Annotated in this window: 49 protein-coding genes and 4 pseudogenes (2 of these 53 cut by a window edge); 35 read left to right on the top strand and 18 right to left on the bottom strand. The window is 53.3% G+C overall.

What is annotated here, in order from left to right:
- The 12 genes and pseudogenes from A1830_RS14025 to A1830_RS22680 form a co-directional block, all read left to right on the top strand.
- On the top strand, positions 1-717 hold the 3' portion of the coding sequence (locus A1830_RS14025; protein WP_067707198.1) for an acetoin dehydrogenase dihydrolipoyllysine-residue acetyltransferase subunit. It extends 399 nt beyond the left edge of the window; the window shows 717 of its 1116 coding nt (coding positions 400-1116); its start codon lies off the left edge, out of view; it ends in the stop codon at positions 715-717.
- Positions 718-725: 8 nt separating this feature from the next.
- Complete coding sequence (locus A1830_RS14020; RefSeq protein ID WP_067707194.1) at positions 726-1496, top strand: lipoyl protein ligase domain-containing protein; 771 nt, start codon at positions 726-728, stop codon at positions 1494-1496.
- A gap of 119 nt (positions 1497-1615) precedes the next feature.
- Complete coding sequence (locus tag A1830_RS14015) at positions 1616-2149, top strand: GNAT family N-acetyltransferase (RefSeq protein WP_067707191.1); 534 nt, start codon at positions 1616-1618, stop codon at positions 2147-2149.
- Positions 2150-2191: 42 nt separating this feature from the next.
- Positions 2192-3805, top strand: coding sequence for an ABC transporter substrate-binding protein (locus tag A1830_RS14010; protein WP_067707187.1), 1614 nt, complete (start codon positions 2192-2194; stop codon positions 3803-3805).
- Positions 3806-3820: 15 nt separating this feature from the next.
- Positions 3821-4810, top strand: coding sequence for an ABC transporter permease (locus tag A1830_RS14005; protein ID WP_067707183.1), 990 nt, complete (start codon positions 3821-3823; stop codon positions 4808-4810).
- Complete coding sequence (locus tag A1830_RS14000; protein WP_067707437.1) at positions 4810-5643, top strand: ABC transporter permease subunit; 834 nt, start codon at positions 4810-4812, stop codon at positions 5641-5643. The genes A1830_RS14005 and A1830_RS14000 overlap by 1 nt, the downstream gene beginning before the upstream one ends.
- Positions 5640-7347: pseudogene (locus tag A1830_RS13995) on the top strand (dipeptide ABC transporter ATP-binding protein). The gene A1830_RS14000 and the pseudogene A1830_RS13995 overlap by 4 nt, the downstream one beginning before the upstream one ends.
- A gap of 10 nt (positions 7348-7357) precedes the next feature.
- Positions 7358-8692 (top strand): LLM class flavin-dependent oxidoreductase, encoded by a 1335-nt coding sequence (locus A1830_RS13990; RefSeq protein ID WP_067707179.1) that lies wholly within the window; start codon positions 7358-7360, stop codon positions 8690-8692.
- On the top strand, positions 8692-9879 hold the full coding sequence (locus tag A1830_RS13985; RefSeq protein WP_067707176.1) for an SfnB family sulfur acquisition oxidoreductase: 1188 nt from the start codon (positions 8692-8694) through the stop codon (positions 9877-9879). Before A1830_RS13990 ends, A1830_RS13985 begins: the two co-directional genes overlap by 1 nt.
- 10 nt (positions 9880-9889) lie before the next feature.
- Entirely contained in the window at positions 9890-11098 is a 1209-nt protein-coding gene (locus tag A1830_RS13980) for an SfnB family sulfur acquisition oxidoreductase (protein ID WP_067707172.1), read from the top strand.
- On the top strand, positions 11095-12462 hold the full coding sequence (locus A1830_RS13975; RefSeq protein WP_255362082.1) for an LLM class flavin-dependent oxidoreductase: 1368 nt from the start codon (positions 11095-11097) through the stop codon (positions 12460-12462). The genes A1830_RS13980 and A1830_RS13975 overlap by 4 nt, the downstream gene beginning before the upstream one ends.
- 26 nt (positions 12463-12488) lie before the next feature.
- Positions 12489-12659 (top strand): hypothetical protein, encoded by a 171-nt coding sequence (locus A1830_RS22680; RefSeq protein ID WP_156485010.1) that lies wholly within the window; start codon positions 12489-12491, stop codon positions 12657-12659.
- A 133-nt stretch (positions 12660-12792) separates the two neighbouring features.
- On the opposite strand, the gene A1830_RS13970 is transcribed toward A1830_RS22680, so the two are convergent.
- From A1830_RS13970 to A1830_RS13950, 5 genes and pseudogenes are all read right to left on the bottom strand, one after another.
- Complete coding sequence (locus A1830_RS13970) at positions 12793-13467, bottom strand: DUF2931 family protein (RefSeq protein ID WP_067707168.1); 675 nt, start codon at positions 13465-13467, stop codon at positions 12793-12795.
- Complete coding sequence (locus A1830_RS13965) at positions 13464-15218, bottom strand: phospholipase effector Tle1 domain-containing protein (protein WP_369815711.1); 1755 nt, start codon at positions 15216-15218, stop codon at positions 13464-13466. Before A1830_RS13965 ends, A1830_RS13970 begins: the two co-directional genes overlap by 4 nt.
- A 111-nt stretch (positions 15219-15329) precedes the next feature.
- Positions 15330-15812: a PAAR domain-containing protein gene (locus A1830_RS13960; RefSeq protein WP_067707164.1), complete on the bottom strand. Its 483-nt coding sequence runs from the start codon at positions 15810-15812 to the stop codon at positions 15330-15332.
- A 78-nt stretch (positions 15813-15890) separates the two neighbouring features.
- Positions 15891-16169, bottom strand: a pseudogene (locus A1830_RS13955) (helix-turn-helix domain-containing protein); the annotation flags it as partial.
- Between the two features lie 51 nt (positions 16170-16220).
- The gene (locus A1830_RS13950) at positions 16221-16748 is read right to left on the bottom strand and encodes a DDE-type integrase/transposase/recombinase (protein ID WP_231877631.1); all 528 of its coding nucleotides are present in this window, start codon (positions 16746-16748) and stop codon (positions 16221-16223) included.
- Positions 16749-16909: 161 nt separating this feature from the next.
- Between A1830_RS13950 and A1830_RS13945 the strand changes: the two are divergent.
- The 5 genes and pseudogenes from A1830_RS13945 to A1830_RS13925 all read left to right on the top strand — a co-directional run.
- A pseudogene (locus tag A1830_RS13945) lies at positions 16910-17218 on the top strand (Tn3 family transposase); the annotation flags it as partial.
- A gap of 34 nt (positions 17219-17252) precedes the next feature.
- Positions 17253-17723: pseudogene (locus A1830_RS13940) on the top strand (MetQ/NlpA family ABC transporter substrate-binding protein); the annotation flags it as partial.
- A gap of 2 nt (positions 17724-17725) precedes the next feature.
- Positions 17726-18049, top strand: coding sequence for an ATP-binding cassette domain-containing protein (locus A1830_RS23390; protein WP_067707158.1), 324 nt, complete (start codon positions 17726-17728; stop codon positions 18047-18049).
- 17 nt (positions 18050-18066) lie between these two features.
- Positions 18067-18492 (top strand): ATP-binding cassette domain-containing protein, encoded by a 426-nt coding sequence (locus tag A1830_RS23380; RefSeq protein WP_304439243.1) that lies wholly within the window; start codon positions 18067-18069, stop codon positions 18490-18492.
- Positions 18479-19126 carry a methionine ABC transporter permease gene (locus A1830_RS13925; RefSeq protein WP_067707151.1) on the top strand — a complete coding sequence of 216 codons (648 nt, stop codon included), beginning with the start codon at positions 18479-18481 and terminating at the stop codon, positions 19124-19126. Before A1830_RS23380 ends, A1830_RS13925 begins: the two co-directional genes overlap by 14 nt.
- Before the next feature lie 11 nt (positions 19127-19137).
- Here A1830_RS13925 and A1830_RS13920 read toward each other — a convergent pair whose 3' ends face one another.
- A complete protein-coding gene (locus A1830_RS13920; RefSeq protein ID WP_197473339.1) occupies positions 19138-20226 on the bottom strand; it encodes an SMP-30/gluconolactonase/LRE family protein in 1089 nt (362 codons plus the stop codon).
- Between the two features lie 252 nt (positions 20227-20478).
- Between A1830_RS13920 and A1830_RS13915 the strand changes: the two genes are divergently transcribed.
- The 12 genes from A1830_RS13915 to benD all read left to right on the top strand — a co-directional run bounded on the left by A1830_RS13915 (position 20479) and on the right by benD (position 31012).
- Positions 20479-21315: an IclR family transcriptional regulator domain-containing protein gene (locus tag A1830_RS13915; RefSeq protein WP_067707147.1), complete on the top strand. Its 837-nt coding sequence runs from the start codon at positions 20479-20481 to the stop codon at positions 21313-21315.
- Positions 21316-21599: 284 nt separating this feature from the next.
- Positions 21600-22295 carry a 3-oxoacid CoA-transferase subunit A gene (locus A1830_RS13910; protein ID WP_067707144.1) on the top strand — a complete coding sequence of 232 codons (696 nt, stop codon included), beginning with the start codon at positions 21600-21602 and terminating at the stop codon, positions 22293-22295.
- A complete protein-coding gene (locus tag A1830_RS13905) occupies positions 22296-22961 on the top strand; it encodes a 3-oxoacid CoA-transferase subunit B (RefSeq protein WP_067707141.1) in 666 nt (221 codons plus the stop codon).
- Positions 22954-24159 (top strand): 3-oxoadipyl-CoA thiolase, encoded by a 1206-nt coding sequence (gene pcaF, locus A1830_RS13900; protein WP_067707137.1) that lies wholly within the window; start codon positions 22954-22956, stop codon positions 24157-24159. The genes A1830_RS13905 and pcaF overlap by 8 nt, the downstream gene beginning before the upstream one ends.
- A gap of 9 nt (positions 24160-24168) precedes the next feature.
- Positions 24169-24948 (top strand): 3-oxoadipate enol-lactonase, encoded by a 780-nt coding sequence (pcaD, locus tag A1830_RS13895; protein WP_197473338.1) that lies wholly within the window; start codon positions 24169-24171, stop codon positions 24946-24948.
- Complete coding sequence (locus A1830_RS13890) at positions 24932-26047, top strand: muconate cycloisomerase family protein (RefSeq protein WP_067707129.1); 1116 nt, start codon at positions 24932-24934, stop codon at positions 26045-26047. Before pcaD ends, A1830_RS13890 begins: the two co-directional genes overlap by 17 nt.
- Positions 26048-26057: 10 nt before the next feature.
- A complete protein-coding gene (catC, locus tag A1830_RS13885; RefSeq protein WP_067707127.1) occupies positions 26058-26348 on the top strand; it encodes a muconolactone Delta-isomerase in 291 nt (96 codons plus the stop codon).
- 29 nt (positions 26349-26377) lie between these two features.
- The gene (catA, locus tag A1830_RS13880; RefSeq protein WP_156485008.1) at positions 26378-27304 is read left to right on the top strand and encodes a catechol 1,2-dioxygenase; all 927 of its coding nucleotides are present in this window, start codon (positions 26378-26380) and stop codon (positions 27302-27304) included.
- Positions 27305-27357: 53 nt separating this feature from the next.
- Entirely contained in the window at positions 27358-28716 is a 1359-nt protein-coding gene (locus A1830_RS13875; RefSeq protein ID WP_067707121.1) for a Rieske 2Fe-2S domain-containing protein, read from the top strand.
- Complete coding sequence (gene benB, locus A1830_RS13870) at positions 28713-29201, top strand: benzoate 1,2-dioxygenase small subunit (RefSeq protein WP_067707118.1); 489 nt, start codon at positions 28713-28715, stop codon at positions 29199-29201. Before A1830_RS13875 ends, benB begins: the two co-directional genes overlap by 4 nt.
- Positions 29202-29210: 9 nt before the next feature.
- A complete protein-coding gene (gene benC, locus A1830_RS13865; RefSeq protein ID WP_067707115.1) occupies positions 29211-30233 on the top strand; it encodes a benzoate 1,2-dioxygenase electron transfer component BenC in 1023 nt (340 codons plus the stop codon).
- 5 nt (positions 30234-30238) lie between these two features.
- Positions 30239-31012 (top strand): benzoate diol dehydrogenase BenD, encoded by a 774-nt coding sequence (gene benD, locus A1830_RS13860; protein WP_231877638.1) that lies wholly within the window; start codon positions 30239-30241, stop codon positions 31010-31012.
- Between the two features lie 251 nt (positions 31013-31263).
- On the opposite strand, the gene A1830_RS13855 is transcribed toward benD, so the two are convergent.
- The 3 genes from A1830_RS13855 to A1830_RS13845 all read right to left on the bottom strand — a co-directional run bounded on the left by A1830_RS13855 (position 31264) and on the right by A1830_RS13845 (position 34501).
- Positions 31264-32295, bottom strand: coding sequence for a methionine synthase (locus A1830_RS13855; protein WP_067707108.1), 1032 nt, complete (start codon positions 32293-32295; stop codon positions 31264-31266).
- A 26-nt stretch (positions 32296-32321) separates the two neighbouring features.
- Positions 32322-33302, bottom strand: a complete 981-nt coding sequence (locus A1830_RS13850; protein WP_067707105.1) for a DUF1852 domain-containing protein — start codon at positions 33300-33302, stop codon at positions 32322-32324.
- A gap of 473 nt (positions 33303-33775) precedes the next feature.
- Entirely contained in the window at positions 33776-34501 is a 726-nt protein-coding gene (locus A1830_RS13845; protein WP_067707102.1) for a DJ-1/PfpI family protein, read from the bottom strand.
- 236 nt (positions 34502-34737) lie between these two features.
- Between A1830_RS13845 and A1830_RS13840 the strand changes: the two genes are divergently transcribed.
- On the top strand, positions 34738-35214 hold the full coding sequence (locus tag A1830_RS13840; RefSeq protein WP_067707099.1) for a cold-shock protein: 477 nt from the start codon (positions 34738-34740) through the stop codon (positions 35212-35214).
- Positions 35215-35518: 304 nt separating this feature from the next.
- Here A1830_RS13840 and A1830_RS13835 read toward each other — a convergent pair whose 3' ends face one another.
- The 9 genes from A1830_RS13835 to A1830_RS13795 form a co-directional block, all read right to left on the bottom strand.
- Complete coding sequence (locus A1830_RS13835) at positions 35519-35932, bottom strand: hypothetical protein (protein ID WP_156485007.1); 414 nt, start codon at positions 35930-35932, stop codon at positions 35519-35521.
- A 457-nt stretch (positions 35933-36389) separates the two neighbouring features.
- The gene (locus tag A1830_RS13830) at positions 36390-37811 is read right to left on the bottom strand and encodes a hypothetical protein (protein WP_067707093.1); all 1422 of its coding nucleotides are present in this window, start codon (positions 37809-37811) and stop codon (positions 36390-36392) included.
- The gene (locus A1830_RS13825) at positions 37795-39714 is read right to left on the bottom strand and encodes a prenyltransferase/squalene oxidase repeat-containing protein (RefSeq protein WP_067707090.1); all 1920 of its coding nucleotides are present in this window, start codon (positions 39712-39714) and stop codon (positions 37795-37797) included. The genes A1830_RS13830 and A1830_RS13825 overlap by 17 nt, the downstream gene beginning before the upstream one ends.
- A gap of 10 nt (positions 39715-39724) precedes the next feature.
- On the bottom strand, positions 39725-41386 hold the full coding sequence (locus A1830_RS13820; protein WP_067707087.1) for a hypothetical protein: 1662 nt from the start codon (positions 41384-41386) through the stop codon (positions 39725-39727).
- A gap of 9 nt (positions 41387-41395) precedes the next feature.
- A complete protein-coding gene (locus tag A1830_RS13815) occupies positions 41396-43228 on the bottom strand; it encodes a hypothetical protein (RefSeq protein WP_067707082.1) in 1833 nt (610 codons plus the stop codon).
- 65 nt (positions 43229-43293) lie between these two features.
- Positions 43294-45444: a hypothetical protein gene (locus tag A1830_RS13810; RefSeq protein WP_067707078.1), complete on the bottom strand. Its 2151-nt coding sequence runs from the start codon at positions 45442-45444 to the stop codon at positions 43294-43296.
- 21 nt (positions 45445-45465) lie between these two features.
- Positions 45466-46908 carry a hypothetical protein gene (locus tag A1830_RS13805; protein WP_067707073.1) on the bottom strand — a complete coding sequence of 481 codons (1443 nt, stop codon included), beginning with the start codon at positions 46906-46908 and terminating at the stop codon, positions 45466-45468.
- Positions 46905-48656, bottom strand: coding sequence for a hypothetical protein (locus A1830_RS13800; RefSeq protein ID WP_067707069.1), 1752 nt, complete (start codon positions 48654-48656; stop codon positions 46905-46907). Before A1830_RS13800 ends, A1830_RS13805 begins: the two co-directional genes overlap by 4 nt.
- A 4-nt stretch (positions 48657-48660) precedes the next feature.
- Positions 48661-50250 (bottom strand): Hint domain-containing protein, encoded by a 1590-nt coding sequence (locus A1830_RS13795; RefSeq protein ID WP_067707065.1) that lies wholly within the window; start codon positions 50248-50250, stop codon positions 48661-48663.
- 1579 nt (positions 50251-51829) lie between these two features.
- Between A1830_RS13795 and A1830_RS13790 the strand changes: the two genes are divergently transcribed.
- The 5 genes from A1830_RS13790 to A1830_RS13770 form a co-directional block, all read left to right on the top strand.
- Complete coding sequence (locus A1830_RS13790) at positions 51830-52315, top strand: GNAT family N-acetyltransferase (protein WP_067707061.1); 486 nt, start codon at positions 51830-51832, stop codon at positions 52313-52315.
- Position 52316: 1 nt separating this feature from the next.
- Entirely contained in the window at positions 52317-53309 is a 993-nt protein-coding gene (gene sbnA / locus A1830_RS13785) for a 2,3-diaminopropionate biosynthesis protein SbnA (protein WP_067707057.1), read from the top strand.
- A complete protein-coding gene (sbnB, locus tag A1830_RS13780; protein ID WP_067707053.1) occupies positions 53306-54319 on the top strand; it encodes a 2,3-diaminopropionate biosynthesis protein SbnB in 1014 nt (337 codons plus the stop codon). The genes sbnA and sbnB overlap by 4 nt, the downstream gene beginning before the upstream one ends.
- Positions 54320-54381: 62 nt before the next feature.
- A complete protein-coding gene (locus A1830_RS13775) occupies positions 54382-56802 on the top strand; it encodes a penicillin acylase family protein (protein ID WP_082804177.1) in 2421 nt (806 codons plus the stop codon).
- 10 nt (positions 56803-56812) lie between these two features.
- Positions 56813-57671, top strand: partial view of a cyclic peptide export ABC transporter gene (locus A1830_RS13770; protein ID WP_067707044.1) — the 5' portion only. The gene runs 800 nt beyond the window's last position; only the first 859 of its 1659 coding nucleotides appear in the window; the start codon lies at positions 56813-56815; the stop codon falls past the right edge of the window.

Raw genomic sequence — 57671 nt, 5'->3', positions numbered from 1 at the left:
GTGGTGCTGTTTATCCACGGCTTTGGCGGCGATCTGGATAACTGGCTGTTTAATCTGGATGCCTTTCCCGCCTCGACGGTTATCGCGCTGGATCTGCCCGCGCACGGCCAGTCGCAAACCCGGCTGGCGGGCAGTGGACTGGACGAGCTGGCAGATTTTATTGCGGCGTTTATGGATGCGCTGGCGCTGCCCGCCGCGCATCTGGTGGGGCATTCGCTGGGCGGGGCCATTGCTGCCCGGCTGGCGCTGGATGCGCCCCAGCGCGTGCGTACGCTGTCGCTGATCGGCAGCGCCGGGTTTGGGCCGCAGATTAATCAGGCTTACACTCAGGGCTTTATTGATGCGGAGTCGCGGCGTGAGCTGAAACCGGTGATTGAACTGCTTTTCGCCGATCGCAGCCTGGTGAGTCGCCAGATGCTGGATGATTTGCTTAAATATAAGCGGCTGGACGGCGTGACGGAGAGCCTGAACGCGCTTCATCAGGGCCTGTTTGCCGCGGGTCAGCAGTCTGCTCTGCCCGGGCGCGAGCTGGATGGCCGCTCGCCACCGCTGCTGGTTATCTGGGGGGAGGAGGATGCAATTATCCCTGCCGGTGACGCGCAGCATGCGCCTTCCGGCAGTCAGGTCGAGATCCTCAGCGCCGCAGGGCATATGCCACAGATGGAAAAATCTCAGCAGGTTAACCGGCTGCTCCAGCAGCATATCGGGGCCGGATAAGGAACGGAATGGAAAATGATGTCATGGCCGCCGCTCAGGGCGGCCAGTTTTCGCTGCGGCCCCCGCAGTTAGGGTTTTATGCCGATCCGACGCTGGCGGAAGCCGGGCTGTTTCAACCCGCCGCTGCGGGCCAGCCGGTGGCACAGGTCTGGCAGGGGCCACAGTCGCTGGTGGTGCCCGCCAGCTACAAACGCTATGCCTCGCTGGCCCCGGTACGTGAGCAATTTGCGGCGGCGGGCTGCCCGGTATTTATGCGCAAATCGGGCGGCGGGCTGGTGCCCCAGGGACCGGGGATCCTCAACCTCAGCCTGGCCTGGTCCACGGATCGCACCCTGGGCGAAGCGGCAGAGGGCGTTTATCACCAACTGTGCGGCGTGCTCAGTGGGGCGCTGGCCGATTCAGGCGTGGCAACCCATTTTCAGGCCGTAGAAGGCTCCTTCTGCGACGGACGCTTTAACCTTGCCTGTGGCGAGGGTGAGCAGGCGCGAAAAATCGCCGGTACCGCCCAGTACTGGCAGGCGATCCCTGGCCAGCCGGTCGGAGAGCCGCGCCGCCACGTGGTGCTGGCGCATGCGGTACTGCTGGTCGACTGCGATCTGGATGCTGTGCATCGCCTCGCCAATCAGTTTGAGGCGGCGATCGGCAGCGGACGCCTGTATCAGGCAGCGAAAACGGTCAGCGTTGCGCAAATGCTGACCCGGCGAAATGACCGTCTGGTCGATAATATCGCCAGGGCATTATTGCGCGCCGTCGCAGCCAGCGGGGTAGATGCCGCCTGACCGGTCCCGGTCAGGCGTTTATTCCCATATTCAACAAAACGATTGTCATTATTGTCGGTTTACATTCATTTCGCCGAATTCTAATAATTTAGCGGTGATGAATTAAGGAAGCGGCAGCTATGAGTCAATCTGTTCAGGTGGCAAAACCCGACGACGCGGAAGAAATATTCGCTTTATTACAACGCGCCTATGCATCACTCCTGCGTGAGAATATCCATTTCACCATTACGCAGGGGACGGTGGCCGAGGTACGCGCCACCATCGAGCAGGAGACGGTGCTGGTATTGCGCAAATGGCAGCGCGCGGTCGCCACCGTAACCGTGCGCCTGCCCTGGGCGCAGGACGCCAGCGCGCCTGCGGCACTGCCGTTTATTCACTGGTTTGCCGTCGACCCGGATTATAAAGGTCAGGGCTATGGCCGAAAAATAATTGACTGGGCCGAACGCCGTTTATTGCAGGAGACGCTAAAAGCTCCGGGCGTCTATTTAGCCACGGCCATTAAGCATCCCTGGCTTAGCGAACTTTATTTACGTCGTGGCTACCAGCCTTTCTGTTATCGCACCAATAAATTAGGCGAGGAACTGGTTTTTCTGAAAAAAGAGTTTATCGCCATTGCGCCCCCAGAGGTCGCTGAAATTATACAGCCTGCCTGATTCAGGGCCTTAAAAATAACACCTGCAACGACCGGGAATAATATGAAAGTGAATTCGCTCGCCCTTGCGCTGAGTTTTACCTGCCTGCTGGGCAGTGTCTCTGCCCTTGCCGCCGCACAGCCTCACCGTGGCGGCAGCCTGACCTGGGGCGTCGAGACCGAGCCCGTTCCGTTTAACCCGCAGCTTAACGGCCAGTCGAAGGCGGAAGTGGTGCTGCGCAACGTCTGGGAATCGCTGCTGGCGCGCCGCCCGGACGGCAGCTACGTTCCCTGGCTGGCACAGGGCTATCAGGCCTCGCCGGACGGCAAAAGCTTCACCTTCACCCTGCGCCCCGACGTCACCTTTTCCAACGGCGAGAAGCTGACCGCCGGCGCGGTAGCTGAAAATTTCCGCCATTTGCAGGATGCACAATACTGTGCCGGCAGCAGCCTGTGCGCGATGGGTGTGCGCATTGCCCGCATCGACACGCCGGATGACCACAGCGTGACCATTACGCTGAAACAGGGCTTTGCCCCGTTCCTCGCCTTCGCCGCGAAATTACCGATCCTGGCCCCCGCCAGCTGGCATTCATCGCAGCTCAGGTCGGGAGGTACGGAGATTGCCGGCACCGGGCCATTTATCCTCGAAAGCTATGAGAAAGGCCAGCAGGCAACCTTCGTGCGCAACCCGAACTATCACTGGGCACCGGCCACTGCACAGCATCAGGGACCAGCCTATCTCGACAGCGTGACCTATCGCTTTCTGCCGGAGTCTTCGGTGCGCACCGGCGCGCTGCTTTCGGGACAGGTCGACGTGATAGAAGGGATATCCGGCAACGATGCCGGGGAATTTAAGGACAACGCCGACTTTACCTATCAGCATGCGCTTAACACCGGAACCCCTTACTCGCTGTTCCTGAACGTCGACTACGGCCCGACCCGCGAGCTGAAAGTGCGCCAGGCGCTGCTACAGGGACTGGATATCGATCCGATCCTGAAATCGGTCTATCGCGGCGAGCGCACCCGCGCCTGGGGCATCACCTCACCCGTTGATCCGCTCTATAACAAGGATCTGGAGGGCAAATATGGCAACCAGCCCGCGCTCGCTAACTCCCTGCTGGATGAGGCAGGCTGGACCACGCGCGACAGCCAGGGGTTTCGCAGCAAAAACGGTCAGCGGCTGAGCATCGAGGTGATCCAGGCCCAGGCGACGGTGCGCGATCAGCGCGACGTGCTGCTCCAGGCGCTTCAGGCTCAGGCGCGGCAGCGTCTTGGCGTGGAGCTTAAGCTGCGCTACGTCGACGCAGGCACCTACGTTGAGGTACGCAACAGCGGAAAATTTGGCTCGATAGCCAACTCGAACACCGATACCGACGGCATTGATATTGAAAATCACTATCGCCCGGTCAATGCGGGCGGGGCAATCAACTACAGCCGCGTCAACAGCCCGGAGATTAATGGCTGGCTGGACCGCGCGGCGGCGACGCTCGATGCGGCGCAGCAGCGGCAGAACTACAGCGATCTTCAGCAATACGCACTCATTAAGCAGGCGCTGGCGGTGCCGCTCTATGAGCCGGAAGATCAGATTGCGGCGGCCAGCTATGTCCACGGCGTCGGTTTCCGCAGCTTTAAGCAGATGCCGGAAAATAGCTACGACATCTGGCTGAGCGAACACTAACCGGGAGAGGCGAGCATGAGTCTTGAGAGCATCTTAACCCATCCGCCGCGCGCGCCGCGTCCCGCGCTGTGGCGCAGCCTGCTGGTGCGTCGTATCGCCGGGCGTCTCTCCGGCGGCGTGCTGGTGCTGTGGGCGGCGGTGACGCTGGCGTTTCTTGGCATCCATCTGGCACCGGGCGATACGGTCAGCCTGCTGATTGGTGAACAGGCGCGCACGCCGGCCATTGAGGCGGCTATCCGCAGTGAATGGGGGCTGAATGAGCCGCTGGCGTGGCAGTATCTGCACTATCTGTGGCGCGCGGTGCACGGCGATTTTGGCCGCTCTTACGTCCTGAATACCGAAGTAAGCCAGCTGCTGACCACTCAGCTGTGGCCGACGCTGAAGCTGGCCGCGGCGGCGCTGCTGGTCAGCATCCTCTTCGCCGTGGTAATGGCAGTCGCGACGGCAAACCGCCGCTGGGGTCGCCGCGTGGCAGGCGGGCTGGAGCTGTTGCTGGCTTCCACGCCGTCGTTCTGGCTGGGCATCGTGCTGCTGTTTATCTTCAGCTTTAGCCTGCGCTGGTTCCCGGTGGCGGGCGACCGGCATCTCTCTTCGCTGGTGCTGCCCGCGCTGTCGCTTGGGCTGGCCCAGGGCGCGGTGCTGGCACAGGTGCTGCGGCGCGAGCTGGAAAGCGCGCTGGCGGCACCCTTTACCCTGACGCTGCGCGCGTGGGGCGTGGGCGAAACCACGATTCGCCTGCGTCACGCTCTGCGCCACGCCGCACTGCCGGTCGTCACCCTGACCGGCTGGCTGGTGGGCGGTCTGCTGAGCGGGGCGGTGATCACCGAGCAGGTGTTTGGCCGTCCGGGTCTGGGCAAGCTGACGGTGGATGCGGTGCTGGCGAAGGATCTGCCGGTGGTGCTGGCGGTAGCGATCCTTTCGGCGCTGATCTACGTGGTGATGAGCACGCTGGTGGATATTCTGGCGCTGTGGCTCGACCCACGCCTGAGGGAGGAGAGCCGATGATGAAAGCTCTCTCCGCACGTTTCTCCCCGACGCTGCCCGCCTCCGTCTGGAGCGCCAGCCTGTTTCTGCTGCTGGTCGCGCTGGCCGTGGTGGCGCCTGAGTGGCTGACGCACGGCGATCCGCTACTGGCCGATCCGGTTAACGCCCAGCTACCCCCTTCGGCGCAGCACTGGCTGGGGACCGATCAGCTGGGGCGCGACCTGCTGACGCGGATTATCTATGGCAGCCGCTACTCGCTGCTGATAAGCGTGGCGGCGATGGCGCTGGCGGTGATCTTCGGCACGCTGCTGGGTCTGAGCGCGGCGCTGGCGCGCGGCGTGGTCGATGAGCTGCTGAGCCGCGCGGTAGACGTTATCTCGGCGTTTCCCGACCTGCTGCTGGCGCTGATGCTGATCGCCTTTACCGGTCCCGGCACCGCTAACCTGATTATTGCGCTGGGCGTGGCGTCGGTGCCGCGCTTTGCCCGCGTGGTGCGGGTGCAGACGCGCAGCGTGATGACCTCCGGCTACGTTGAACAGGCCCGCACCTTTGGCCTGTCGCGCTTCCGGCTAACGGTGCGGCATATTCTGCCCCACGCGATGGCGCAGGTTCCGGCGCTGGCGACGCTCGGGCTGGGCACCGTGATTATCGGCACCGCCGGGCTGAGCTTTCTCGGCATGGGGCCGCAGCCGCCTACCGCCGAATGGGGGCTGATGCTGGCGGAAGGGCGTAACTACCTGCGCAACGCCTGGTGGATCGCCGCCTGGCCGGGGGTGTTTATCACCCTGACGGTAGTGGCGGTGAGCACGCTGGGCCGCTACTGGCAGACGCGCTTTGCCGGGAGGTCGCAATGAGTCAGCCGGTAATTGATATTCGCAACCTATCCATCCGCTTTGGCCCTCAGCAGGTGGTAAAAAACCTCAGTCTACAGGTGTGGCCGGGCGAATCCGTGGCGCTGGTTGGCGAGTCCGGCTCCGGCAAAACCCTTACGGCGCGCAGCCTGCTGGGGCTGCTGCCGGAGGGGGCCACCTTCAGTGCCGATCGCTTTGTTATCGACGGGTGCGACATGTTGCAGGCCAGCCGTCGCGACTGGCAGGCGCTGCGCGGGCGTCGCATCGGCTATGTGCTACAGGATGCGCTGGTCTCGCTCGATCCGCTGCGGCGCATTGGGCAGCAGCTGGCCGATGCGCTAACCGCCTCCGGCTACCGGCCGGGCGCCCCGCTGCGGGAGAAAAGCGTGGCGCTGCTCCAGGCGGCGGGCATTGACGATGCCGAAAGCCGCCTCGATCGCTACCCCCATCAGCTTTCCGGCGGCCAGCGCCAGCGCGCGCTGATTGCCACCGCCCTGGCGGGCAGTCCGGCGCTGCTGATCGCCGATGAGCCGACCACGGCGCTGGATATGACGGTACAGCGGCAAATCCTCCAGCTGCTGGCGCAGCGACGGCGCGACGGCCAGGCGCTGCTGCTGATCAGTCACGATCTGGCGGTGGTCTCGGCGCTGGCGGATCGCGTGCTGGTGATGCGCGATGGCGAAGTAGTGGAGCAGGGCCACTGCGGGCCGCTGCTCAGCCAGCCGCAGCATGCCTGGACGCAGCGGCTGCTGCGTGCGGTGCCGACACCCGCCACGCGCGGTCTGCGCCTCAGTTCAGCCGAACCGGTGCCTCTGCCGACGCGACCCCAGCCTGGCGGGGCGCCGCTGCTGGAGGCGATCGGGCTGCATAAGGCTTACGGTGAGCGGCAGGTGCTGAATAACATCAACTTTACCCTGCACGCCGGGGAAACTCTCGGCGTGGTGGGGGAGTCCGGCTCCGGCAAAACCTCGCTGGTCAAACTGGTNGCTGAATAACATCAACTTTACCCTGCACGCCGGGGAAACTCTCGGCGTGGTGGGGGAGTCCGGCTCCGGCAAAACCTCGCTGGTCAAACTGGTGATGGGCATCAGCGAGCCGGACAGCGGTACGCTGCTGCTGGAGGGGAGCCGCTGGGATCGCCTCCCGGAGAAAGCACGCCGCGAACGACGGGCGCGTTTACAGCTGATCGCCCAGGACCCGTACAGCTCTTTTGATCCGCGCTACACGGTGGAAAAAATCATTGGTGAAAGCCTGGACTGCGTCGGTATTTACGGCGACGCACGTCGCCAGCGGGTACGCCAGCTGCTGGACGAGGTGCAGCTCGGCGACCGCTTCCTTAACCGCTACCCGCAGCAACTCTCAGGCGGTCAGCGCCAGCGCGTCGCTATCGCCCGCGCCTTTGCACCCAATCCGGCGCTGCTGGTGGCCGATGAGCCGGTCAGCGCACTCGACGTCTCGGTGCAGGCGCAGGTGCTCGATCTGCTGGCCGATATGCAGGCCGCGCACGGCACTGCGCTGCTGTTTATCTCGCACGATCTTGGCGTGATCCAGCATCTCGCCGACCGCGTACTGGTAATGCAAAACGGTCAGGTGGTGGAGAGCGGCGAACTGCGCCAGGTCTTTACCGCACCGCAGCACCCGTGGACGCAAAAACTGTTACAGGCGCTGCCAGTCCTTCCCGGTCTGCGCCCCACAATCGCACAGTAAGGAGTACAGAATGAGTCAGACACAACGCCAGCTGCGGCTGGGCGCGATTATCCAGGGCGTTTCCGGCAATATGTCAGCATGGCGCCACCCGGATGCGGTCGCGGATGCCAGCATCAACGTGGACTATGTCATCGAACTGGCGCGCAGGGCGGAACAGGCGAAAATCGACTTTCTTTTTGTCGCCGATGGCCTGTACATCACGCCGCAGTCGATTCCGCACTTTCTGAACCGCTTTGAACCTGTCACGCTGCTCTCTGCGCTGGCGCTGGTCACCCGGAACATCGGCCTGGTGGGGACGCTTTCAACCTCTTACAGCGAGCCGTTTACCGTGGCGCGACAGTTCGCCAGCCTGGACCACCTGAGCGGCGGTCGGGGAGGCTGGAACGTGGTGACCTCGCCGCTGGAGGGCTCCGCGAAAAACTTCTCGCGCGCCGCGCACCCGGAACATGATGAGCGCTACCGCGTCGCCAGTGAATATCTGCGCGTGGTAACCGGGCTGTGGGACTCCTGGGAGAAAGACGCGTTCGTGCGCGACAAGGCCAGCGGTGAATTCTTCGCTGCCGATAAGCTGCATACCCTCAACCATAAAGGGCAGTACTTCTCGGTGCAGGGACCGCTTAACGTGGGGCGTTCGCCGCAGGGCAGGCCGGTTATCTTCCAGGCGGGCGCATCGGAAGCGGGTAAAGCCTTCGCCGCCGAAGCGGCCGATGCCATCTACACCCGGCATAACAGTCTGGAGCAGGCGAGAGCATTTCGCGAAGACGTTCGCCGCCGCCTGGAAGCGCGCGGACGCAATGCCGACGATATTCGCGTTTTCCAGGGCATCAGCGTGATTATCGGCAATACCCCAGAAGAGGCTGAACGCCGCTATCAGCAGACCGCCGAACTGGTCACCATCGACAAGGCGCTGGAGTACCTTGGCCGCTACTTTGAACACCATGATTTCAGCCAGTACGTGCTGGATGATCCCTTCCCGCAGATTGGCGAGCTGGGGGAAAACAGCTTCCGCAGCACCACTGACAATATCAAGCGCTACGCCCGCGAGCGGGGCCTGACGCTGCGTCAGGTGGCGCTGGAGGAGGCAACGCCGCGGCCCAGCTTTATCGGCACTGCCGCAGAGGTGGCGGACGGCCTGGCGCAGTGGTTCCTCGACGGGGCCGCCGACGGCTTTATCGTGCGCGGCGGCACGCCAACTGCCTTTGAAGACTTTGTGGATCAGGTGATCCCGCTGCTTCAGGCGCGCGGCCTCTACCGTCAGGAGTACGAAGGGAAGACCCTGCGTGAAAACCTCGGGCTGGCTGAGCCGGAGAATCAGTTTGCCCAGCGCCGCCAGCAGGTCGCGTAATGTGTCGCGCAGCTAAGGTGATTTTCAGTGAGCAGCAGGCCCTGGCCGCCGCGCGTGCAGTGGCCGCACTGGCGGTAAGCGATGCGGCAACCCGCGATCGCGATCGTCTCTACCCGCTTGAGGCGCTGTCGCTGTTCAGCCGCTCCGGTCTGGGGAGCATATCAATACCCACGGCCTGCGGCGGTGGCGGCCTGCCCTGGCGTACGGTGGCAGAGGTGTTTCGCCTGATCTCGGCGGCCGACCCGTCGCTGGGGCAGATCCCGCAGAACCACTTCGGCATTATTCAGTTTGTGCGGGATGAGGGTACCCCGGCACAGCAGCGCGCGCTGTTCAGCGCGGTGGTCGCGGGCCAGCGGCTGGGAAACGGTGGCCCGGAGAAAAACAGTCGGCACACCCGCGACGTGCAGGCCCGCCTGCGCCAGCGCGAGGGCGGTCTGTGGCTGACGGGGGAGAAGTTCTACTCCACCGGGGCGCTGTTTGCACACATTGTGGTGACCACCGCCATCACCGATGAGGGTCAGGCGGTCATGGCATTTATTCCGCGCCCGGCCGACGGGCTGGAGGTGATTGATGACTGGTCGGGAATGGGCCAGCGCACCACCGCCAGCGGCACCGTGCGGCTGGAGAATGTTGCGGTTGCGCCGGACCGGGTGATCCCCCTGCCATCGGCAGATAAGCCCACGCTGCGCGGACCGGTGTCGCAGCTGATTCAGGCGGCCATTGACGCGGGCATTGCGCGCGGGGCCTTTGATGAAGCCTGCGAGTTTACCCGTCGCCACGCCCGTCCGTGGATAGATGCGGGCGTGGATCGCCAGGCTGATGACCCCCATTTGCAGGCCGACGTCGGGCGCGTTTATATCGAGCTGCTGGCGGCAGAGGCCCTGCTGCGTAAAGCCGCCCGGGTGCTGGATGAGATTGACCCGGCGGCGCTGAGCGCTGAGCAGGCCGCGCGCGCATCCATTGCGGTGGCTGAGGCCAAGGTTCTTACCACCCAGGTGGCGCTTAAAGCCAGCGAAAAGCTGCTGGAGTGGGGCGGCAGCCGGGCAACGCTGGCCGAACACGGGCTTGACCGGCACTGGCGTAATGCCCGAACCCACACGCTTCACGACCCGGTGCGCTGGAAATATCATGCGATCGGCAACTATTACCTCAACGGCATCTTCCCGGCGCGCCATGCCTGGATTTAAGGAGGCCAGCATGACCCTGAGCCAGGTTTCCGCCAAAAGAGCGGCCACGATTATTCACTCCCCCCAGCAGGCCCTAAGCGTCGCCCGCGAGCTGGCGCAGACGTTCCGCGCCGAAGCGGCCCGGCGCGACCGCCTGCGCGAACTGCCGTTTGAGCCGCTGGCCTCGCTATTCGCCTCCGGCCTGGGAGCGATAACCGTACCGGCCGCCTTTGGCGGGGCAGACGTTTCCACGCCGGTGCTGGCAGAGGTTATCAGCCTGCTCAGCGAGGCGGATGCGGCGATAGGGCAGATCCCGCAGAACCACTTCTATGCGCTACACGTGCTGCGGGTCAACGGCAACGAGGCGCAGCAGCGGCGTTTCTTTCAGGAGGTGCTGGAAGGGGTGCATCTGGGTAACGCGCTGGCTGAATTCGGCTCCTCCGCCGCGCATCATCGCACCACCTCGCTGCTGCCCGACGGCGAGGGCCTGGTGCTGACGGGCCAGAAATTTTACGCCACCGGCGCGCTGTACGCTGACCGCATTCCCACCGCCGCGCGTGATGCTGAGGGCCGCGAGCAGCTGGTGTTCGTGCCGCGCCATCAGGCAGGCGTCAGCGTGATTGACGACTGGACCGGCTTCGGCCAGCGCACCACCGGCAGCGGCACGGTTATCTTTAACGCGGTGAAGGTGGCGGCGGACGATATCGTGCCGTTTCAAAGCGCCTTTGAGCGCCCGACCACCCTCGGTCCTTTTGCGCAAATAATGCACGCTGCCATTGACCAGGGGATCGCGCGTGCGGCCTTCAGCGACATGCTGGCGTTTATCAACCAGCGCGCACGGCCCTGGCCTGATTCAGGCGTGGAGCGGGCGAATGAGGATCCGCTGATCCTCGATCGGGTGGGGCAGATAGCGGCGCGGCTGGCGGCGGGCGACGCCCTGCTGAGCGAGGCAGGCGAAGCCATAGATGCCGCCGGGCATCACCCTGATGCGGAGGGGGTCGCTGCCGCCTCGGTACAGGTAGCCTGCGCCCGCGCGTGGACCACCGAACTGGCGCTGGAGGCGTCCAGCCTGTTGTTTGAGCTGTCCGGCACCCGCTCGGCGCTGCGGGAGCATAATCTGGATCGCCACTGGCGCAACGCCCGCACCCATACCCTGCATGATCCGGTTCGCTGGAAATATCCGGTTATCGGTAACTACGTGTTGAACGGCGTTCTGCCACCGAGAAGGGGAACGCTGTGAAACCTGCAAAGACGATCCTGCTTAACGCTTTCAATATGAACTGCGTCGGCCATATTCATCACGGTATGTGGACCCATCCCGACGATCGCTCAATCGAGTTTAACCGCCTGGGTTACTGGCTGGATCTGGCGCGAACGCTGGAGCGCGGGTTGTTTGATGGCCTGTTTATCGCCGATATCCTTGGCGTGTATGACGTCTATCAGCAGGGGATTGGCCTCACGGCCAGCGAAGCCATCCAGCTGCCGGTCAACGATCCACTGATGCTGGTCTCGGCGATGGCCAGCGTGACGGAGCATCTGGGCTTTGGTCTGACCGCTAACCTCAGCTATGAGGCGCCTTATCCCTTTGCCCGCCGCTTCTCCACGCTCGATCATCTCACCGGGGGCCGGGTGGGGTGGAACGTTGTTACCGGCTATCTGGACAGCGCCGCCCGGGCGATGGGTCAGACGGAACTCTCCGGCCATGATCGCCGTTACGATCGGGCCGATGAATTTCTCGACGTCAGCTATCAGCTATGGGAAGGGAGCTGGGAAGAGGATGCGGTGCTGGCCGACCGCCAGCGGCGTATCTACGCCGACGCCAGCAAAATTCACCCCATCCGCCACCAGGGCGAATTCTATCAGCTGGAAGGGGTGCATCTCTCTTCACCTTCCCCCCAGCGCACGCCGCTGCTGTTCCAGGCGGGCAGCTCCGCGCGGGGCATCCGCTTTGCCGCACGCCATGCGGAATGCACCTTTGTGAATGGCAGTACGCCGCAGGCCATGCGGGCGCAGGTGGACAAGCTGCGCCAGGCCGCGCGTGAAGCCGGGCGCGCACCGGAGGATCTGAAAATATTGATGGGCGTGTCGGTGATTGTCGCGGCAACCGAAAAAGAGGCCAGAGAAAAGCATCAGGCCTATCTGCGCTACGCCAGCCCGGAGGCGGGGATTGCTCACTTCTCCAGCTCCACCGGTATTGACCTGTCGCAGTTCGGCCTCGATGAGCCGATCCATACCGGCAGCACCCGGGCGATAGAGTCCGTAACGCAGGCCTACAGCGGCTGGACCCGCCGCCAGCTTCTGGAGCAGCATGCCCTCGGCGGACGCTACGCGCTGATCGTCGGTTCCCCGTCGCAGGTGGCGGAGGCGCTGATCGCCTGGGTGGACGAAGCCGGTATAGATGGCTTTAACCTCACCCGGATCCTGAACCCGCAAAGCTACATCGACTTTATCGACTGGGTGGTGCCGGAGCTACAGCAGCGCGGACGTTATAAAACCGCCTATCAGCCGGGCACGCTCCGGAAAAAACTGTTTAACCATGACCGGCTCCCGTCGCGGCATCCGGCAGCCCGCTGGCGCGTTCAGGGCGCCGATGCGGCACCCTAACAACGCTGAAACCTTAAGGAACTCGCATGCATTTGACGCACCCTTTTAAACATCTGCTGCTGGCCGGGGCGCTGGCGCTTTCCGCTGCCGCTACGGCGGCAGACTACACAGGACCGCTGAAGGTGGGCACCACCTCCGCGTTCGCGCCACCGCTGGAAACGGGGTTTGAGGGCCAATGGAACGAAAGCGTACGCTAAGAAGCTAATCCATTGTTAATATTGATTTTAATAGCTAGAACTTAGCGAAATGAAAATTCACGCTATTGGCTCCTGATGATGCAATTATAAAAAAGGATCCACATGGGATCCTTTTTTTACCGCTGCCAATACCCTACCAACTGCCGTACGGATAATTTTTTCCTTTGATAAAATCCTTTATGTCCTGATCATAACCATCCGGAATGCTGTAGTTAAAGTCAATGCGCGAAGGCACGTCTTTGCAGGCATCCAGTTTATCCCCGGACAGCGTGGTAATTTTTACTGGTTCAACCGGCAGGTTGTCGCCTCCCGCGCTGTTCTGGAGCCAGATGCGCACTTTACCCTCTGGCGCCAGTCCAAATAGTAATGTTTTATACCAGGCCGTATGACCTCTTCTGTCCCTGCCGGTCGGAACCGACATTTTTTCCCGAAGGGCCGATGAGAAGGTGATGCGCGTCTCGTAAGTCTTTTTATCGATGACAGAATCCCAACAAAACAGCATCTGTGCCGGTGGATGCCGGACCTTGTTGAACTGGATCCCTCCGTCATACGTTCTGCTGTTCCAGGTACCTACTACATCGGGATCACTCTGCGTACTGTCCAGCGTCCGGAAGGTGGAGACCACCTTTTCGTTGTCTATAATCAGCGCTTTCGTCACTACCGCCGGTAATGCCTGGGGGGTAAAAAATGCAAAACCGACCTCCCCGTAGGGCATTTCACCGGTGTCTTCCGGCGTCTGCGCTTCGCCTGCACGACAGCCGCTGATCATGACCAGCATCAGCAGGGGAAAAAGGGCTTTCAGCTTCATACCTTTTTCCCGTCCATGCTGTAGACCGAGCGTTTCCACTGTTCATCCGGCCGGTTGATAAAGCCAATCAGCTCTGAGGGCGATGCGCCCCCGTGAATGAAGCCGTCCGTATTGACCACGATGGCATTCCAGTTGGCCGAACAGTGAATATACTTCTCTGCAATCACGTCCAGCTCATCCTGACTGAATGCCTGCGGCGTCGGACCGCTGCGGACTGCTTTACCCATCGCCAGCGCTTTATCCCAGAGAGGTGCCAGATCATCCGGAATGGCGAGTTCTTTGTCTTTACTCAGTATAGGGTCAAACACCACCCCGGCTTCCTGCGCAGCCTCAAGCATCACCCTCAGCGCCACGCGGGACCAGTCGTTTCCGACGGTCCGTCCCCGCAGGGTCAGCGCCGCATAGCTGCGCTTCTGCATCTGGCCGTACCGATCCGGGGGGAGCCTGTCGTCGTACCAGGTTTCTGCCGATATTTCATTTGTCCGCAGCAGCGGGGCCAGGCAGGGCGATTTATCCAGCGTCTGCAACTGCGCCACGGCCTGGCGGTAGGCCTGCGTCTTTTCTCCCGGCTGACTGTAAGGCACCGTCTCCGTAGCCGGACGGGTCAGAAACAGGTCCTCTTTCGTAACGGGCAGATACCCGCCGCCGATATCGGAATGGACGCCGGGCAGCGCCAGTTCCGGCCATGCCGGTTTCACGCTGTTCAGCGCAAAGTTAAAGCGACATTCGTTCGCGGCGGTGATATGAAACACCTTTTCCGCCACGCCGGGGCGCAGGGTGAGCTTCACGTCACCGGTATCCGCGCTGTGCGGATTCAGACCGTTAACCGGCGTACCGATGGCGGCAACGGTGTCGAAAATGCCGATAAAACGGGTCCTTCCGGCAGGAGAACCATTGAAGGTCTTACCTGTCATTGCCTGCCGGATGGCGCTGATAATGGCCGGGTCTTCAGACTGGATGCGATTGGCAAAATGCCGGGCGGCGGCTGCGCCCCGACTGAAGCCGAAAATATCGAACTGCAGTGACCTGATGATGAACGTGTAGTCAGTCTGTTTATTACTGACCGCGTCCAGCGCAGCCTGAATGCTGTCAGCAAGCATAGATACCGCTTTATCCGTTTTGGCAACGACACCGGTATCAGAGATACCAAACCCCTGGCCTAGCTTGCTATCAGGTTTTCCCGCGTCAGTGCCAATACCGTCAATATAAATAGCTCGCTGAACATCGGGGCTGTCTTCATTAAAGCGACGGCTGTAGAGCGTACTCAGCCAGTGTATATTGGTGTAGTACCCGGTATAGCTGGTTGCACCGCTGCCCGACACACCAAAATTTTCACGGGCGCATTTTGCCAGAATGGACTCGGCTTCCGGGTCGTCCAGGTTGTAATGACCTGCGGTACAGGCCTTCAGCATGTTCTGCGTATTAACGGCATTGTGGCCGGTACCGTCGAAGAACACGCCTATCGTCAGCGTGATCTCCCGTTTCTTTTTCTTCGCCGCCTGCGCATGTTGTTCCGGCTCCGGAGCGACTACCGGGGCCATCCTGGCTTTTGCCTCTGAAAGCTGTGGGATCGTACCCGGGGCAATCAGAAAATTGGTCCCCTGCGGACACCCGCAACGGATCTCCGCGCCGTCCACCGCAACAGCGGCACTGTTTGAGCACCGGTGATCGCCGTCCACAATGACCCCCACTTCCCCACACTTCGGGCAGGGGGTAGTCTTGTCACCGATATAGAGCTTCAGCAGCCCCATAACCGACATGCCGGGACGGGCCGCGATACATTGTGCTCCCGAAGAGGTTTTATCTCCGTGTAATCCGACATTCTTGCCGTGAATGCTACACCCTCTCATGATGGACATAATTCAGCCCTCTGCCGGTAAAAAATCAGCATCCATCGGCAAACCTTTCAGCTCATTCAGCGTACATCCCGCCTGCGGGGTGCTGATAATCACATCACCGTTGCTCAGCCTGCTGCCAACCAGCGCGATACTCTGCCCACTTTTCTGAAGTTTCGACCCGCTGCCGGTAACAATACGGGCAGTGGTTCCGTCAGGGTAAACCACCTCATCCCCGACCAGCGCAATATTGACCTTCTGCCCGCCATCAGGCTCGATTTCAGCGCCATTCCACGCAGCCCGAACCACCCCGCCGCGCTGGGTTAGCGCCCCGTCAACCGCGATCCGGTAAATCGCCACCACCGGATGTTCACGCATGAAAGCCTCCTGCTCTTCGACAGTCTGACGGGCACCTTCAGACATCCCGGCCTTTTTCTCCGCCGAAAAGGGCGGACGCGCCAGTGAGGCGGCTAATTCCGGGGTCAGTTCGTTGGTATATTGCTGTTCCATATCAAATCCCTCTTTTTCCTGTGGGTTAAGTGTCTATAGTAACCAGATGGGTCACTTAACCAAAATTTAATGCCGCCATCAGCCTGGCTGAGCTGTCTTCTCATCATCAAGTATTTTGTAAACCGTGGAACGGGCAATACCGAGCAGGCGGGCGATATCCGTTGCGCCAGTCCCTTTACTGTGGAGTGCAAGCACGCTGTTCCTGTCGATGGTACGCCTGCGGCCAAACCGGATGTCTTTCAGTTTCGCTTCCTGTCTGCCTTCATTGGTGCGTTCCAGTATCCTACGCCGTTCAGCCTGCGCGACGGCAGACAGGATGGTAACTACCATCTGACCCACGTCGCCGTCAGTACATAGGCACTGTTGCAAAGTTCACGATGAGGTGGCCTTTTGTATTATTGAAAGACCTTACATTTCTAAGACCCGGCTCACCAGACGCATCTCGCCCAGGGGAGCACCATAATAAAATGTTGAGGCCTGACCTTTACGCAGTGCACGCATAACCTCAATACCTTTGATTGTGGCGTAAGCCGTCTTCATGGATTTAAATCCCAGCATGGCGCTGATTATTCTTTTCAGCTTCCCGCGATCGCATTCAATGACGTTATTCCGGTACTTAATCTGTCGGTGTTCAACGTCAGGCGGACACCGGCCTTCACGTTTAAGCAGAGCGAGGGCCCGGCCATAGGTAGGCGGCTTTGCTGTTACGCCGTGGTGAAAGATAAAAATCGATGGTGCGCCCCTGCTGTCGACGGCCCGGTAAATATAAGCCCAGCGGCCATTGACTTTTACGTACGTTTCATCAATGTGCCACGGGTTGAGATCGGAAGGGTTACGCCAGTACCAGCGCAGTCGTTTTTCCATTTCAGGCGCATAACGCTGAACCCAGCGGTAAATAGTGGAGTGATCGACATTCACACCACGCTCAGCCAGCATCTCCTGCAGCTCAGGGTAGCTGATGCCTTATTTGCAGTACCAGCGTACCGCCCACAGAATGATGTCACGCTGAAAATGCCGGCCTTTGAATGGGTTCATGCGCTGCTCCGTCAGCAAAAGGTGGCCATAATTTTATCACCTTCAGATTTTTGCAACAGTGCTCAATTTGCTACGGGCAGCGCGGTGAGATCAGAAAACGCTATCGTGAGGGGCAGGAAGATCAACTGGGCGCACTGGGGCTGGTCACTAACGCGGTGGTACTGTGGAACACGCTTTATATGCAGGAAGCACTGAGCTGGATGCGCAGTAATGGAGAAGAAACTAAGGAAGAGAATGTCGCCCGGTTATCCCCACTGATGCACGGGCATATCAATATGCTGGGGCATTATACGTTCACGTTATCGGATGATATTTTAAATGGTGATCTGAGAGCATTAAATTTCAATTTAAACAATGAATTATCTCCTTAACGTACGTTTTCGTTCCTTTGGCTCTCAAACCCCTTCTAAAAAACATACCCGCCTGGATCAGATCCCCCAGGGCGGCACCGTCGCCATTGCCAATGACCCGATCAACGGCGCGCGGGGGCTGCTGCTGCTGCAAAAGGCCGGGCTGATAAAGCTGAAACCCGACACCGGTCTGAAATCGACCGTTGAGGACATCGTGGATAACCCGAAAAAGCTGAAGATTATTGAGGTAGAGGCCGTGCAGCTCTCCCGATCGCTGGAAGAGGTCGACCTGGCGGAGGGGTATCCCCACTATTTGCGCCTGTCCGGGGTGATTGATCCGAATAACGCCCTGCTGTTCGACGGGCTGGAGCATCCTGAGTATGTGATTCAGTTTGTGATCCGCGATGGCCATCAGGACGATCCGCGTTTGAATAAATTTGTCGATATCTATCAGCATTCGCCGGTGGTGCGGGCCAGCCTGGATAAATTCTACGGCAAGCTGTATCAGCCCGGCTGGCGTCAGTAAGCATGGTGACGCTCGCCTGGCCTGAACAGGAAACATCACCCGCCGCCGGAACGCTACCCGAGGCCGCCGCGCTGCACATCGTTATTTCCGGGCTGGCCAAACGCTATCCGGGGCAGCAGAGCGACGCGCTGCACAACGTCGGGTTGCAGATCGAGCGGGGGGCCATTTTTGGCATTATTGGCCGCAGCGGTGCCGGTAAATCGTCCCTGATCCGCAACTGCTGCTGTGCGATGAGGCCACCTCGGCGCTGGATCCGGAAACCACGCGCGCCATCCTCGACCTGCTACGCGATATCAACCGGCAGAAGGGCATTACCATTGTGCTGATCACGCATGAGATGAATGTGATCCATGATCTGTGCCATCAGGTGGCCGTGCTGGAGCGGGGAAGGGTGATTGAATCCGGCCCGGTCTGGCAGGTGTATGGCGACCCACAGCAGGCCACCAGCCGCGTGCTGCTCAGGCCCGATCCTGACGGGCTGCCAGCGCGTCTGACGGACCGGCTGCGCGCCCATCCGCTCTCTGCTCAGTCACGGCCGCTGCTGGCACTCAGCTATACCGGCAGAACGGAGGTGCCGCCGCTGACGACCTTAATCCGCCAGCTGGGCGATGAGGTGCAGCTGCTACAGAGTACGCTGGAATGGGTTCAGGGGCGGCAAATTGGTCAACTGCTGCTGCTGGCGGCTGCCCGTCGGCTGCCCTTTCGCGTGGAGAAGATGCCAGCAGGTCTGGCTGACCGGGTGGAGGTGAGAGGCTATGTTACCGATTGATCGACTCTGGCAGGGGCTGCTGGACACGCTCATGATGGTGGGCTGCTCTTCGCTGGCCGCGCTGCTGCTGGGGCTGCCGCTGGCTGTGGTCCTGGTGATCACCGATGGTGAGAATCTGTTTGCCAGCCCGCTGCTTAACCGCGTACTGGGCTGGCTGGTTAACCTGTTCCGGTCGATCCCCTTTTTGATCCTGATGGTGGCGCTGATCCCTTTTACCCGGCTGATCGTTGGCACCACCTATGGCGTCTGGGCCGCCGTGGTGCCGCTGACGCTGGCGGCCACGCCGTTCTTCGCCCGCATTGCCGAGGTGAGCCTGCGCGAGGTGGATAAGGGGGTGGTGGAGGCCGCCCAGGCAATGGGATTTCATCGGCGGCATATTATCTGGCACGTCCTGCTGCCCGAGGCGCGTCCCGGCATTGTCAGTGGCTTCACCATTACCCTGGTCACCATGATCAACGCCTCGGCGATGGCCGGTGCCATCGGGGCGGGTGGGCTGGGGGATCTGGCCTACCGCTACGGCTATCAGCGCTTCGATACCCAGGTGATGCTTACGGTGATAGTGGTGCTGATCGCGCTGGTAACGCTGCTTCAGCTATTTGGCGACAGGCTGTCCCGCCGCCTGAATCATCGCTAGCGCGTCAGCCTTTAGGGCAGCGGAAATTTATAGATAAACCAGGGCGCGGCGGTTTTGTTGACGCCCTGATTCGAGGAGGGGAGATATTCAAGCTGCGGCGCGGGAATATAGATATTCCGGCTGCGGTCAATAAACAGCGCGTCGGCAGAGATCAGGCGGTCATCCTGAATTAACACCTGGCGTTTGCCGCCGGGCAGCAGCCGCTCGACCGAACGGCTTTCGGTGTTGGAGAGATAAAAGTTACCCTGGCTATCCATCGCGGTGCCGCCGATTGAGGGGATATCCGCGTACTTTTCAATGTGCCCCTGCAAGGTCGCGTCATCCAGCGCATCATCCAGCAGGTAGCGCGTGGCAATGCGGCGCATCGGGCCGGTGGGGGTAGAGAAATAGAGCCATTTGCCATCGGGGCTGACCTCCAGCATATCGCTCTCGACCTCGGGCCGTTTGCCCTTTTCGTCGCTCAGGATGCGGCCGCCAAACCCCTTTTGCGCCAGCTTCGGCGGCTTTTTCAGCTCGGGCAGAGCGGAAAGTTTTCTTTTGGTTACCCCGGTTTTCAGGTTATGGATGATGATGCCGCCCAGGCCCGAATCGGTGACAAATATCAGGTCGCCATACAGCCGCAAATCGTTGGGCGCACCGCCCGGCGGCAGGCTTTGTGCATCAAAGCGTACGATTTTGCTGACGCGCCCGGTGGCGATTTCAAAGGCGACCAGCTTCGCCGCGCCCGGCGCGGGAGTGCCATCCTCAGGTGCCCCCTGATCAACCACCCATACCAGGTCATCATTGAATATATGCACCGCATTAATATTCACCAGCTGGTCCACGCCGCTGTCGCCCGCCCGCCACTGGTTCCAGGCGTTACCGGGGAAGGGCACCGGGCCGTTTAATGTGACCTTCGCCAGCGCAGGGGAGTTTTCATGGCCTTTAAAACGCGGCAGGTTAATAAATATTGTTCCCTGCGAGGAGACCGCCGCGCCGTTGGTCAGCCAGGGGGAGGTAACCGCGACCTCAAGTGGAGAGGCTGACTTCACTGCCGCCAGGCTTTGACGCGCCAGCGCCGCCGCAGCGAGCCCGCTAATAATAAAATTTCTTCTGTTCAACAGCGACTCCTTAATACCGGGATATAAAACAGAGGGGGTAAAGCAAATTAATGCTCAGCCTGAGTGAAGCGCATTGATTTTCTGGGTATTATTAACTAAACCTTTATTAGGTTTAGATGAATTATTACAGAGTGACAAAAAATATTTCACTGGTCACTTTGCGTTATTAATTAATTCAGACCCGTAATAAACAGGAGAAAAGAATGAGCGGCGAAAGCTATACCTTCCGTGCCGTCCAGGAATTATCATGCGATGAAAGATAACCGTCCGGACTATTTCGATGCCGAATTCTCCCGCCTGCCCGAGGTTAGCCTGCTGGCAAATGAAAAATATAAGGGCGACCCTAATTTTATGACCTCGCTGGCCAGGGGACTGGAAGTGCTACAGACATTCAGGCCGGAGCATCCCAGGCAAACGGTGGCGCGCATCAGTGAAATAACTCACCTTCACCGCGCCGTGGTCAGACGCTGCCTCTATACGCTTGCAGCCCTGGGTTTTGTTTATTCAGATGATAACCGGCATTATCAGCTGCTCCCGCGCGTGTTAACCATCGGTCATGCCTATTTACATTCATCAGGGCTGGCGAAGCAGGCGCAGATTGCCCTCGACTACCTTAGTCAGCAGATCAATCACTCCTGTTCCGTCGCCACGCTGGATGGTGACAGCATCCTCTATATCGCCCGCGCGTCCGTTAGCCGGATTATGAAAATTGATCTTGGCCGCGGCAGCCGTTTGCCCGCGTACGCAACGTCAATGGGGTTAGTCTTGCTCAGCGAACTGCCTGACGCCGAGCTTGAGGCGTACCTGAATCGGGTGCAGCTCAGTGCGTTCACGCCCCATACCCTTACCGACAAAGCGTTGCTACGCGAGGAACTGATAAAGATCAAATCCCAGGGCTATGCCATTAACGACCAGCAGCTGGAGATTGGGCTGCGATCAATGGCAGTCCCCATGCATTCGGCCAGGGGAAAGGTTGTGGCTGCAATGAATGTCGGCACGCACGTGTCGCAAACATCCTCCGCCGAGTTGAAAGAGGTGTTTCTGCCGAAACTTCAGCGCGCTGCCATGGAGCTTTCGCTGTTGTTGTAAATGGCCGCTGGCAATGAAGAGGGATCGCTATCTGTTTTCGATCCCCTCTCCTGCCTTAAACCTATTAATTTTATTAAACCATTAATTCCATGATGATTTTATAAAAAATTGCATTTTTATGCGGTTGTAACGACGGAAGTGGCGTTTTTCAACCTGGCTCACAAAAATGATGCGGAATTGTTAATTGTTACGATAATCGCACAACATATCGTTATTCGCACTTGTTACGCTTTTCTCCCTCACCTAAGTTGAACCCAAGCCGATTCAACGAAGTGAGGAAGCAAATGGTCAACAAAGAGATAAGCAGTGCCGATGAGGCCGTCTCTAATGTTCAGGACGACGCCGTCATTATGGTCGGGGGATTCGGCCCGGCCGGGCAGCCTACCGAGCTGATTAATGCACTGATGCGCCGCAGGCCGCGTGGTCTGACGCTGATCAGCAACAATGCCGGTAACGGCGATGATGGATTAGCCGCCCTGATGAAATCGGGCTGCGTACGAAAAATCATCTGTTCATTTCCTCGCCAGAGTGACTCCTGGGTTTTTGACGAACTCTATCGTCAAAAAAAGATTGAACTGGAGCTGGTCCCGCAGGGCAACCTGGTGGCGCGTATCCAGGCCGGCGGGTCAGGGCTGGGGGCGATTTTCACCCCAACTGGCTATGGCACACAGCTGACGGAAGGCAAAGAGACGCGCCTTATTGACGGACGTCACTATGTGCTGGAAACGCCGCTTACCGCACACTTCTCGCTGATTAAAGCGCAGCGTGCCGATCGCTGGGGCAACCTGACGTTTAACAAGGCCGGACGCAATTTCGGCCCGATTATGGCCCCGGCCAGCCGCTGCACTATTGTGGAGGTCAGTGAAATGGCCGGGCTGGGGGAGCTGGATCCTGAAGCGATCGTCACCCCCGGTATTTACGTCTCGCGCGTGGTACACGTGCCCGCCGTTCAAACCCACTTCCTTGCTCAGGGGGCCTGAATGAGACCCCTGACGCATCAGCAGCTCGCCCAGCGCATTGCACAGGATATTCCTGATGGTGCCTACGTAAACCTGGGGATCGGCCAGCCGACGCTGATTGCTGACTATCTTCCGGCAGACAAAGAGATATTCCTGCACAGTGAAAACGGCATTTTGGGAATGGGGCCGACGCCTGAGGCGAATGCCATTGACCCGGAGTTGATCAACGCTGGAAAACAGCCGGTGACGCTGCTGCCGGGCGGCTGCTTTTTTCACCATGGTGATTCCTTCGCCATGATGCGCGGCGGTCATCTGGATATCTGCGTATTAGGCGCTTACCAGGTTTCGCAGCGCGGGGATCTGGCTAACTGGAGCACCGGCTCGCCGGACGCCATTCCTGCGGTGGGAGGTGCGATGGATCTGGCCATCGGGGCGCGAAAGGTCTTTGTGATGACCAGCCATCTGACTAAAAACGGCGAGTGCAAAATCGTTGAAACGTGCAGCTATCCGCTGACCGGCATCGCCTGTATTTCACGGATATATACCGATATGGCGGTGATGGATATTACGGGATCCGGCGTGGTGGTGCGTGAACTCTTTGGTGAGGTCACCGCCGGGTATCTGCAAGACATTACTCCCGTCCCGCTGCAATTTTCACTGCTCAAGCCGGAGGCCGCCCATGTCTGAAGCCTATATCTGCGGCGGGGTAAGAACGCCGTTTGGCCGCCTCAATGGCAGCCTGTCCGGGATCCGGGCTGACGATTTGGCAGCGATCCCGCTGCGTGAACTGCTCCAGCGTCATCCGGCGCTGGATCCTGCGGCAATTGATGATGTTCTGCTGGGCTGCGCCAATCAGGCCGGGGAGGATAACCGCAATGTGGCGCGGATGGCTGCGCTGCTGGCGGGGCTGCCCACCAGCGTACCGGGCGGTACCCTGAACCGGCTGTGCGGTTCCAGCCTTGATGCGGTTGCTACCGCCGCGCGGGCGATCAAGAGCGGCGAAAACGACATGGTTATCGCAGGCGGTGTGGAGAGCATGACGCGGGCACCCTGGGTAATGGGTAAGGCGGAATCGGCGTTTAGCCGGGCGATGCGCATTGAGGATACCACCATGGGCTGGCGCTTAATCAATCCACAGATGCAGGCGCAGTATGGGACTGATTCGATGCCGCAAACCGCTGAGAACCTGGCAGAGAAATTCGCCATCAGCCGGGGCGATCAGGACGCCTTTGCCCTGCGTAGCCAGCAGCGCACCGCCGCGGCATGGGAGGCAGGGTTCTACGCGCCGCAGATCGCCCCTGTCACGCTGCCGGTGAAAAAAAACCAGCAGCCAGAACGGTTTTCCCGGGATGAACATCCGCGCGCCACCACCGCTGAAGCGCTGGCGCGCCTTAAGCCTGTCGTACACGCGGCAGGCACGATTACGGCGGGCAACGCCTCCGGCCTGAATGATGGCGCCTGTGCCCTGCTGATCGCCAGCGAACGGGCACTCACTGCCCATCAACTCCAGCCAATGGCGCGGGTTATCGCCAGCGCGGTGAGCGGCGTGGAACCCGGGCTAATGGGCTTTGGCCCGGTGGGCGCGGTTAACCGTGTACTGGCGTTAACCGGGCTGACGCTGCAAAACATGGATGTGATTGAGCTAAACGAAGCCTTTGCTGCACAGGTGCTGAGCGTTACGCGCGCGCTGGGGCTGCCTGACGATGCAGAGTGGCTCAATCCTAACGGTGGGGCGATTGCCCTAGGGCATCCGCTGGGGGCCTCGGGGGGGCGTCTGGTACTTAACGCCTGCCATCAGCTCAGCAAAACCGGCGGTAAGCTGGCGCTCTGCACGATGTGCATCGGCGTAGGGCAGGGCATCGCCCTCGTCCTCGAACGGGTTTGAGGTGTGACAATGGAAACCGAATATCGACTCGATGGCCCGGTCAATGCGCCGGTGCTGGTGCTGTCCAATTCACTCGGCACCTTGTGGACCTTATGGGATGCACAGTTATCCAGCTTTATTAAGCACTTTCGGGTGCTGCGCTACCACACCCGTGGCCATGGCAGTAGTACGTTGCCCGCCGACCCGCTGAGTATTGACCGGCTTGGTCAGGACGTCATCGATCTGCTTGATCGCCTCAGGATTGAACGTGCCTGCTTCTGCGGCATTTCGCTCGGCGGCCTGACGGGGATGTGGCTGAATCTGCACCATCCTGACCGCTTCGATCGCTTTGTTCTGGCAAATACGGCAGCCCGCATCGGTAGCCAGGCGGCGTGGCAGACGCGCGCCGCACAGGTACGACGCGAAGGGCTGGGAACGGTGGTCGCCGCCACGGATAAACGCTGGTTCACCGAAGACTATATTCAGCGCAGGCCCGGTATCGTAGAAAACCTGCTGGAGAGCCTGGCAGAGATCTCCCCGGCGGGATATGCCGCCTGCTGTGAAGCGCTGGCGCTGGCGGACTTACGCTCAGGCCTGGTGGATATGCCTCGCCCGATGCTGATGATCGCCGGACGGGAAGACCCGGTTACTCCGGTAGCAGACGCTCAGCGGGTAGTTGATGCCGCACCCCAGGCACGGCTCTGCGTGCTGGCCGCCTCGCATCTTTCTAACATTGCCTGTGCGCCAGCGTTCACCCGGCAAACGCTTAAATTTCTGCTCAAAGGAGAGGGTTATGGCATTAACGATTGAAAGCATCAGCAGCTGGCTGGTCGATATTCCCACTATCCGGCCACATAAGCTCTCGATGGTCACCATGGGCTGCCAGACGCTGGTCATTGTCAAAATAAACTGTGCGGGGGGCATCACCGGCTGGGGAGAGGCGACCACCATCGGCGGGCTGAGCTATGGCCCGGAAAGCCCGGAGTCAATAAAAATCGCCCTTGACCGCTATCTTGCCCCCCTGCTCATTGGCATACCGCTGACGGGCGTCGAACCGCTGGCGGCACGGATGAATGCGGGCGTGCGCGGCAATACATTCGCTAAGTCCGCGCTGGAAACCGCGTTCCTTGATGCCACCGGTAAAGCCTGCGGCGTCCCGGTCAGTACGCTGCTGGGCGGTGCCAGGCAGCATCGTCTGCCGGTGCTCTGGACGCTGGCCAGCGGCGAGACGGATAAAGATATTGATGAAGGGCGTCGCCTGATAGCGGAGGGGCGCCACCAGCGTTTTAAGCTGAAAATAGGTGCCAGGTCACTAAAGGAAGACCTGAAACATGCGCTTAGCATTAAGGCCGCGCTGGGCGAGGAGGTGGCGGTACATGTCGACGTCAACCAGGCATGGGATATGTCCACCGCGCTGCGCGCCATTCCCGCGCTGCTTGCGGGCGGTATCAATATGATTGAGCAACCGATTGACTGCCACGATCGTCGCAACCTGGTCGACCTCAGCCAGCGCTTTAACGCTACCCTGCTGGCGGACGAAGCGGTGACGGACGGGCAGTCCGGTTTTGCGCTGGCCCGCGCCGGTTTTGTTGGCGCTTACGCGTTGAAAATTGCCAAGGCGGGCGGCCCGGCACAGGCGTTAAAGCTGGCGCATATCGCCAGCGCGGCGGGCATTGGTCTGTATGGCGGCACCATGCTGGAAGGCGCTATCGGCACCGTCGCCTCGCTTCATGCCTGGTCGACGCTGGATCTGACCGAGGGCACCGAAATGTTTGGTCCGCTGCTGCTTAAGGATGACATTCTCACCCATTCGCTGGACTTCAGTCAGGGCAGCGTTTCTCTGCCCTCCGGTCCGGGCTTAGGCGTCGACGTCGACGAAGATAAACTCTCCCATTACGCACGAAAGTAGCGAGGACACCATGTTATTTAAAGTTGCGATGATCGTTGAAATTCCTGCTACTCTCGCACCAGAAGAGGCGCAGCAGTTAAAAGCGAAAGAGAAAGCGTATTCACAACAGTTACAGCACGAAGGTAAATGGCGTCATATCTGGCGTATTGCCGGGAAATATGAAAATGTCAGCATTTTTGACGTCAAGGATAATACAGAGCTGCATGACATATTAATGGGGCTGCCGCTGTATCCTTTTATGAAAATCAGCATTGAACCTTTATGCCGGCATCCCTCTTCTATACATGAAGATGATAAATAATACGCGCATTTTGCAGTAAGGAGATGAATATGTCAGAGAATATTATTCATACGGAAGCGTTCAAAGCCTTTATTGCTGTTAGCTGTGGCATAAATGCTGACGGAGGCGACGCCCGATTTAAAGCCATTATGAATCGTATGATGTCCGATCTTTGCGGCCTGATTGAAGAGTTCGCTATCAGCGACGAAGAGTTCTGGCGCGCGGTCAACTACCTTAACGTCCTGGGCGAACGTAAGGAGGTCGCGCTGCTGGCTGCCGGTTTGGGGCTGGAGCACTTCCTGGATATGCGCGCCGATGCGACAGAAGCCGCCGCCGGCCATACTGGCGGTACACCGCGTACTATTGAAGGGCCTTTATACGTGGCAAATGCGCCACTGAGTCAGCGTCATGCCCGTATGGATGATGGAAAGGATCCGGGTGAACCCATGTGGCTCTGTGGTCAGGTAACCGACCAGCACGGCAGGCCGCTGGCCGGAGCGATTGTTGATATCTGGCATGCGAATACCCACGGCTGCTACTCCTTTTTTGATCCCTCGCAACCTCCCTATAACCTGCGCCGCCGCATCGAAACCGCAGAGGATGGCAGATATGCGGTGCGCAGCATTCTACCCTCCGGCTATGGCTGCCCACTGGACGGACCCACTCAGGCGCTGTTAAACCATCTGGGGCGTCATGGCAATCGCCCGGCCCACATTCACTTTTTTGTTTCCGCCCCCGGTCACAGGCATCTCACCACGCAGATTAACCTGAATGGCGATGAGTGGTTATGGGATGATTTCGCCTTTGCGACACGCGAAGAATTAATCGCCGATCCGGTGAACGTGACCGATCGGCATATTGCGCGCGAACGCGATATGCCCGTTCCCCATACGGAAATAAGATTTGATTTCAAACTGCTGCCTGCCGAAAGTGAACGTGAAATAGAAAAAGTTAAACGCGCGCGCATGTTGGAATAAACCCGGCTGCGCCCGCCAGTGTCGTGATATCAATTAATTTAGAGGAAATAACAATGAGCGAAGCTCTCTCGCTGCGTACGCGTACGCTTATGGAAAAAATAAATAACGCGCTAATTATTGATAAGGATGAAGGGCAATATAAATGCCATCGCAGCATCTTTACCGACCCGGAATTATTTGAACTGGAAATGAAACATATATTTGAGGGCGGCTGGGTCTTTCTGGCGCATGAAAGTCAGCTGGCGAAACCGGGTGATTATTACACCCTGACCATCGGTCGTCAGCCCGTGATGCTCACCCGCGATAAAAATGGCCATCTGCAGGCGCTGATCAACAGCTGTTCACATCGCGGTGCAATGCTTGCCACGCGTAAAACGGGTAATAAAAGCGCTTTCACCTGTCCCTTCCACGGCTGGACGTTCAGTAACGATGGTCGGTTGCTAAAGGCAAAAGATGAAAAGAGTGGAGGCTATCCTCCCTGTTTCAAACAGGACGGCGCCCACGATCTTAAATCTCTGCCGCGTTTTGCCAGCTACAAGGGGTTTTTATTCGGCAGCCTCAATGCGGCGGTGCCGGAGCTGGAAGCGTGGCTGGGGGAGACGCGTAACGTTATCGACCTGATAGTCGATCCGGCAGAGCAGGGGCTTGAGGTGTTAGCCGGTACCTCAAGCTACACCTACGAGGGTAACTGGAAACTACAGATGGAAAACGGCGCGGACGGTTACCACGTCAGCGTTGTGCACTGGAATTACGCCTCTACCATGTCACGCCGCAATTACGAAGCCAACGCGACCCACACGGTTGATGCCAATGGCTGGTCAAAAAGCCCTGGCGGGGTCTATGGCTTTGAAAATGGCCATATGTTGCTTTGGACGCGGGTTATGAACCCCGAGGTTCGGCCAGTCTTCAAACAAAAGGCGCGCCTGGCTGCCACCTTCGGTGAGGCACGAATGGATCTGATGGTCAATGAAACGCGCAACCTCTGCCTCTATCCCAATCTCTATCTGATGGACCAGTTCTCTACCCAGCTGCGGGTGGTCAGGCCGATAGCGGTGGATAAAACCGAGGTGACCATATTCTGCTTTGCGCCTAAGGGGGAAGAGGCGGCGGATCGGGCGCTGCGGATCCGCCAGTACGAGGACTTTTTCAACGTTAGCGGTATGGGTACGCCAGACGATCTGGAGGAGTTTCGTGCCTGCCAGAGCGGCTACAACGCGGCGAATCTTCCCTGGAGCGATATGAGCCGTGGGGCGGTGCGCTGGCAGGAAGAAGCGGATGACAATGCCCGTCAGATGGGGATAAGTCCGCTGCTGACGGGCACTCGCGCGGAAGATGAGGCTCTGTATATCACCCACCATCATCACTGGCAGAACAGATTACTGAAAGCGATTAGCGGGGAGGAGGCAGAATGAGCCAGCTACAGCATCAGATTGAACAGTTTCTCTATCGCGAATCGCGGCTGCTGGACGACCGGCGCTGGGACGAGTGGATCGACTGCTACCACCCGCTGGTGGAATACTGGATGCCTGCCTGGGGGGATGATGACTACCTCACCCGCGACCCGCAGCAGGAAATTTCGCTGATCTACTACGCCACCCGCGACGGCCTGGAGGATCGGGTTTATCGCATCAAAACCGAGCGCTCTGCGGCCAGCACCCCCGAGCCGCGCACCACGCACGCCATCAACAACGTCGAAATCCTCTCCAGCGACGGTGACCAGCATCAGGTGCGCTACAGCTGGTCTACCTGGAGCCACCGTTATAAACAGTCGGAGGTCTTTTTCGGTCACTGTCTCTGTACCCTGGTGCTGGAGGATAACCAGCTGCTGATTAAGCGCAAAAAAATCCAGCTTAACAATGACTATATCAACCATGTGATTGATATCTACCATTTATAGGGGGACGGGATGTTTACCATTGCACTTAATTTTGAGGATGGCGTTAGCCGGTTTATTCAATGTAATGAAAACGAGAAAGTGCTGGATGCCGCCTACCGGCAGAAAATCAATCTGCCAATGGACTGCTCCGATGGCGTGTGCGGCACCTGTAAGTGCCGCTGTGAGACGGGAGAATTCGATCTTGGAGATGAATATCTTGAGGAAGCGCTATCGGACCAGGAGCGCGATGGCGGCCTGGTGCTGACCTGTCAGATGGTGCCCTCATCGGACTGTACGATCGCCGTCCCCATGACGTCGTCGATGTGCAAAACTGGCGTCGACACCTTCCGTACCGACGTCATTGCCGTAGAAAATCTCTCTCCCTCCACTATCGAGCTGCACCTGCATCTGTCCGATCGGCAGGGGGTTGCCTTTCTCAGCGGGCAGTATGTCAATATCCAGCTGCCCGGCACGGAGATCACCCGTGCTTACTCCTTCAGCTCGACGCCCGGCGCGGATCGGCTCTCGTTTTTAATCCGTAACGTACCTAATGGACTGATGAGCAGCTGGTTGAGTAAAAGAGCCAGGCCGGGAGACGCGCTGACGCTGACCGGGCCGCAGGGCAGCTTTTATCTGCGCGCGGTGACCCGTCCGGTGCTGATGCTGGCGGGCGGAACCGGGCTTGCGCCATTCCTGTCGATGCTGCGAACCCTTGCGCGCGGCGAACTCAGCTTCCCCGTCCATCTGGTGTGGGGCGTAAATCGCGACAGCGATCGGGTTAAACTGGAGGAACTGGCGTCTCTGGCACAGCAGATACCGCTGTTTAGTTACCGCATTTGCGTGGCCGATAGCGCATCAACGGAGCAAAGAAAAGGCTATGTCACCCAGCATATTGACGACGGCATGCTGAATGACGGTGATGTCGACGTTTACCTCTGCGGGCCGCCGCCGATGGTAGAGGCGGTAATGGGCTATCTCCAGGCCAGAGCCCTGGTCCCGCAAAACTTTTACTATGAGAAATTTACGCCACAGGCGGCAGGAGAGGCGTCATGATGCGGCTGCGATTTAGCGGTAAAGTGATGGTTGTTACCGGTGCAGGGCAGGGCATTGGTAAAGCGGTTGCCCTGGCGGCGGCGGCCGAAGGGGCAGACGTGGCATTAATCGACCGTGCTGAGCACGTGGAGGATGTTTGTCAGCAGATCCGCCGGCTGGGGCGCAGCGCTATTGCCATTCGCGCCGACTTAGAAGTCTGGCAGGAGGCCGAAGCGGCATTACGTCAGGCCCATACTTACTTTGGTCAGCTGGATATTCTGGTCAATAACGTGGGGGGCACTATCTGGGCGCGCCCGTTTGCCGACTACGCGCCGCAGCAAATTGAAGCAGAGGTCCGACGATCGCTGTTTCCCACGCTGTGGTGCTGCCGCGCGGTGCTGCCTTTCATGCTGGAACAGCAGCGGGGCGTCATTGTCAACGTCTCGTCGGTGGCTACGCGCGGGGTGAACCGCGTGCCGTACTCGGCCAGCAAGGGGGGTGTCAACGCCCTGACGCAGTCACTGGCGATGGAATATGCCGCAGCCGGAATTCGGGTTAACGCTACCGCGCCCGGTGGAACCGATGCACCGCCGCGTCTGACGCCGCGTAATAGCGAAGTCCCAACGGTTCAGGAGCAGGCCTGGTACGATCGGGTGGTCAGTCAGACCCGCGATGCCAGCCTGATGCATCGCTACGGCAGCGTTGATGAACAGGCCGCTGCCATCCTGTTCCTCGCCAGCGAAGAGGCCAGCTATATCACGGGTACTATACTACCCGTGGCGGGGGGGGATTTAGGATGATGGGCAGCCTCGTGACGCCGGCATAGCGCAAAAACACCCCGCCATTCAGTGCGGGCGTACAGGCTGGTTAACAGTAAAGTGAAGCACGGCCGGATCTGACTCAATCCGGCCTGCATTCAATTAACCTGACCTAAATAGGGCNCCCCGCCATTCAGTGCGGGCGTACAGGCTGGTTAACAGTAAAGTGAAGCACGGCCGGATCTGACTCAATCCGGCCTGCATTCAATTAACCTGACCTAAATAGGGCAAGGTTATTTAGCCAGCAGTTCTCTGCGAACGATTTCTGCCCCTGCGCTTAACGCATTGAGCTTGCCTTTCGCAACCTGACGGGAGAGCGGGATCATGCCACAGTTAGTTGACGGATAGAGCTTGTCGGCATCGACAAACTGAAGCGCCTTGCGCAGGGTATTGGCGACCTCCTCGGGGGTTTCAATGGTATTGGTTGCCACGTCAATGGCCCCAACCATCACTTTTTTACCCCGGATCAGTTCAATCAGCTCCATTGGAACATGCGAGTTTTGACATTCCAGGGAGATGATATCGATATCAGAGGCCTGCAGCTTAGGGAAAATCTCTTCATATTGCCGCCACTCTGAACCCAGCGTCTTTTTCCAGTCCGTATTGGCTTTGATGCCGTAGCCATAGCAAATATGTACGGCGGTTTCACACTTAAGCCCTTCGATGGCTCTCTCTAAAGCGGCAATTCCCCAGTCATTCACCTCATCGAAAAATACGTTAAAGGCAGGTTCATCAAACTGGATAATATCAACGCCGGCCGCCTCAAGTTCTTTGGCTTCCTGATTGAGAATTTTAGCGAATTCCCAGGCGAGTTTTTCGCGACTTTTATAATGGCTGTCATACAGCGTATCAATCATCGTCATGGGACCGGGCAGGGCCCACTTAATGGGTTTATCGGTTTGCTGACGTAAAAAACGGGCATCTTCCACGAAAACGGGCTTTTGGCGACTCACCGGCCCCACAACCGTTGGGACACTCGCATCATAGCGATTACGGATTTTCACGATCTCACGCTTCTCGAAATCCACGCCGCTGAGGTGCTCAATAAAGGTGGTGACAAAATGTTGGCGCGTTTGCTCGCCATCACTGACAATATCGATACCGGCCTGCTGCTGATCTTCCAGACACAAACGCAGAGCATCCTGTTTGCCATCAATCAGTTCCTGACCCTGCAATTTCCAGGGTGACCACAGGGTCTCTGGCTGTGCAAGCCAGGAGGGTTTAGGTAAACTGCCCGCGGTCGACGTAGGTAACAATATTTTCATAACAGATGCCTTGTATTTTTAGTTAATCAAAGAACGTAATTAGCAGACCACTGCTCAAGAATAGTTCGATAAGGTTTAATGAAGTGCTCTTCAGTAAACTTACCCTGCTCAATAGCTAACCGGCTACGCTCTTCTCGATCATAAACAATTTTGGTTAATGCATAATCCTGCTGATCCAAATTCGGCTGATACGCTTTTCCTGCAACAGCATGCGCATTGTAAATCTCAGGTCGGTAAATCTTTTGGAACGTCTCCATCGTACTGATGGTGCTGATAAGCTCAAGATCGGTATAATCGCCCGTCAAATCACCCGCAAAATAGAAGGCTAAAGGTGCAACGCTGTTTGCTGGCATAAAATAGCGTGCCTGTAACCCCATTTTATTGAAGTAGTGATCGGTCATGGAGGGTTCATTTTGCTGGTATTCAACACCCAGGACAGGATGCTGATAATCCGTACGGTGATAGACATTTTTGCTGGAAACGCTTAGGCATATCACCGGCGCTTTAGTAAAGTTTTCTTTGTAAGTTGCTGAGTTAACAAAGCATTTGAATAGCTTTCCGTGCAAATCCCCAAAATTATCCGGCGTGCTGAAGGTGGATTTATTCCTGTTGTGCTCTAACAGTACGACGCTAAAGTCATAATCCCGCACGTAAGAGGAAAAATTATTGCCGACAATACCTTCAATGCGTTCATTGGTCTTTTTATCGACGATATTCGTCTTCAGTATTTCAATCACCGGGAAGGTATTACCCTTGCCCTCAACATCCATCTCAACGGAAACGATTTCAAGCTCAACCGAATAACGATCCCCTTTCGGGTTATCCCAATGCGCCAGCGTGTTGAAGCGATTGTCAATCATCGCCAGAGCATTGCGCAGGTTCTCCTGACGTTTTTCGCCCCTGGCTAAATTAGCAAAGTTGGTCGTGATGCGCGTACTTTCTGATGGGTTATAGTTTTCATCAAAATTAATGCTTTTTACAGCAAAGGTGAAATCGTTATTCGTCATAATCTGTGATCCTAATGTCTGATATAAGAACCTGAATTTTTATTATTTCTTCGCTATTTCCCAGCTTCCTTTTCCGGTTTTCTCATTCAGTGGTCTTTATATTGTTAATAATCAATAATGCATATTTTATGCCATCAACACTGGACGAGGGGAAGTGATTTAATTTCACTGCAACATGAGTCATCTTCATGATCTGCCTCGCGCGCAGTACGCCTTTTGCTGCATAAATTTTCTTTTTTCGAGATTATTGATTTAAATCAACATGTTATGTGTTGACGCTCAGGGCGGGCTATTTTATGCAACGCCCGCTTTAAGCTCATTGCTGCCTTCGGGTATAGCCGAAAATGGCCTAGCTCAGGCAGCCGACAGGATAGCTAAGCGGTAGTAACAGGATCGGTCGCTCTGAGGTGATGTCAGGCCGATAGAAAATGAAAGGGAGCGAATACGCTTAAAGTGACTGTTGTCGCTTATGATCAGCCCTGGCCTGACAGTGCGCTATCGCGACATTTTAAGAGGGTTGACGCTGCTTTTACCGTCGCCTGTCGCCTTTTTTCAATAAATGCCGCCGTCTGTTCTTTTGCTTTTTGCAGCTGGGCCGGAGATGCCGTCCGGGGGGAGCCACAGGAAAAAGGTGGCGCGGGGTCGTACTCCATGTGTAATTGAATATTCTGAGCAATCTCACTGCCATACAGCTCTGCCACAACGGTAAGCGCAAAATCAATGCCGGATGTTACGCCCGCGCCAGTAATACGATTGCGATCCCGGACGACACGCTCGTTTACGGGTTCTGCCCCCAACAGAGAGAGTTGATCCAGCGAAGCCCAATGCGTCGTTGCCCGATATCCTTTCAGAAGCCCGGCGGCGGCAAGTATCAACGAGCCCGTGCATACGGAAGTCACGAGTCTGGCCTGGTGACTCTGGGCACGTATAAACGAAAGCACATTCTCATCCGCCATCAGGTCTATCTGTCCGGGTCCTCCGGGAATGCAGATGACATCAAGTTTCGGGCATGTGCTGAAAGTGGTAGTCGGCAGAATTGCCATTCCCCGGTCCGATACGACAGGATCCCGCGTTTTCCAAATGAGATGGACGTTGGTGTCAGGGGCTCTGACAAACACTTCATACGGACCGGTGAGATCAAGCTGTGTCAGTGCCGGAAACAGTAGCAGCCCGATTGATATGCAAGCGGAATCACTCATGACAGACCCTTTTTGATTTATAGGTGTAAAATGACTTTTTCTCACCCAGAGCAAATTTGCGCGCTGCGGCAGGGTGATTCTCAGGCATCTAAAAGGATAGGTTATCTGGCTGCCCCTCGCATAGCAGAGATTTATCGTCCAGACTTAAACCAAAACGTAGTCTACGCAGCCGTTGTGCTTTACACTGCGCGCTGTAAAAACTGAGTAGATTAACGATAAAGTAGGCGGTAAAGGCGATGAACGGAACGATCACAACCTGGTTTAAAGAAAAAGGTTTTGGATTTATCAAAGATGAGAACGGTGATAACCGTTATTTTCATGTGATCAAGGTCGCCAACCCCGAGCTGATTGACAAAAATGCGTCGGTGACTTTCGAACCTGGCACCAATAGCAAAGGCTTGTCAGCCTACGCAGTCAAGGTGCTACCGGAAAGCAACTATATTTATATCGCAGGCGAGCGTCTCAAGCTCACGGCGATCAAGTCCTGGCTGGTTTACAGTGAAGAAGTCCCTGTCGATGCCCGCATTGACAAAGAAAATGCAGTGCTCTCTGTGGGCCTGTTGATGAACAGCATCAGGCCGAAGTCCTCCACTGAGCCGGGTGAAATGCGCTCGCTGAAAAAACTGGCGATCACCACCTTCCAGGGTACGACATTAATCTTCTCAGAAGATGAGATTGACGTGGATGCCACGGTGAAGATGCTTAAAGTCTGAGTGCGGGCAGCCCATAAGGCTGCCTGATTATTGCTGCGAATGCAGGCAACCACAGCGTTGCCTGGAGTTTTCCGGTTAGCGCAGGCGTCTACAGTACTGCCTCGTTTCTTCCTGCGCTCGCAGTCGCACGGCAATCTATTATGCTTACTGATAATCACCCGCCAGTGGAGAATGTCATGTATACGCTTTATGGCTCGGACCATTCCGGATCGGCCGCAATAGAAATGGCGCTTATCCGCTGTGGCGTGGAATATTGCATATGTACTAAACAAAAAGGCATTCTTAGGGCCTGTTTTAAAACTGATTAATTTAATTTAAACATTACCCAAGGGCCTTTTATGTTCTTTAGTTCAATATTACTGATTAAACAATGATTAGGATTTTTAGGCTGCGGGTCTGTGGAAACTGTAGCATTTTTACCTATCAGCGATGAAGCATTTGTACCGCCTGCCTTATGCAATTGTGCATGCTCACCTCTATCTGTCTTAATCAAGTCCTTGACTTTTTCTATTTCAACTGAAGAATTTCCTTTAGAACATAAAGCTGATACGTTTTGTAACTTATTAGGATAGCCATCCTGATTAGCGTAATTTTCATCCATATTGGCCGCGCCGTAGCGGACAACCAATGCACCTTTTGGGACATCATTAACTTTCGCAAAAGTAGATGCGGAAACCAGCATACCAATGGCGATAACGAGCATGGTTCTTTGTTTCATATTAACCTCTAGAATTCATTGATTTTAATGTTAATGTTCAGTTTCCCCGCATATATCACTTTTTATAGAAAAGGTGAGATAAGCTACAGAAAAGAGCTCGCTCACAAAATAGTGAGGGAAACGTTAAAAAAAACCTTATAAAGGTCTGTAGCGACGTCAGGTTTCTGGCATAGACAATGACTCCTGAGCAGGACGTTTTTTATTGACTGGCGCCAGCGGGTTACGGGGTGAATGTTATTTACACTGAGCACCGGATAACTGTTCAATGGTATTCTTTTAAAAGTTTAGAACCTGTATGTTGTTTGTTCAATCACTCTCGATCAAAAATTATTTCACCCGGTTCATCAGTAGGTTATATATGAATCCTCTCACCCTTTTTTATAAGTGTGTGGATAATAGGGAGTATAGATCCTGTATTAAGTGCTGCTCCCGCCCGTTAACGCTAAGGTACGCTCTTTTACGGAACATAAATTATTTCAAAGCTGGTTGTTTGGTCAAGAAGTCTTGACCTGTTGCCATCAACGTAGTGAATATCTAAATCATATTGATAACGTATTTTTTTATCCGGGTTGAGGATGAGATCAATAACCGGAACTTTTACGACAATCTCATGGGTTAGATTGGCTGCATTCAGCTCAAAGGTCTGATTATCAATTGCGACCAGAATAAAGTTGATCGGATGCGGGTCGGGTGATGTATAAGCCCCAGCGTGGCTTTTAAATATAAGGGTGTTGGCGATCGCTACGGGTGCAGACTGTGTAATAAAATCGCGCGGTTTGCTTTTATATTCGTCGTCTAATGAAATTTTTACCGGCAATGTATCTGGATTGAAACCCTTATACTGAACCACCAGTTGGCCTTTAAGTAACAGGCTTTGCGGCGACGTAGAAAATAATGCATCCCAGATCGTAGTAAACTGAATCGCGGGAAGTGTGAATGAATCGGCTATGCCGCTTTGCAGGTTAATCAGTGCATTTTTTTCCTCTGTTTTTCCGCAGGGCAATTCCAGCTGCAATACCAGCGTGTCGGCGCTGGCAAAAGAGAGTAATTGTGCCTCTGGTTGTTTTTGAGAGAACTGTTCACCGGCGTTGGCAATTCGCTGCTGATTTACTTTTGGCAGCAAAAAGTAGTCAAGGGTTACATTGACCTGGTCAAGCTTCGTGGCATTTTCTGCCGCAGAAAATGAAAAGGAGAGCATAGGTTTTTTGTTTGTGTCCACGCCCACCTCGAAGATATCAGGCAGGTAGTAAAGCTTATTTCTGAGTACATAGTCCTGATAATAGTTATACGAAATGTTCTGGTATGCCAGTGTAGTAAGGATCAGTTGCAGTCGTGCAGGGGGTGGCTTAATACCCTGGTAAATATAGGGATAATAGTTTTCAGCAAAGTAGAAAACTTTGGGGTCGGTTACAGTATTAGTCATTTTATTATCGGTAATAATGGCGACGACCAGTGTGGTTTGCGCATCGAAATCAGACAGGGCACGAAGCAGGGCATCACGGTCCGCCAGCTCCAGCAACACCAGTTCTGCCCGATAGAGATTTCCGGTTTCCGTCCGCATTACGTTGTTGAAAATCATCTCCTCGGGATTGCCGAAGGTGTTGAAACTTAGCACGACATAGGGAATTTCGGCAACCTGTCGACTTAACGTGAAGCTCAGCGTCATCGTCCAGCTCGTTCCATCGGTGCGGGTTGCAATCTGATAACGCGTCTCTCCTGAAATGATTTCTGTGCAAACTTTTGCGCTAAGATCGTCTGCCAGTACCTTACCTGTAGCCCGGTAACGGAGCTGTTTTCCCCCGCCCTCGGGAAATTGCTCGCGGGCATTCTGTAATATAATTCTGTTCAGTGTGACCAGGTCATTAAGAAATATATTCATGATTATCCTCAGTGTATTCGCTTTGAGCCAGAGTTCTAAATTGGTTCAGGCAGGACGATGTCCAGAGGAAGCGCCCATTATGACGGCGGTAAAGTGGGCTTTCCGATTGCCCAGCGGGCAATCGCCAGTGGTCTAAGGCATTTATCACCGGAGTGAGCTGCGGGATCCCCTTCTGCCTGGCATATATCAGCGTGGCGCACCATTCATAGGGATGGGCGTAATAAGGGATAAGTGTGCTAAGCCTGTTGTAGTCATCCCCGCTCCATTGCACCGCCTGATTCAACATCTGAATAATGCGCAAATACGCTGGATATACCATACCGTCCACGCTCTTAAGCGTATGGAGCAAAATCAGCGCATTCGTATTAACGCAGCAATCCAGTTGGCAGATATCGTTGTCATCCTGCATCCAGGTATAAAAGCATTGACACTCTGCCCATTGGTGCGGCCCGGTCCTCAGACGGGGATCAACTTTTCGCACCTGATAATTGTTCATATGTGAAAGAGTCAGCCTGACCTGTGTTAGTGAAATGCGGCCAAACTTGTAGAGCAGTTCGGTGATAATGGCTGTGTCATCAATGTCGGCACAAATCTTTTGATTCGCCATCCATTGGGGATGGGCGGCCTCCGGCCAAAAACTGAAGCTGTTCGGGTGGGTTTCGCAGGCGATTAAAAATTCGAGTGCCCTGTCAATATGTGGGGCGGTCTGAGGAGTATGATCCAGCGTGCGTAGTACCTGCGCGGTAACAAAAGCATTTTCATCCTGATGCCAGCGCCCGTCAGGTGTTCTTACATGAGACAAGAAGGCGCCGCTGGCAGACTGCTGCGCGAGTAGTGTCTTCAGACTCAGCGGAGCTGAGCGTGCCACAGGGGGCATTCTCTTTAGCGGCACGACGTCAAAACACGTATTTTGCGGGCTGAAAGTGCAACTGATGCTACAACGGTTATGTTGGTCCACCGAAAACCCCACTATATTGAACTGCAGGGGAATTTGTTCCGCCACCACCCGCTGCAATAAAGGCAGCCTGAGGTTATTTAGTTTCAGCAAAGCCTGCACGCCCGGGAATACCCGCCGGTTATCGCCAAAGAAACTCGCGGCCATGACAAACAGCGTAAAGCTTAGTGGTTTACCATCCTGACCATACGCCAGGCTAAAACCGTAGGTCGTTGCTGGAAAATCATGTCCGTTCTGGGTTTGCATCAAAGCCTGATCCAGCAAGGGCCTTAGGGCTTCCTTCAGCGGTTCACAGTCGAAAAAACGCATGATCGTCGCAATATCATCGTGAGTGATAAGTGCGCTGTGCCATTGAAAATAAAATTCCTGCGGCGCGGCGGGTTGCTGTGGATAATAGCCTTTCATCAACAATGATAACCCCGCCTGCTGGCAGGTGGCAGCCGACTTAATCCTCGAATCTGGCCAGTTTGCTTCATCAAATCCGTCGGCATGTACCTCTGAATAGACCTTAGTATTCACCCTGTCAGGCATATATTTACGTCCCAGCCAGGAGCCATACCGCAACGGTTGTGTACTACGGTCTTGCATACGCTCTACCGCTTTAAAACAATCTTCAACGTTATCCTGCTGAGAGGTGGCAACAATCTGTCGGTAATGCCGGGAAAAAGCACCGATACTACGATCTTCCGCGTTGTAAGGCAGAAAGGGATCCAGCGTGCAGGAAAGCGCCCGTGGTTTTACCGTCGAAACGGTGAATTCAAGCGGGCAACCATTGTAGGCTAGCAGGCTGGTGTTGAAGGCTGCAGACAGAGCGTGGGAGGCAAGACGTGGCTGGCTGAAACGGGTAATTTCCCGAGCCATGCTTTCACGCAGATAAGGCGCTTCCTCGCATAACGCATTAACCAGGGCGTTCCATGCCACAGGCAGTACTGAATTAAGTTCGCCCATGGTTAATCGCCTACACCATGGCCGGGATAATGATGGCTAATGGATTTTCGCTTCCGGCAAGCGTAATCGGCGGGTTACCGACTGGAAAGTAAGTGATTTTATAGTTAACTTTCCAGGGTCTCTCGGTAAGGAAGCGATATTTAAAAGTCCGCGCCTGGTTATTATCCTCACTAAACGTGTACTTTTTGCTTTTTTTGCTCTGCTTATCATCCAGGTAAGTCAGTTCAACGATAACCTGATTGCAATCCTCCCAGGCGAACTTCCGATCGAGGAAAATAGAGATTTCATTGAATGTCAGTACTGAGCCCGGATCGAGGTTCAACAAGGTTGAGGCTGAATCCGATAATGATTGATAACTGCTGGTTCCTTCCCAGCCAGATGACGCGGCAGAGTTAAAGACAAACTCACTTTGGATTTTAAACAATTCGTTGCTGTTGCTGCTACGGGAAATGTTTTTGCTCCATGTCCCGCCGTCGGTTGTAAAGGGAGCAGGGGCAGTATATTGCTGGTTGTTATAGGAGAGTCTAAAGGAGGCTGCTTTAATGCCATATTCATCAAAGCCATCCGGCCCCAGTACAGTGAAATCAATTTTCTGAAAGAAAGGATCGTTGACGTTGACTTCAATAAAGTAGGGCTTCACCTTTTTTGCCCGCAGGATGTCGCTACCAATAAAGTTTTGCGGCACCGCGGCCTGGCTGATGGCTTTAGATGAAATATAATTAAAATTCAGCGCCTTCGTTTCTTTGATGCTGACCATTTTTATCTGCAGCGAAGCGCTGGGGAATAGACCGCCTCCTTCTTTATCTTCTTCCTTATCGCTGGCGATCAGGGAATCCAGAATGGAATCACTAGCGGATTTTGCCTGGGTGTTGCTGTCCTCGTTAGGTTGTAGCGACGCGGTAAAAAAGCTTTTTAGGATCTCTTCCTTGACGAATTGCAACGCCCATTCCTTTTCCTTTTCCTTTTCCGCCTGGTCACCGGGCATGCTCTCGGTGACTTTGATTACCAGTTTTTGATCCTGCTGCAGCTTCTTAATGACGCTATCAAACCCAAGCCAGAAACTGGCTGGTGTTTCAAGTGGAATGGGAATATTGGCACCAAATTTGAGGTCAAATTCTTTATAGAGGCTTTCGAGTTTGGCTTCCACTTCAACTTTTAAGGCCGGAGTAATGCCCGTAAAACTGAGATTATAGGCAACTGCTGCAGGTGCCTGCGCCTGGTTAAAGGCGGCTTCAAGGATCACTGTCTGCTCCGGCGTTAATTTAGCGCTGAAGATGGCGCTGTTCTTACCAAACAGGCTGGGACTTTGGGCGCTGATCAGCACACCCTTAGCGTTCTCAGCACCCAGAACAAAAAAATTCACCGTACCCTTGTCAAAAGGAACCGGGGTTTTACGGGCAGTGTTAGGATCAACCTTGATCTTGCTGAGATATTCTTTAAATGCACTGTCGAGCACGTTTTCGTTGACGGAGGTATCAACCTCGAAATTAATATAGCCTCCTTGCTGATCGCTGCCGTCGCCGGTATATTTTATCAGTGAAAATACAGGTTTTTTGTCTTTCTCTGCGATGTTTATATCGCCGGGTAAATACCAGAATTGGTTGTTATCAGAGTCATCAGCAAAGAAGGTAATGTTCTTTATGGTCTGGGTTCTTTCTCTCAGTAATAACATGACGTTTCCTTAATTGAGGTTAATATCAATACTGTTTTGGTCGGTGGAAATTTCGACATAGTCAGGTTTACCCCCCCTTTTTTCCGAAAAGTAGGTAAACCAGATAGAAAGGTTGATCGTCTTTCTCTTAAGATCGGGCTGGTCGGCGCTGAATCGCTGAACGGCGACTTCGGGGCCAGTAAATAAAAAAACTTGTTGTAAGATGGCATTACGATCGGTTGAACAATAGGCATAGCTGGCCGAAACCATTACCTGCTCTATCTCATTCCAGTTCACGTCGACGCACAACGTCAATTCTCGCTGTTTATATAAGCGCGAGAATAGCGTTATATCCTGGTTGGCAGGTTCGATCAGCTCCCCTGAAATGTGAGGAGAATTGAGGGAGCTACAGTATTCCTTAGTGACCTCAAAAAGATATAAATCGGGATTAGCCAGCGTGACCGGATAATGAACGGGTGGCGACGTGGCGCTAATTTGAAAACTTTCCGACACGCGGGGTGCGGGTTGCAGCCTGTGGGAGCAACGAAGGGTAACCAGTACCGACTGGTACCAGCTCCAGTCAAACTGGCTTGCTGCCCCAATGATAAAATTATAGCGCCCATAGATTGAATCCAGATCCAGATAAATATCGTCCAGTTCAGTTTGAAGAACGCTGGATTCGGCCTGTATCCTGTCGCCAAATGGCTGAATGAAATAGATGGTAAAATCGTAGTGTACCGGCCAGAGCATTTTTTGTGTATTCGGATCGATAATCGCTGCCATTTTGAATCGTTTTGGCTGATTATCGCCGCTGCAAAAAGTAAACTGTTGAATGTTTCCGCCATAATCCAGGCGCACTATCACCAGTGAAATATTACTGTCCAGTTCAGGCGTCAGTAAGTTTATTCGCACATTGCGATAGGCAAAGAAATCATCCTGCAAATCGGTTCGGGTAATAACACGATCGGCTTGATAGTCGGTGTCACTGACTAATTTAGCGAATAAGGCCTGCGGAAAGAGCGAACGCTTGACCACAGTGGTAAGGCTCAGCTTGCCACTTAACCGACGCTGATCAATATCTTTAACTGAAACCTGTTGCAGATAAAAGCCCGCCTTCGGCTTGGGTTGCTGGGGCATATCGGCAAAGACTGCGGTAAAAAACTCGCTGAGTAATATCTGCTTCAGTTCCGCCCCTGCCTGTTCGAGATAGTTACTGGAATCGGTTTGCCGGACTTTGATGGTCACGATTTTTTTGCTAATCAGGGATGACGAGACCCGTTCTATATCAACATTGAAGAGCAACAGGTTGAATCCAAGCGATTCCTGCAGAAACAGATAGACCTTTTCCCAACTGGCTTCCAGCTCGTAGCTGGCGGGAGGGAGTTGTTGCAAATAATCGATTTTGTAGCTGATCGCGACAGGCGTCGCTTCGGGGTCTTTCATCAGGCTTGCCAGCAGGACGATACTGTCTTGCGGTATGAGTTTGGCTAACAGATAACAATTTTGCTGATCGTTCAATGAAGTCTTGCTGGTCTGGCCGGTAATAAAACCGGGAATATCCAGCGTTGCACTACAGGAAATCGCCTGTAAGGGCATGAGTATTGCGTTGCGTGGAATATCTGCTGAGGCATCAGCCGCCGCACGTGCAGCCTTAGGCGTGCTGGCTAACTGGGTTCGCAGCGACAACGTAGCATAATAAAGGGTGGTGGGTTCGCGACTGTTTCGGAAAATCTCTAGCTGCACTGCGGGCTGATTGCCATGAGTGACTGTCACGCTCGGCGCAGCAGCACAGTAAAAATAAAGATTACTGTCTGGGTCGGCACGGATAAAACATATATCTTGCACTACGATCTGACTGTTCATAGCGACAATCCTGCATTACGAGAATTGAAGCCGGGCAAAATTGTTGCCCAGCTTATTCAATAACATCAGAAATTTACCACCACAATTGAAGAGGTATTTGACACCGTCCCGGTGATTGTTTTTTCTTTACCATTGTCGCCATAATAAATTGTTGCGACATATCTTATATCAGGATCATTATCTTTCTCTGCCTGCATTAGATTAAAGGTCAGGTATTGGGTCAACGACTTGCTATCAAACTCGGTCACGGCAACGTTCTGTGACTCACTGAAGTTCCACTTCACATATTTGACGGTCATTTCATAGGTGATGAGCGAGACATTTTTCTCCGTATATCGAAGGATAATGGTATATTTTCTCTGTTTTGGCAGGGCGTTGGCTATCAGAATCTGATTGCCATGAATCAGCCCATATCCGGGTATCGATGGGTTGGTCTCGACGCCGTTTGGAATGTAAGTCAGGCCATCACCATCTATGGTATTGTAATCGGCGGAATAATAAATGGGTTTATCGACCGTGGTGCCAATCGGATAAATAAAGGGCTTCGGCGGGTTCGACTCACTAATAACCTGGCTGTAGGTTTTGGCCTCAACGTGTTTATCCGGATCGCTATAGCGCGTTTTAACCACTACCTGATTGAAGACTTTCCATCCCAGAGGATCGAGCAGGGTAGCGATATCTGCGTAAACAACGCCGCACTGCGCGGTATTGATGACAATAATTAGCTCTTTGTCGCTTTTAATGACGCCAGAACGATAGGGTTTAGCCTGTGCGCCGCTAAAGTTGACGGTATAGGAATATGAAAATGCGCGGCCCACCTCAGAATTGATAAACCATTTACCCGTTTTTTTCGGATTCATATCTTTAGGACTAAACTGCAAAGTGCTTTGATTGTCTTTATCATAGATAGCCGTCACGACAATATTGGCGATGTTATAGGTCGCCAGGTCCTGGGTAACATAGAACTCAGGCTGTATAGATTGGTAGAAAGGGTCGTTCAGATCATACTCTTTGAAATACTCTTTCAGGTGATCTTTACCCACAATGGATTGAATTGACGGCAACTGAGTCTGCGGCGCAATAGCAAAGGAAATAACCGAGTTTTCATCATAGCTGCGGCTGAAACTTTTAGTCTGTTTGAGGCCTTGCTCAAATTTCTCAAAGTTACCTGCGTCGTTAAGCATATCCAGGCTCATGTCCAGCCCGGACTGATTACTTAAAATTTGCTCAACCTGTTTCTGTCCCCAGTTTCTGAGGCTGTCTTTCCATTCGATATATTGATCTGCTGACATGCCCATTTCCGCTGCGGTCAGTCCAACCCGGACATCGATTTTAATGGCATTTTTTTCGAAATATTCGCGCTCAATTTTTTTCTCATCCGCCGCCCACGTATGGTAGGAGATGTCTTGAGTAACCTTCTTTGCGATCTCACTGTCGTAGCTGACCGTCACTTTGGCCGCTGGCAGAGAGGCATCCAGGTTAAAGTTAAAACGAAGGCCCACGCTTGCATTACTGTCGGTTCCTGTCAGCACCTTTTCAAACAAAGTGGCCCCTACGCCGGTCAGCGTCAGACCGAAGACGGTGCGGTTATCACCCAGTCCTGACGGCGACACAGAAGTTGGGATCTGTCGGTAGAATTTTTCATTATCATCAAGAATTAACGTCGCCTGGGCCGACGTGTAGGAAGGTTGTAATAACTTGATTTTCTGCGCCTCTTCAGGCATCAGCTGAGACAGAAACTGATCATTGCCTCTGTTACCGTCGTACAGTGACACGAATTTGCTGGCCTGATCGGCGTCCAGGGCGGTATTGATGAGCGCCGTGTCCATTGCCGCTTTTTTGATCTGGTTCTCAGGATCCTCTACCGAGGCTTTTTCCGCTTTTACATAGGTGACAATCAGCGCGGATTTGGCCTTCAGGGGGTTCTCAATATTGCCAAACAGTTGTGCGCGGATGCTGGTTTGCAGATCTTCAGGAGGCAGAGGCAGCATCACGGTAAATTGGGTATAACCGCCTTGCATCTCTTCGCCGCGATACTTGTAAAACATAAAACTTGGACTGCGATCGTCTCTGGCGACAAATACCGGGATTTCAGGCACGACGTAATAGGTATACTTGTCAAGACTGTCGCCGTAACAGGTACAGATATATTCACTTTCGCCCAGATACTTATCGGTGGAGACTTTAATCGACTGCTGCAAAGCGGTGGTTAACATAGGATATTCCTCTTGTTTATATCACTTGTTGTAGTGCAGTTTGATGGGGCTGGCAGTGGCCAGAATATGACCAGCGTTGTAAGTTTTGCGGAACAGCGATTTCGATTGCAGTTCTCCCGTCCAGCTGTAGTCAATGTTCCCGTTCAGGCCTGCAAATTGAGTGTTAATCCACCAATTGGCCAGCCACCCTTGTGAACTGGGAAATGTGAAGATAAAAGATTGTTTGTTAGCCTGACCGGCTGGCAGATAATTTGCGCTGCCCTTGATTGATTTGAAGCTGGATTTCAGATGATCGGCTTCAAACAGCACGCTATAAAAACCCAGATCCTGCGGGGTAAGAGCGATGTCATCTTGCCAGGTAAGCGAACTTTCGTAACGGCTGTAGTCAGCAAATTCGACCCTGAGAGTGATAATGTCAGTGTCCGATTCAGTTTTGAGCGTGACTGGTGAGAAGGTGGGCCACGGCATCGGCGTCTGGACATCCTCATAGCACAGTTCAATCGACAAAATATTGAAATTTGCCGGCTGGAAATCCAGGCTTACCGTGCATTCGCGCGGGATTATTGGTTTGCGCGGGCGGCTGGGTTCAGGCAGGGGCGTCGTGCTAAACGTGATAATGCTATCTGCGGGCAGCTTATCTAATAGCACGGCGATATCCTGCTGCTGCACCAGTAAATACTGCTGTGGCACGCTATTGCTATAGCTGATGTCGTAACTGATTTTGGTCGGGAGTTCATCCACCGAATGAATATTACGCAGCGTATTACTGATCAGCGCAGACGCAGTTTCTACCAGTGAATTTTTGACCAGCGCGCGCGTCTGTGCTGAAGGGGTATTATCAAACTGCTCCTGTAGGGTGATCACACCAGCGTCAATCTGCTGATTGAGCAGGAGGGCAATAGCCTCCGACTTTCGCGCATTCTCATTAAAAGCCAGCGTTAAAAACGCGATCCAGTCAGTTTGCAGTCTGGCCGTAGCATAACTGCTAACGTCAAACTGGCTGTGGGTCAGCAGATAAACCTGGTTTTTATCCCCTCGGATAGCGCTATCCAGCATGCTACTTTCAGCATGCGTCAGTGCCATGCGGGACTGCACATACTCAACGTCATAGCTGTCTGATTCAGGCTGATGGACGAATCGCAGGAACAGAGTCTGGCGAACATCACTTTGTATCAGTTTAATCCCCCCTGGGGATGGGATAAAATGCGCTCTGATATAGGCGTCTAACGCTGAGGTATCGACGGGCTGTTTCGGGGCGACGAACGTCGACATCCCCCCCGCGGGGCTGATCATCAGTTGCAGCGCGCTGATTTGACCGGCGGCCTTATTCAGAACAACCTGGGGAGTAAAACTGCCATACGTGTAGTCCTCCGGCTGCCGGGTCTGGTCGTGAAACGCAAAGGCCCGATCCAGCAGAAAGAAGTCTTGTAACATGTTCTGAGGGTTAATATATCCAGTGTTCATCTCTCACCTGTGAAATTAATTGTTTGATCGCCGACTACGTAGGCTGACCACTGGCCGCCGATGCTTTTGTAGCGAAATCCGCAGGCAAAAATAGAGGTGACCGTCCATTTGTAGTCGAATGTGTTATGCAAATGGGTGAAGGTATATTTAGTGCTATGGATCGGGTTTTGTGGCTCAAACTCAAATTCTGCCCCAGAAACCCCCTCGGGCAGACAGACCGATATCCGTGCCTGCTGGGAACCAAACTGTGGGAAACTGTAAGCACCAATGGTGGTAGTTAGCGTCACGGGTCTGGGCAGCAGGACGATCCCATCACCCGATAATTCGTGAGCTTCTACGTCGGCATACGTCTTGTCACCGAGGATCGGGTAGCTGCAATCCGGCGCTTCGCCGGTTAACATCAGATTCTGTTCCCAGCCGTCTGAGTGATAGAGCCCACGAATTACGCTTTGCAGGGCAAAGGCTTCATCCAGGCTGATAGTCATAAACTTACAGGGCAGTGAAGTGGGATCCAGTACCAGAAAGCGTTCATTACACTGCATAACTTCACCGAAGATCGACTGCCAGTTTCCCCCCCGAAAATAGGTAACGCGGATTTGGTAGAAGAAAGGGCTCATTTCCAGCGAATTTCTAAAAAAGTCGAAGGTTAGCCGACTTTGATCCAGCGTCAGTTGCCCGGTTTTTTTCTGTTCATAGGGATAAATATTGCCGACAGGGAGGCTGAGCTGAATGTCAACAGAGACACTGCTGTCCAACCCTGATGGATAAGTGTAAAAAACGTCGATCGCTCGCTTGCCTTCCGGTAATAGCGGCGCAGTCGTCCGGTGAATTATCGCGTCGGGCGACTTTCGGGCAATTTGCTGGGCAGCAGTAAAGGGATCCAGTAAAAAGCACAGCGGGCGCACGCTCAGCACAACCGTATCAAGGTCGAAGATCGCACGCCCACTCTCTTGCTGGGTTGCCAGGCAGATCATGGCGGTATTGCTGTTAGCTGGCCCAGTGCAGGGCGAGCCCATCAGGTTATACAGACGATCAAGTAATGCCTGGCAGAAAGTACGGACCCCGGCCGGATTGTTCCCGGGCAGCGCCGGGCTGATTTTCAACGGCAGCTGCGTGATATATTGGTACAGATATTGTGTTAGCAGGTCGTAGCTAAATGCCACCCGATTGCCGTCCACAGTAGGAGTACCTGGAACATTGTCGGTTAACATAGCCATTAGCACGGAAGGATCAAATTCGATGGAATACGGCAGGCGCGGGGAAACGCCTTCAATAAAACCATCCAGCCGGGCATTAAAACCGATAGTTTTATCGAGTATTGTATCCTCTATAAGCTGGGTGCTTTCTGAATTAAGTAAAATAATAAACCTGATGTACTGTGCCGAATACCAGGTGGCATCAAAACTATGCTCACGGAGATTGCTACGATACTCAATGGGCACGTCAAATCCCAGGCTACCCGCGATCAGCGGCAGGATGTTAACCGTATCATCCGGGTTTTGTTGTTTAAACTCTGCCAGCCATTGCCCGCTGTCATACTGGAGTTCCGTCGTGAAACTAAGCCAGCTATAAATGCTTTCAGCACTGGAACTACGAACGATATCCAGGGAAAAAGGCAGCGGATCAGCGGCCTGAATGCCGAGGGATTCAGGGTACAGGAAATAAGCATTACTCTGCTGATACGCCCCGATAAACCGTTGCGCCGCGATAGTGATAATATTCTGGAAGTCCGGATAGCCATCGTACATGATATTACTCACCGGTTGATTTGAGATGATTTAGGTAATCTTCATGCCATTCCCTGGGGAGTTTGCTTAGTATATTGACAGGCCTTTCATAATATTCGTCTTCATAGAATCTTTGCATCTGGATATCACCGACCAGGATATGATTGGCATACAGGATGTTTTCATCGACTTTCTCAGCAGACAGTTGCAGGTTATAAACCGTAAGTTCATCAGTCTGAGGCTGGATGTCTGTGATTTCACACTTCCCCTGCGGGGTAAAAAGCTGGTCCGATAGTTTAAGTTCCCGGCAGGTAACCACGCCTGATGCCGTTATAAAAGGATGCCCCGGGCTGGCTATAACGCTGTGCTTGTTATTATCCTCATCCTTAACAGATATTTTTATACAATGTTGTTCCTGACCCGTGGTGATGTTTTCCACCATAAGCGCACTATCATTCGCTGTTAGCACGCTTTCTCCCATTTCGATCGCCGAGATGAGTTTTTCGCTGCCGTCATGCATCATTATTTTTGTATTTTCATGCAGGCACCCGTAAACGATCTTCATCGGCTTTATGTTTAGGGTATTTAAAAATTTCTGTTCCGGTAGAATATTCTTAGGTGCATTAGTAATGAAAGCAGCAACGCTCTTACCTGAGACACTAAGGATCAGTTTAAAGATATAATAGACCCTTTCGCCAGAATCAAAATCCACCCTGTTAAAATTTAACCAGCTTAGGTCCCAGCTAATTTTATCAGCGACAGCAGAGGAATTTTTGGGGTCGAAAAAATCAAAACCCGCAGAAGGAAAAATTGGGTCACCGCCCGCCCGCGCACGTATCAGATAGATACTGCTCATGCCATTGACGGGTCTGCCACCGCTAACATCGATATTACCACCGTAGGTAATAGTACCTTTAACAGGGACGCTGACTATACCGCCGCCGGCATAGGGCTGGCTATAATCGCAGTCGGCCTCATCGCGTGTTAAGCAAATTTTTATCTCGTTAGGATTATGAATAGTTGTGGGGGATTGATTATGAATTTCTTTCGGATAACTTTGTGTAGTGATAATTTCTGCGCCGTAGATCGTTTTATTAGCTATGGTTTGCGAAAAAGTATAAATCGCTGTAACCGGATTTCCGTTCTCTTTTGCACTGTCAGGATAAACGCCATTTGCACTGATGATACAGTCTGCGGTGTTTATGTAGTTCTGTGTATGTTTTACCGTACCCGTGTTGGATGCATCATTATCGAATAATCCCAGCGTTTGCGTCACATTAGTGGCGGAAACGGGAAGAGAGCCAATGGCATCGGTTCGATAGTATTTACCATCTGTAGAGTCAAGCCGCACAATACTGTACACCGCTTCGGCAGAACGGGTGGCAGCCTGACTGACCAGGCCAGTGCTGTGTTTGCACTGTTTCGTGTTTTGCCAGCGTTGGATAAAATGGGGATAGTTACCCGAGTCTAAACCGGCAAGTTTTTGCTGGATATCATAAAAACTGACCAACAGAGGATCGCCTGGATCAATAATAAAACCACCTTTGTTACCATATTTTCTGATTACAGTTTTAACAATGCTCTTTTCATCTGAAGTATAACTTTGTGCATTCATAAAATTCGCACCCAGTAAATTCAAGGCATGATATTGCTCTCATGGCGGCAAATGAAAATGGCCATCATTGAGGTTTTTTTGTTAAATTCATTTGTACGTCAATTAAATAGCTACGAAACTATTTGAATCTGTAATTATGATACAAGCATCTCTTTATGAACATATTCCTTCGGAAATGCTCATGTTTCATGAGCTAAAAGAGATAATAATTATCTGTAATAACATCCTGAGATGTCCCCAGAGCTGTTGCCCTGGAAATAGATTAATTTTATAGAGTTAGCTATCCAGGATTAAAGTCGTTAGCTTTAACGAACGGAGCCACGATTTACTTAACTTCAATAATAGTCGCGTTGTATAAAAAATCAACAGAGCATAAATAAAGTAAAACTATCTTCGAGCAGCGTATGAAAAATGATAATTCAATGAATTCTCAACGTATTAGGTTATGTAAGCATAAAGAAAAACCAATTAACGAGCCTGCCAGAGTAAATTATGGTGATGTAACCATATGAAATTGTTGTTTAAATAATTTTCAAATTATTGTGAGGTATGGACTTTATTTAAACGATACGGGACAACCGCTTTGATGAAATAAATGTATTTATATTGTATATCAAGCAATAACACAGGCTTTACCAATTAAAATACCTGGCTAAAAAAACTTACGTAAAATATCACGATGGGGGCCTGTCAGTCCGCATCATTGAGGGTATCGCGGAAGGTGTTAAAGCCTGGTGCGTTTACACTGGGCAATAACTCGAATTGCCTGTACATGGAGTTTTCATCGGCACAGGGCAGAAGGGTTAAACAGCGTTGCTTTTCCTGATGCGCCGTAGCGTAATTTTCTACAGTCGTGTGCAGACAATGAAAACGAGGCAACCCTTTGATAAAAGGCAAAAATCCCGCTCAGGTTTCCCTGAGCGGGATTCTTAAATTTGGCTCCTCTGACTGGGATCGCCTTTGCCAGTAACTGGCTAATAAGCAAGCTAAACCTGAATCTTCATCCTGTCAAGACCACCAAAATGACCACCATAAGACGCGGGTTGCACAAAACTAGCTGGCGTTCTTTAAGAAAGGTGGTGATCGTAAGTAGGGTGCCCACCGCAACAAAATCGGCGTATTCCTTCCTCCCGTAAAGGAGAACCCGCTAAGGGCGTAATGTTATGACAAAGTGAACGTATTCATTATGGATAGCAATGTAAGGTAGTTCATCCTATTTCACGGGTTAATGTATAGCCAGTTAATTGATTTAATCATATAAATCAACACGATACTTTGCGTTGGTTGCGCATTTTTTATTGAAAAAATAAAAGATTTCAAGATGTCATCTGGTAAGAGATAAAATATTATTTTTGTTATGTTTGTGCTTGAATTACCCATTGCAATGTTGCGTATTTATTTTTATTTGGATTTTAATTCTGTTTTTTGTTTTTCTTATGGAATAATATTATTTTCTGGTTTTTTTAGTGCTATTTTTATTAGCGTAAGGAATTCTAAAGTGATAGTTTATTACAAACACTTATTCATTGAAATATTTATACGTATTATCTATTGTGAAAATTTGGGGTGAGGTATAGGAATGTTATCTCTAAAAGAATGCACTGGAAGTGAAATTGAGGAATATTGTGCCATCTTTGTTAATGAATATAAGATGGATCTTATTAGAAACTACCAGCTCAGCCAGTTAGAAGCGCATCAAAGAGCGAATGCCACATTCAACACATCTTTTCCTGACAACCAGCCAGCAAAAAATAATTCCCTACTCCGTATTACCAAAATACTCAGCGATGTCCCTTGTCATGTCGGTTACATGTGGTTGCTTTATTACCCAGAAGAACAATCGGTATTTATAATGGATTTCTACATATCCTCGGAATATCGGAATAAAAAAATTGGTCATGAGGCGATGATTAACGTGATAGGGATGCTCGAAAAAAAACAAATGGCTACACTGAAATTACGCGTTGAGCCTGATAATCAAGCAGCTATCGGACTATATAAAAAATCAGGGTTTGATATTACAGGAATAAATATGACTCACAGGATAACTCCAAAGGGAGTGTAAAATGATATATCAAACAGCAGAAAGCATTAATGATGGACGGGCATTCCTCAAAATTGATGAATTCATTAAAAACAATAGCGTCTATGTAAAAATAGAAAATATGAATCCCGGTGGATCAATAAAAATAAAAACTGCAATAGCGTTAGTTGATGCGGCAGAAAAAAACCTGGATTTAAAAAATAAAAAACATGTTATTGAATCCAGCTCGGGTAATCTGGGGATAGCATTAAGTATCATTTGTGCCGCAAGGAAATATAATTTCACTTGCATTGTCGATAAAAATACATTACCTCATACTATCAAAGTAATGAAAGCATATGGTGCGGAAGTTATTATAATCGAAACCCCCCATCCTGAAAGGGGTTATCTCGGTGCAAGGCTCGATTATATAAAGAAAAGGCTTGTGTCTGATAATAGTCTTGTGTGGACGAATCAGTATGAAAGTTCTGCAAATAGAGAAGCGCATGCAAGACTGACGGCGCGAGAATTATTAAATGAGTTTCCTGTTATTGACTATCTGTTTATTGCTGCAGGTACAACAGGCACATTAATGGGGTGCGTGCAAACGGTTACCGAGGCAACTCCGGCAACAAAAATTATTGCTGTTGATACTAAAGGCTCGGTCATTTTTGGTACGCCATCGGCGCCTCGTTATATCCCGGGTATGGGGGCCAGTGTTCTTCCGCCATTATTCGATAGTAAAAATTTGTTTGATATGGTTCAGGTGTCAGAGAAGGAAACCGTGCAGACCTGCAGACTGTTCGCACGGCGTTACGGCTTTCTTGTGGGAGGGTCGACAGGAACCGTCCTGACTGCCATTCGGGATTACAGCCCTAAAATTCCCGCGGGTTCGGTAGTCGTTATGATCAGCCCTGATGGCGGAGAACGTTATATTGATACTATTTATTCCGATGAATGGTGTTTACAAAAAGGATTATTGCAACTTCAGTCGTCAACCAGTCGTAATACTTTCTCAGGAGCCGTAGTAGAATGAACAATATGAAGCTTGGGGTGGTTTCAGGAGAGACAATCGCAGAAATCCTGTCTGATTCTTACATTCAAATTATGCGAATAGTGCGGGAAACATATTTACTCCATGAGAAAGGCATAACCAATAACCCTGATAGTTATTTCCTGCGGTTTAATGATAAACCGGAAGCCAGAATTATTGCGTTGCCGGCGGCAATAAAAGGCGTGGGTGCCGTAGCAGGAATAAAATGGATTGCGAGTTACCCTAAAAATTTAGAAAAGAACATACAGCGCGCCTCTGCCATCATTGTTCTGAATGATTATGAGACCGGATACCCTTTTGCCTTACTGGAAGCATCGCAGATTAGCGCGTGCCGTACCGCGGCATCGGCTGTCCTCGCCGCGAATACGTTATCAAACGATAGAAAAATTGCTAAAAAGATTGCATTCATTGGTACTGGCGTTATTGCGCGTAAGATCGCCGACTTCTTCCACGCTGAAAATTGGGATATTGGTCGGGTTGTGGCTTACGATATAACCTCGCACGATGCTGAAAAATTTGCACTCTATGTCAACGATGCTCATAAATATCAGTCATCCGTGGCAGAAAATGTGACGGACGCTATGGATGACGCAGATATTATTGTCTTTGCCACCAACGCGGGTACGCCATATATCACCGCCCCGGATGCAATAAAGAATCATCAGATCGTATTAAATATCTCGCTTCGTGATATTGGCCCTGAGATTATCTTACGTTCATCCAATGTGTTCGATGATGTTGAACACTGCATGAAGGCAAATACTTCCCCCCATCTTGCTGAACAAATCAGCGGAGGGAGACATTTTGTTGATGGTTCTCTTGCTGCGTTAATTAATGGCGATATACAACTGCGAAAAAATTGCCCGGTAATTTTTTCTCCGTTTGGACTTGGTGTTTTGGATTTGGCTGTGGCCGCTTATTTGCATCAGCGTGCAGAAAAAAGCGGTCTGTGTCATTCAATTCCAGGTTTCTTCCCCGATATGACGAGATAAATTTAATTGTCAGCTTAACGTTTGGTTGAAAATTAGCACTATCATCATTGTTTGAGAGAGATATGAAGAGTCGTCCTTTATTACTACGTGTCGTGGTATGCCTGCTATTGCCCGCGATTTCTGTTTTTGTCTTTGGCTATATTTATTTTCTGCGCAGCCTCCCTGCCGCTGAAAATTTTACTCTATCAGGGCAGGGTTATAATGATGTCGATGTAAAAAGAGATCGGCATGGCGCTGTATATCTCTCATCTGATGATGATAATAGTATTTATTTTGGCATGGGGTATGTGCAGGCGCAGGATCGGCTGTGGCAACTCACATTGCAACAGCGCATTGTTCAGGGAAGATTAAGCGAGATACTCGGCGAGAAGGGGATGAAAAGCGATATTTTCATCAGAACGTTGGGCATTTATCGTGCAGCACAGCAGGCATGGACACGGCTGGACCAACCGGCTCAGGATTCGCTGGTCGCGTATGCGGCTGGCGTTAATCAGGCGATTAAGCAACAGCGAACTTTGCCGCCGGAGTTTATTTTGCTGGGAGTGAAGCCTGAAGAGTGGACGCCAGTCGATTCTCTGGCGTGGGTCAAAATGTTCGCCCTCGACTTGGGGGGCAATATGTTCAAGGAAATTCAGCATGACGTCGCCACGGAGAGCCTGAATAACGAGCAAGTCAGACTGCTTTTCCCCACTTATACCTCCGTACCACCAGACCGCACTGCTGATCTGAGACCTGCGGCAAGCCTGGCGATGCAGGATGTAAAGTTCATCATTAAGCAAGGGGCCTATTTTGGCACGGGGGGAACCGGAGTGGGCAGTAACGCCTGGGTTGTATCAGGAACGCACACCCGTACCGGATATCCGATGCTGGCGAACGATCCGCATCTGGGACTGCAGCAACCTTCTCCGTGGTACGTTGTATCGCAGAATGGCGCCCGATTGCATACTCAGGGAATGAGTCTGACGGGGCTTCCACTCGTTATCTTCGGCAGTAATCAACATATTGCATGGGGCGGCACGGCTCTGACCGCGGATGTGCAAGATTTGTATGCTGAAACCGTCAACCCGGATGACCCCTCCCGCTACAAAGTCGATAACCAGTGGCTACCCTTTAGTCAGAGGAAAGAGACTATTCGGGTTCGCAGTGGTATTCCCGATATGCTCTATCCGCCCCTTCAGGACGTCACGCTGAATATTAAAGAGACGCGGCACGGTCCTGTCGTCAGCGCTCTGTTTCCCACTATTCGCCAGACGCTGTCGCTAAGGTGGACAGCGCTGGATCCAGACGATACCAGCTATATGGCGTTTATGAGGATCAATTATGCCCACGACTGGCCATCGTTTCAGTCGGCAGTCCGGCTGCTGGCGGCGCCTGCACTCAACCTCCTTTATGCCGATACGGAAAACAATATTGGCATGATAAGCGCCGGGGCCATTCCGCTTCGGGGACAGGGCAACGGTGAACTGCCATTGCCGGGTGAAAATTCTCGTAATGATTGGCGGGGTTATATTCCGTTTAACGAACTGCCGGTGAGCAGGAATCCGGCATCGGGATTTATCGTTTCTGCCAATAATGAGGTCAGTAATCATACCTACCCGCATTTCATTTCTCATGACTGGGCGCCTTCTGCGCGTGCACAACGTATTACCAGGCTGCTGGACGACAAAATTGCGGCGTCGGAAAACCGGATAACGCATGAAGACATGATAGCCATTCAACGGGATACGTATGATGCGAACATTGCGGCATTTCGCCACGCGGCAATCAATAAAATTCAGCCGACAGGCAGGCGTCAGCAGATGGCAATAGACAGACTGGCTGCCTGGGATGGGGATATGAATCGGGAGAGCGTTGCTGCCACCCTGATTGTTAGCTGGTCACGGCATATGCGGATCAATATGGTTGTGGATTCGCTACCCAAATCCTGGGGCGAAGATGAAAAAAATGCGCTAATGAGTGAGCTGGGCACCTATATTCCGCTTTCCTCGCTGGTGAAAATACTCAATGACGATACTAACGCGTGTCGGACATTTGGTCCCCCAACGTCGTGGCATAATTGTCAGGATGTGCTGGTGAAATCTCTCGATCAGGCTCTCGACGAATTGAGCAGAATGCGTGGCGATAATATGAATAACTGGCAATGGGGAAACCTGCATTCCAGTTATTACCAGCATCGCCTGTTTAGCGGAGTAAGATTTCTCGACAATATTTTCAGTACGCGAATAGCAAATGGCGGCTCACCTGATGCAATCAATGTGGCCGATATGCATTTCGACTTGTCAAAAGGCTATGACCAGACACTGGGCGCCAGTTTCAGAATGATTGTCGATGTTAAATCGGAAAAAATCAGTACGCGCTATATCAACTCAACTGGGCAATCCGGAAATATTATGAGCGAACATTACCGGGATAGTGTGAAGCCATTTAATGAATTTATATTCAATGAAATAAAAAAAGATTCCCATGCTCGATCAGAGAAATAAGGAGTAGGCTGTGGGATTATTTAGGAGTTTCAGCCATAGTGCACCGAATCGGGTATTGCTGTCGATACTTTTTGGCGCACTAGCGGGAGCGGTATATGCATTTTTGATTCCACTGACATTGAGTGGATTACAGTCATTGTCGCCGTCACTCAGTGTGCTCGGTGAAAAAACAATATCCCTGTTAGGGGTTACTATTTCCAACTATCGTCTTGCGTTACTGTTCTCCAGCGCGATTGTGTTAATTCTTATTTTTACCTCAATGTCAGAAATTCTTCTTATAAATGTTGGGATTGATTTCGCCAGAAAATTACGTAAGGATATTTATCATAAAATAAGCCTGTTAAGTGTTGTTGATCTTGAGCGGCTTGGGCTGGCAAGAATTACTACTATTTTAACGACCGATGTCATGCAGGTAATTCAGGGGGCTAAGGTCATTCCAACTATCGTTATCAGCATGGTGACGGTGATGGGAATGATTTTGTATCTGTACGTCGTCAATGATGAAATCGTCTTTTTCATTCTGAAGGCAATCGCCTTTGGCGTGTTGACTTATCAGATACCCATATATTTTTCCCGGCGTTATCTTGTTAAGACACGCAATAAATTTGATGAGCTGCGTAATTTGAACATCGCTCTGGTTCGTGGTGCAAAAGAGCTGAAGATCGATCGCGCCAAGCGTGATTACTTTCATCAAAATATACTTAATACCGTTGAAGATGATATTGCCAGTAATGAGAAAATGGGACAAACCATACTGGCTGTTGCAGTGAACTATGGTGATTTGCTCAGTTTCTTCGTCATTGGTTTCACTATGTTTATATTTGGTAATTATCATGCCGTTACCGACCAGGAACTGATCGCCGTCATTA

The organism is Erwinia sp. ErVv1 (assembly GCF_900068895.1).
GTDB lineage: Bacteria > Pseudomonadota > Gammaproteobacteria > Enterobacterales > Enterobacteriaceae > Erwinia.
This window is presented reverse-complemented; position numbering and strand designations above follow the sequence as displayed.

Excerpts from the sequence above, each read along its gene's own strand:
- sbnA (WP_067707057.1), top strand. The coding sequence starts at position 52,317 with ATGATATATCAAACAGCAGAAAGCATTAATGATGGACGGGCATTCCTC.
- A1830_RS13805 (WP_067707073.1), bottom strand. The coding sequence starts at position 46,908 with ATGAACACTGGATATATTAACCCTCAGAACATGTTACAAGACTTCTTT.
- A1830_RS13985 (WP_067707176.1), top strand. The coding sequence starts at position 8,692 with ATGTGTCGCGCAGCTAAGGTGATTTTCAGTGAGCAGCAGGCCCTGGCC.
- benC (WP_067707115.1), top strand. The coding sequence starts at position 29,211 with ATGTTTACCATTGCACTTAATTTTGAGGATGGCGTTAGCCGGTTTATT.
- A1830_RS13915 (WP_067707147.1), top strand. The coding sequence starts at position 20,479 with ATGAAAGATAACCGTCCGGACTATTTCGATGCCGAATTCTCCCGCCTG.
- benB (WP_067707118.1), top strand. The coding sequence starts at position 28,713 with ATGAGCCAGCTACAGCATCAGATTGAACAGTTTCTCTATCGCGAATCG.
- A1830_RS13775 (WP_082804177.1), top strand. The coding sequence starts at position 54,382 with ATGAAGAGTCGTCCTTTATTACTACGTGTCGTGGTATGCCTGCTATTG.
- sbnB (WP_067707053.1), top strand. The coding sequence starts at position 53,306 with ATGAACAATATGAAGCTTGGGGTGGTTTCAGGAGAGACAATCGCAGAA.
- A1830_RS13990 (WP_067707179.1), top strand. The coding sequence starts at position 7,358 with ATGAGTCAGACACAACGCCAGCTGCGGCTGGGCGCGATTATCCAGGGC.
- A1830_RS13825 (WP_067707090.1), bottom strand. The coding sequence starts at position 39,714 with ATGGGCGAACTTAATTCAGTACTGCCTGTGGCATGGAACGCCCTGGTT.
- A1830_RS22680 (WP_156485010.1), top strand. The coding sequence starts at position 12,489 with ATGCATTTGACGCACCCTTTTAAACATCTGCTGCTGGCCGGGGCGCTG.
- pcaD (WP_197473338.1), top strand. The coding sequence starts at position 24,169 with ATGGAAACCGAATATCGACTCGATGGCCCGGTCAATGCGCCGGTGCTG.
- A1830_RS13925 (WP_067707151.1), top strand. The coding sequence starts at position 18,479 with ATGTTACCGATTGATCGACTCTGGCAGGGGCTGCTGGACACGCTCATG.
- A1830_RS14000 (WP_067707437.1), top strand. The coding sequence starts at position 4,810 with ATGAAAGCTCTCTCCGCACGTTTCTCCCCGACGCTGCCCGCCTCCGTC.
- A1830_RS13980 (WP_067707172.1), top strand. The coding sequence starts at position 9,890 with ATGACCCTGAGCCAGGTTTCCGCCAAAAGAGCGGCCACGATTATTCAC.
- catC (WP_067707127.1), top strand. The coding sequence starts at position 26,058 with ATGTTATTTAAAGTTGCGATGATCGTTGAAATTCCTGCTACTCTCGCA.
- catA (WP_156485008.1), top strand. The coding sequence starts at position 26,378 with ATGTCAGAGAATATTATTCATACGGAAGCGTTCAAAGCCTTTATTGCT.
- A1830_RS23390 (WP_067707158.1), top strand. The coding sequence starts at position 17,726 with ATGGTGACGCTCGCCTGGCCTGAACAGGAAACATCACCCGCCGCCGGA.
- A1830_RS13795 (WP_067707065.1), bottom strand. The coding sequence starts at position 50,250 with ATGAATGCACAAAGTTATACTTCAGATGAAAAGAGCATTGTTAAAACT.
- A1830_RS13960 (WP_067707164.1), bottom strand. The coding sequence starts at position 15,812 with ATGGAACAGCAATATACCAACGAACTGACCCCGGAATTAGCCGCCTCA.
- A1830_RS13835 (WP_156485007.1), bottom strand. The coding sequence starts at position 35,932 with ATGAAACAAAGAACCATGCTCGTTATCGCCATTGGTATGCTGGTTTCC.
- A1830_RS14015 (WP_067707191.1), top strand. The coding sequence starts at position 1,616 with ATGAGTCAATCTGTTCAGGTGGCAAAACCCGACGACGCGGAAGAAATA.
- A1830_RS13810 (WP_067707078.1), bottom strand. The coding sequence starts at position 45,444 with ATGTTAACCACCGCTTTGCAGCAGTCGATTAAAGTCTCCACCGATAAG.
- A1830_RS13910 (WP_067707144.1), top strand. The coding sequence starts at position 21,600 with ATGGTCAACAAAGAGATAAGCAGTGCCGATGAGGCCGTCTCTAATGTT.
- A1830_RS14020 (WP_067707194.1), top strand. The coding sequence starts at position 726 with ATGGAAAATGATGTCATGGCCGCCGCTCAGGGCGGCCAGTTTTCGCTG.
- A1830_RS13815 (WP_067707082.1), bottom strand. The coding sequence starts at position 43,228 with ATGAACAGTCAGATCGTAGTGCAAGATATATGTTTTATCCGTGCCGAC.
- A1830_RS14005 (WP_067707183.1), top strand. The coding sequence starts at position 3,821 with ATGAGTCTTGAGAGCATCTTAACCCATCCGCCGCGCGCGCCGCGTCCC.
- A1830_RS13840 (WP_067707099.1), top strand. The coding sequence starts at position 34,738 with ATGAACGGAACGATCACAACCTGGTTTAAAGAAAAAGGTTTTGGATTT.
- pcaF (WP_067707137.1), top strand. The coding sequence starts at position 22,954 with ATGTCTGAAGCCTATATCTGCGGCGGGGTAAGAACGCCGTTTGGCCGC.
- A1830_RS13965 (WP_369815711.1), bottom strand. The coding sequence starts at position 15,218 with ATGGGGCTGCTGAAGCTCTATATCGGTGACAAGACTACCCCCTGCCCG.
- A1830_RS13820 (WP_067707087.1), bottom strand. The coding sequence starts at position 41,386 with ATGTTATTACTGAGAGAAAGAACCCAGACCATAAAGAACATTACCTTC.
- A1830_RS13850 (WP_067707105.1), bottom strand. The coding sequence starts at position 33,302 with ATGACGAATAACGATTTCACCTTTGCTGTAAAAAGCATTAATTTTGAT.
- A1830_RS13875 (WP_067707121.1), top strand. The coding sequence starts at position 27,358 with ATGAGCGAAGCTCTCTCGCTGCGTACGCGTACGCTTATGGAAAAAATA.
- A1830_RS13790 (WP_067707061.1), top strand. The coding sequence starts at position 51,830 with ATGTTATCTCTAAAAGAATGCACTGGAAGTGAAATTGAGGAATATTGT.
- A1830_RS13970 (WP_067707168.1), bottom strand. The coding sequence starts at position 13,467 with ATGAAGCTGAAAGCCCTTTTTCCCCTGCTGATGCTGGTCATGATCAGC.
- A1830_RS13845 (WP_067707102.1), bottom strand. The coding sequence starts at position 34,501 with ATGAGTGATTCCGCTTGCATATCAATCGGGCTGCTACTGTTTCCGGCA.
- A1830_RS13890 (WP_067707129.1), top strand. The coding sequence starts at position 24,932 with ATGGCATTAACGATTGAAAGCATCAGCAGCTGGCTGGTCGATATTCCC.
- A1830_RS13950 (WP_231877631.1), bottom strand. The coding sequence starts at position 16,748 with ATGCTGGCTGAGCGTGGTGTGAATGTCGATCACTCCACTATTTACCGC.
- A1830_RS13905 (WP_067707141.1), top strand. The coding sequence starts at position 22,296 with ATGAGACCCCTGACGCATCAGCAGCTCGCCCAGCGCATTGCACAGGAT.
- A1830_RS14010 (WP_067707187.1), top strand. The coding sequence starts at position 2,192 with ATGAAAGTGAATTCGCTCGCCCTTGCGCTGAGTTTTACCTGCCTGCTG.
- A1830_RS13855 (WP_067707108.1), bottom strand. The coding sequence starts at position 32,295 with ATGAAAATATTGTTACCTACGTCGACCGCGGGCAGTTTACCTAAACCC.
- A1830_RS13800 (WP_067707069.1), bottom strand. The coding sequence starts at position 48,656 with ATGTACGATGGCTATCCGGACTTCCAGAATATTATCACTATCGCGGCG.
- A1830_RS13830 (WP_067707093.1), bottom strand. The coding sequence starts at position 37,811 with ATGAATATATTTCTTAATGACCTGGTCACACTGAACAGAATTATATTA.